Source organism: Nocardia rhizosphaerihabitans, assembly GCF_014646295.1.
Taxonomy (GTDB): domain Bacteria; phylum Actinomycetota; class Actinomycetes; order Mycobacteriales; family Mycobacteriaceae; genus Nocardia; species Nocardia rhizosphaerihabitans.
Genome location: NZ_BMNE01000015.1, coordinates 1 through 56666, shown reverse-complemented (window position 1 = coordinate 56666; position 56666 = coordinate 1). Strand labels below are relative to the sequence as shown.

Below are 56666 nucleotides of genomic sequence, written 5' to 3'. Positions count from 1 at the left end.
CGCGCTCGGCTGACCGGCCTCGGCGCCGGAGAGCTGCTCGGACAGACTCGCCAGGGCGGTCAGCGTCTCGGTGATGGACTTGGGGGTGAGCGTCTTGGTGATGCAGCCGCCGGTGAACTGCCTGGTGTCCTTGCCGCTGGTCAGCACGGCCAGATTGCGGTCGGCGGCAACGGAATACGCGACGGTGGTCGCGGAGGCGTCGGCGTAGACCGGGTAGTCGGCGTCGACCTCGAACTCCACCCGCACCTTGGCGCCCTCGTTGCGCACCGCGGTCACCTCGCCGACATCGATGCCGCGCATCGTGACGTGGTTGCCCGGGTAGAGCCCGATCGCATCGGGCATGAGGGCGCAATAGGATTCGGTCTTCTTCAGCGGATCGAAGGCGACGAAGTAGCCGGCGATCACCAGGACGACCAGCACCGCGACACCGGCGATCGACATGAACGCCTGGGATCCGAGGAGTCGTTTCAGCATCAGCACGCCTTCCCGGGCAGTGGCACGCATACCTGCACGCCGGACTGGTCGACCACGACGCCCGCGTCCGGGGTCGCCAGCTGCGACAGCTTGGTCTGCAGGTCGGCCACGGTGCCGAGGATCGGTTCGAACCGGCCTTCGAGCTCCTGCATCCGCGGCAGCGCGTCGGCCAGCGCCTGTGCCTGCGGCTTCAGCGTGGACTCCCAGCTGGGGGCGAGCCCGGCGAGCCGGTTCACCACCGAGGTCAGCAGCCGGACCGCTTCGGCCAGTTCGGCTTTCTTGCTCAGCAGCACGTCTTCGAGCATGTTGACGTTGTCCATCAGCCTGCCCAGATCGGACTTGGCGCCGTCGTACATGGAGATGTACTCGTCGAGGATCGCGATGGACTTCGACACCTGCGAGCGCTGCCGATCGAGCATGTCGACGTACTTGCCGACGGTGTCGAGCGTGGAGCGCAGGGCCTCCGGGGAGGACGCGATCGCGGAATTCGCCGCGGCCAGGTTCTTGCGCACGGTGTCGCCGTCGACGGCTGCCAGCGGCGCGGTCGCGTCCTGGAAGGTCTCGATCAGGCTGTAGGGCAGGCGGATTCGATCCGCGGGGATGGCTTCGTCACCGAGCGGGCGCGAGCCTGCCGGGTAGAGCGCGACGTAGTGACCGCCGACCACGGTGAGCATGCGGATGTCGAGGGAGGTCTGGTCGCCGACGAACACGTCGGAGTCGACGGTGAACTCCATCAGCACCTTGTCCGGCTTCAGCTCGAGCGAGGTGACGCTGCCGACCGAGATGCCGGCCAGGCGCACGTCGTCGCCCTCGCGCACCGACTGCGCCTCGCTGAGTTCGGCGGTGTAGGTGTGCTTGCCCAGCGGCACCACGTAGACGATGCCCGCGCCGACGATGAACAGCACGACCAGGCTCAGGCCGATGATGCCCATCCGCAGTTCGCGGGCGCGCTTGGTCGCCTCGTCCATGATCGGGCGGTCACCGGAGAAGAACTTCAGGCGTTGCATACCGTCACCTTCTGTCCGGCGATCAGCACCTGCAGCGGGGCGGGCACCTCGGCGGGGCCGTTGCTGCAGGTCGGCGTGAAGCCGGCGAAATCGCGCGAGAGCGAGGCGTCGACCGTGGCCAGCAGGCCGGGCAGCCGCCCGAAGACGTCCACCGCCTCTTGGGGATTCGGGAACAGGCCGCGGATCATCGCGTCGACCTCGGCGCTACCGCCCTCGACCAGGCCGAGCGAGGCCAGCAGCCGGTCCACCGGCGCCAGCACCGAGGGCGCGGTCATCGCGAACTGCGCGACGCCGCCGATATTGCGCTGCATCGCCTCGAAGATGTCGGTGAGCCGGGCCAGCAGCGGCAGCAGGTAGCCGACGCGGCCGCCGTGCCGGTCACCCAGCGTCGACAGGTTGCTGATCAGGGTGTTGACGACGTGCTGGCGGTCCTCGGCGTAGCTCGCGAGCTGGTCGATCGCGGTCAGCGCTGGGCCGAGGCCGCTGCCGTCGCCCTCGATGACGGCGAGCATGCTCGCGGTGAACTGGTTGATCGCCTCGGGTGAGAGCGTCGCCAGTACCGGCTTCAGGCCGCTGAACAGGCTGGTCACGTCGAACGACGGGACGGTCATGTTCGCGCCGATCCTGGCGTCGGCGGCGATCCGCTTGCCCGGGTTGGGCGCCTGCTGCAGGTCGATATAGCGCTGGCCGGTGAGGTTCTGGTACCGGATGGCCAGCTTGCTGTTGTCGTAGATGGGCGTGTCGGTCTTCACCGTGAGGTGGACCTTGGCCTTGTCGCCTTCGAGGCTGATCTTCTCGATCTTGCCGACCTGCACACCGAACATCCGCACGTCGTTGCCGACCTTGAGGCCGTTGGCGTCGGTGAACAGCGCGTCGTGCGCCTCGGTGTCACCGGAGACGGGCCGCTTGATCAGGGTGAACACGAGTCCGAGCACGGCGAGCATCACCAGCGCGAACACGCCGAGTCGCAGTGCGACACCACCGACCTTCATCACGCACCGGCCTTTCCGAACAGCGGCACCGCGATCGCGGGCACACCGCTGAGCTCGACGTCGAGGTTGAGCACCGGGCCGTCGGGGCCGTCGGGCATGGCGCCGCGCAGGTTGGTCAGCAGGGCCTGCAGGTCGGCGCCGGTCCGGCGCGGATTGGGCGACATCTGGGCCAGCGCGTACAGCATCGGCGCGAGCATGTCGGTGGTCTCGGCGAAGTGCCCGCCCGCGGTGGTCAGCGTGGTGGTCAGGGCGGGCAGGATGCTGCCGCCGACCACGCCGACGCCGATGTCATAGCGGTCCTTGTCGACCTGGGTCACCTTGATCTCGCTGAGCCGGTCGATCACCTGCATTGTGGCGCCTGCGAACTGGCCGCCGCCGTCGAAGGCGGGTCCGAGCCTGCCGAACAGCTCCGAGGGCGCGACGTCCTGGTTGTCGGCGATGGTCTTGGCCATCGTGATCAGCGCCTGCACCAGCGGGGTGAAGGCCTTGAAGTCGGCGGCCAGCTGGGAGACCACGGTCGCCATCTGCGGGCTGGTCACCGTCATGCCGACCTGGGACAGGCTGCGCAGGATCGCGCTCATCGTCGCGTCGTAGACCCGGTCGGCGTTGGCGCCGGTCAGGTCGAGCACCGCGCCCGCGCGCAGCGGGGATCCGCCGGTGCCGCGGCGCAGTTCCAGTTCGGCGATGCCGAACAGGTTGGTCGGGGCGTAGTCGACGGCGAGGCTGTCGTCGATGCCGTGCAGGCGGTCGGCGTCGAGCAGCAGCGAGATCCGCTGGGTGCCGCGCTCGCCGGGGGTCACTTCGGCGACCTCGCCGACGGTGACGCCGTCGATGCGGACCTGGCTGCCCGCGCTGATGCCGTCACCGAGGTGTTCGGTGTGCAGCGCGATCCGCAGGCCCTCTTCGGTTGTCAGATTGCGGTAGGCGACCGTTCCGAGCACGACCGCGGCGATGATGCCGAGGATGATCGCGCCGGTCAGCCGCGAGGTGCGCCGATCGGCCGCGACGCCGGGCATTCCATAGTTAGGCACTAGCTCACCCCGTAAAACTGATCGCCGAGTTGAAGCCCCACAGCATGATCGACAGCACCATGTCGATGGCCACGATGGCCACCGAGCTGGCCCGCACCGCGCGGCCGGAGGCGATGCCGACGCCCTCGGGACCGCCGGTGGCGAAGAACCCGAAGTAGCTGTGCACCAGGATCACCACGGTGCCGAACACGGCGACCTTGATGACGGCGGCGATCATGTCGAAGCCGGAGATGAACTGGAAGAAATAGTGATCGTAGACGCCGGCCGACTGCCCGTAGACCATCGTGAGCAAGCCGCGGCAGGCGCCGTAGGACAGGATCAGCGCGATCAGGAAGGTCGGCACGATGGCGATGGCACCGGCGATGACACGGGTGGTCACCACGAATGGGACCGACCGCAGGCCCAGCGCCTCGATCGCGTCGATCTCCTCGGAGATGCGCATCGAGCCGATCTCGGCGGTGATCCGGCAGCCCGCCTGCGCGGCGAAGCCGATGGCCGCCGCGATCGGGGCCAGCTCACGGGTGGTGGCGTAGGCCGAGATGACACCGGTCACCGGGCCCATGCCGAGCATGTCGAGCGAGGCGAAGGATTCGACGCCGACCGAGGCGCCCATCACCAGGCCGAGCACGATCATCATCGGGACGGTGCCGCCGCCGACGATGATCGAGCCGCGGCCCCAGGTCATGTCGGTGACCGCGCGCAGCGTCTCGTCGCGGTAGCGGCGCAGCGTCAGCGGCACCGAGGACAGCACCTGCCAGACGAACACGGCCACGAAGCCCAGCGATTCGCCTGCCGAGCCGATGCGCTTGCCGAGGCGGACCGGCTTGCGCAGCCAGTGCAGCGAGGTGGGGATATAGGAGGAGGCAGCCATCACGCCAACTTCGTCGGCAGGAACATGGCGCTGATCTGAGTTGCCAGCAGGTTCACGATCGCGATCGAGACCACCGACAGCACCACCGCCGCGTTCACCGCGTCGGCGACGCCGCGCGGACCGCCCTTGGCTTCGAGGCCGCGCTGGCAGGAGATGACGACGACAAGGAAGCCGAAGATCAGCGCCTTGAGCAGCGACACCCACACGTCACCGGCGGTGGCGAAGGAACCGAAGGTCGACCAGTAGCTGCCCGGGGTCACGCCCTGGCCGCCGACGGCGACCGCGTACCCGGCGAGCACGCCGACGAAGATGATCAGCACATTGAGCATCGGCGCGACGATCAGCATGGCCATCATGCGCGGGATGACCAGCCGGTGCACCGGGCTGATGCCCATGGTGTTGAGCGCGTCGATCTCCTCGCGGATGGTGCGCGCGCCGAGGTCGGCGGCGATCGCCGCGGCGCCGGCGCCACCGAGCAGGAAGCCCGTCGCGATGGGCGCGCCCTGCTTGATGACGCCGAGGCCGCCGGTCGCGCCGAGCATGGAGTCCGCGCCGAGGCTGTGGATGAGGTTGCCGACCTGGATCGAGACGATCACGCCGAACGGGATCGCCATCAGGATCGCCGGGATCGCGGTGACCGTGATCAGCCGCCAGGCCTGCACGAGGGTCTCGCGCCACTGGAAATGTCCGCGGGCGACATCGGCGACCGTGCCGGTGACCGACTCCTGCGCGAGGTCGACCGCGCGCCCGAAGGTCCGCAACGACGACACGACGGTGTCGGTGAAATTCTTGCGGACGATCTGGGTGGCGGAATCCGGCTTCGCGGAATGCAGATCGGTGGACATCAGCGATGCCCCCGGCCCGCTCGCGAAGCACGGGAAATGATGATTTTCATACCGCACTCTCTGGCTTCGGCGTCGGTGCCAACTCCAGCAAGCTAACCGGTACGCTGCGTCACAACAAAATTTAGGGGTGGTGACCCTCGTCGCTTTTCCTCAGTTTCCATGACAGATCACCACCCCTTGTGATCCGCAACACTCCAGCTACGGGCTTGCGGCCAGGAACACGAAAGCCGCGAACAACGCCAGGTGAACACCACCCTGCAGCAGGGTCGCGCGGCCGGGCACGATGGTCAGCGTGCCGACCACGACGGTCAGCGCGAGCAGCACCATCTGGGTGGCGCCGAGACCGAGCACCAGCGGACCGCTGAGCCAGATGGTTGCCAGGGCGATCACCGGAATGGTGAGGCCGATACTGGCCATGGCCGAGCCGAGCGCCAGGTTCAGGCCGATCTGCACCTGGTTGCGGCGCGCGGAGTTGAACGCGGCCAGCGTCTCGGGCAGCAGCACGAGCATGGCGATCGCCACGCCGACCGCCGAGGGCGGCAGACCGGCCGCGGCAACGCCACGCTCCAGCGCGGGCGAGACCACCTTCGCCAGCCCGACCACGCAGATCAGCGCCAGCACCAACAGCGCAAGGCTGATCACGGCGGTCCGGGTGGACGGCGCGGTGTCGTGGCCGGTGTCGGCGTCGTCGACCGCGCCCGCCTCCTCCACCGGGAGGAAGTCGTCGGGGTGGCGCACCGTCTGCACCATCACGAACAGCAGGTACAGGGCCAGCGAGGCGACCGCGGCGAAGGCCAGTTGCGCCGGCGAGAACTCCGGGCCCGGCTTGCTGGTGGTGAAGGTGGGCAGCACCAGGCTCAGCGTCGCCAGGGTCGCGACGGTGGCCAGCGCGGCGCCGGTGCCCTCGGAGTTGAACACCGCGACCCGCCTGCGCAGCGCGCCGACGAGCAGCACCAGACCGAAGATGCCGTTACAGGTGATCATCACCGCGGCGAAGACGGTGTCACGGGCAAGTGACGCCGCCTTGTCGCCTCCGGAGATCATCATCGTCACGATCAGCGCCACTTCGATCACGGTGACGGCCACCGCCAGCACCAGCGCGCCGAACGGTTCACCGACCCGGTGCGCGACCACCTCCGCGTGGAAGACCGCGGCCAGCACCGCACCGACCAGCGCGATGTCGACCAGCACCACGACGACTCCCGGTACGTCTCGCCCCCAGGTAGCGGCGAGCACGAGGGCGGCGAATATCGGGATGTACAGGGTCCATCTGGTCCTCAGGGCGGCAATCATGATCTCCATCGTCCCAGCTGCGCGCGAGTGCACCCGGATACGCGGCCGCGAAGATCACCGGTTGGATTCCCCGAAACGCCTCGATGGGGAACAATTCAGCCCGTGCGGACCCAGTTCACCCTCGAGCTCGTTGCCCTGTCCAACGATCTCACCCTGATGTCGCGCCTGGCTCATGATGCGACGGAGCGGATCACCGAGGCGCTGGCAGGCGCCGACCTGACCGCGACCTACGAGGTCTTCGCCCTCGACGAACAGCTACAGCAGATGTTCGCCGCCTGCGAGAACCGCACCATGGCGCTGCTGGCCCTGCAGGCGCCCGTCGCGCGCGACCTACGCCACGTGGTCACCGCGATCCAGATCGCAGGCGAACTCTCCCGCATCGGCAGGCGCACCGAGACCGCGGGCCAGTACGTGTATCGCGCCCATCCGCGCGCGGTGGCGGCGGCGCCGGTCATCGCCGAGCTGGTGGCGATGGGCACCTTGGCCGCCGAATGTGTTGCCCGAGTTGGCGCTTCGGTCGCGACCGGCCGCTTCGTCGCCGACGACGGCACCACCGCCGAGTCCATGGACGTGCTGTGCAAACAGCTGCGCACGGTGCTGGCCACGACCGAGACGGACGCGGGCGCGGCGATCGATCTGGCCCTGCTCGGTAGCCAGTTCCAGCGCTGCGTCGACCACACCGCCCGGATCGCCCGGCTGATCCGCTTCCTGGACACCGGCATTCCGCCGGAGACCGGCTCGCTGCCCGACTGACCCCTCAGTCGAGCAGCGAAAACCGGCCGGAGCCAACCAGTGCGGTGATCGCCGCGATCTTCTCCTGCGGCGCCGCGTAATCCGGGTGCGCGGCGAGGACGGCGGCCGCGTCCCGCAGCCGGCTCAGCTCCTGCGCCGCCGCCGCGACCGTGCGACCACCCTGCCGCACAGCGTGTTTCGTATAGGCGGGTTTCGCGACATCGATCCGCCCGAGCTCGCTCGCCCTGACCACCCGGCGGGCGCACCGGCACGGCGCCGCCTGGTTCACCAGTCCGCAGGAGTCGCGCAGGAACGCGCCGAGTCGCTGTTTGGCCCGCTCCCAGCGCTTTTGATACGCGGCCGGAGTGATGTCGAGCACCCAGGCCGCCTCGGGCGCCGAGAGCCCGAACAGGTCACCGAGGACGAAGGCGACCCGCTCGTCGCGACTCAGGCACTGCAGCACCGCCTGGGTGCAGCTGAGCCGGACCTCCTCGGTGAGCAGCGCGGCTTCGGGACCGCGGTAGTCCTCGGTGGCCAGTCCGTCGAGCAGGCTCGCGCCGAAATCGTCGAGACTGAGCTGCGCGTTCTCGGCGGCCGAACGCCGGTGCTGCGAGATCAGATAGTTGGCGCCGACCCGGTAGGCCCAGGTGAGCAGCTTGGCTTCGCCGCGCCACGTGGACAGCCGGGTGACGACCCGGATCAGGATCTCCTGCACCGCGTCCTCGGCGTCGGCCGGGCGGCCGGTCATCCGCAAGGCCAAGCGGTACAGGGGATCCTGCAATTGCCCGATCACCTCGGCCAGCGCCGCCTTGTCGCCGTCGACGGCGCGGGCCACCAATCGGGCCTCCTCGGTCTCCATCCCGCCATTGTCGCCGGTCATGCCCGGTCGAGCAGCCCGTGCCGGTGCAGCCATCCCGCGACGGATTTCGCGATCGCCTCCGGCTGGTCCTCGGGCGCGTGATGCGAGCCGGGACCGACCGATTCGACCTCGATGTCGGCGAATGTCCGCGCCGCCCACTCGATCACCTCGGCGCTGCCGAGCCCCACGGCCGGTTCCACCGTCATCAGCAGCTTCGGCACGCCCGCGCTCGCCGCCATCCACTCTCCATAGGCGTTCACCCTGGCCACCACGTCGGCGGGCTCACCGTCGAGCGGGAATTCCCTGGCCCAGGCCAGCATCGGGGCCCGCGAGGCAGGGGTGGGATACGGGGCGCGGTAGGCGTCGAGATCGGCCTCGCTGAGCGCGGGCACCAGGGTCGGCAGGTTGTACTCGATGAATTTGTTCTCGTTCAGCACGGCTTGTTCGCCTGCGGGAGAGCGGAACAGGCGGAACATCTCGGCCGAGCGGGCGGGCAGCTCCGACCAGGTCAGCGGGCGCAGGAAGGTCTCGATGACGGCGATGCCCGCGACCCGCCCGGGATGACGGGCGGCGAAGTCCATGGCCAGGGTGCCGCCCCAGTCGTGGCCGACCAGAATCGGGTCGGTCAGCTCGAGTGCGTCGAACCAGGCGTCGAGGTAGCGCGCGTGATCGCCGAGGCGGTAGGCGATGTCGGGTTTGCCGGAGGCGCCCATGCCGATCAGGTCGGGCGCCAGGCAGCGCGCGTGTTCGCGCACGACCGGCAGCACATTGCGCCACAGGTGCGAGCTGGTCGGGTTGCCGTGCAGGAAGACGACGGGTCGGGTATCGGCACCCGCGTCGCTGTAGGAGATGAACGAGTCGATGACGTCGACGGTCGGCATGGCCGGTTCCTTTCGGTGAATGATCCTTCCCTGGCTTGGACACGGGGAACCGACCGACGTCGACAGGGATTCGCGGTGATCTGCGTCACTACCGGTTTACGCGACGTTTCCGCCGGTCACCTCCGTCGATAGGTGAACGCTATTGAGCCGCAATTCCTTTGCACTGTCGTGTGCGGAAGGTCATAGCCGACAATCAGTTACGACACCGCGTGCGGCCGTTAGGTTGTGCCGGTTCATTTTCGACGAAGGCATATGGGTGGTACGGGCATGAAGTGGTCCTCGATCAGTGGCTCTCCTCTGGGCCGGGCCCTGCTCGCCCTCGCCGCGGCGATCTGTCTCGCCGTCGTCGTGACCGTGGCGAATTCGCTGCTGGACAAGGTGGATCCCACCGCGCCCGGACCCGGTCCGGCCAACGCCGCGACGGTGTCGGGCAAGGAGATCGGCGATCTGGTAGGCAAACTCGTCGTCGCCAAGGAAGGCGCGATGACGGGCTACACCAGGGAGAAGTTCCCGCACTGGGACACCAACAAGCCCGAGCACGGCTTCGGCGGCGACCTCGCGCAGTACACCAAGTGCACCAGCCGCGAGGTGATGATGCTGCGCGACGCCACCGGCAAGGTCACCCTCGACCCCAAGACCTGCGAGCTGAAGATTCCCGCCGGCGCGGGCTGGCAGGACCGCTACGGTTTCGTCGACAAGAAGACCGGGCAGCTCGGGCCGTACAAGTTCATCACCGACCCGGCCAAGGTCGACGCCGAGCACATCGTCGCGCTGGCCGAGGCGTGGCGCTCCGGCGCCGCCGACCGCGACGAGGACACCCGCCGCCGCATCGCCAACGATTCGCTGAACCTGGTCGCCGCCGACCCGTCGGCCAACCGCTCCAAGGGCGATCAGGACCCCGCGAACTACTTGCCGCCCGGCAATTTCCGGTGCGCCTATGTCGAGCATTACGTGAAGGTCAAGATAAAGTACGCGCTGACCGTTGATACCGCCGAGCACGCCGCGTTGCGCACCGCAGTCGACGACTGCCTCCGCCGAGGAGAGTTCACATAAGCGAGACGATCGAGATCACCGCCGAGAGCGCCGTCATGACCGAAGAGGAAGGGACGGTGTCCGGCGAGCTCGATGTCATGCTCGATGATTCGGGCAAGGGCCTCGTCCGCTACCGCGGTACCGACACCTGGTACACCATCGGCAACATCGAGGCCGAACCCCCACGCGTGTGGGACAGCGTCGCCGACCTGGTGAAGGCGATCAAGAAGGTCGCGGGCACCCGCGATGTCGCCGGGAACACGGTGGTCTTCGAAGCCTGAGCCCGCGGGCTGGCAATCTGGTAGTTATGCCGACTGCCTCTGGAAGACCCCCGTCCGATGATGTCGCATGGTCCGCGCTCGGCCGGCGGCTGCCGCTCGCGGTGACGCTGATCGCCACCGCCGCGGTCCTCGTCGCCGCGCTCACCTGGCAGGTCAATGACGACGCGGGCATCATCCGAATCGACCCGCGGGTACTCGACTGGATGATCGCCCACCGTGGCGAACCACTGACCTCGATCGCCCGGGTGGTCACCGATCTGGGCGACACCCTGTCGATGACGATCCTCGCGACGCTCACCGTCACCTGGTTCGCCTGGCGGCGCAATTGGCCGACCGCGGTGCTGGTCGCCGTGACCTCGGCGGGGGCGGGGGTGCTCGTCTTCGTGGTCAAGCGGATCGTCGGCAGGCACCGGCCACCCGAGCTGACCCGCCTCGTCGTCGAGCCGAGCCTGTCCTATCCGTCGGGCCACACCCTCGGCACCACAGTGGTGGTCGGCATCGTCGCGCTCACCGTGATCCCCAGCCTCCGCCACGCCACGGTCCGGGTGGCCGCCACCGTATTCGCGGCGGTGTTCCCGATCGCGGTCGGCCTGTCCCGGGTCTACCTGGGCGTGCACTGGTTCACCGACGTCCTCGCGGGCTGGATCTTCGGCCTGTTCTGGCTGACCCTGTGCGTCACCGTGTTCGCCTGGGTGTACCGCGCCCCCTCCCCCGTCGATCAGCCCACCGAAACCACCACCGTGCCGGCAGCGCCCGACCGCAGGTAGTCGCCGGCGTTCACCGCGGTACCGCCGCACGGTTGACTCGGCCCATGACGACCGCGCTGTCCACCACCGCCTTCGGCCCGCGACTGCGGCACTGGCGCACGCTGCGCCGGGTCGGTCAGCTCGATCTGGCGATTCGCGCCGAGACGAGCCAGCGCTACCTGAGCTTCCTCGAACAGGGCAGGTCACAGCCGGGCCGCACGATGGTGGTTCGCCTGGCCGAGTCGCTCGAGCTGACGTTGCGCGACCGCAACAACCTGCTGCCGGCCGCGGGCTTCGCCCCGGTGTTCCCCGAAAGCGAGCTGGCCGCACCGGAATTGGCACCGGTGCGCGAGGCGCTCAGCGCGGTCCTCGACGGTCACCTGCCGTACCCGGCGCTGGTCGCGCGGCCCACACCCCCGACCCGGTTCTCGACGAACTGATCGCGGAACTGTCCGGCTATCTGCCGGCCACCGCCCCGGCCCCGACCACGTCGGCTTCGCCGTCCCCCTGCACCTGCGCACCGACGACGGCGACCTGCGTCTGATCACCACCCGCACCTCCTTCGCCACCGCGACCGATATCACCATCGCCGAACTCCACCTCGAGGCGTTCCTGCCCGCCGACCCGGAGACCGCCCGCATCCTCCGGCTGCGCGCCGACCCTGAGCTCTCCGATCCATAGGCTGTCGCTATCCCTACCCCCGACGGGCCCCTCGGCCGGGGTGACGGCCGAGGGGCTGGGGATCACAGGGTGGAGGCCACCAGCTCCCGCTGCACCGGTGCGTCCCAGTCGATGCGGTAGCGGCGTTCGGCGCCCATCGTCTTCTCCGGGTTCATCACCGTCTTGACCATCAGCGGCATCATCGCGTTCATGATCTTGCGGGCGAACGGGCCCGGCGTCTTGCTGTGGTTGACCTTCGCCGCGCGCGCCGCGATGCCCTCCACTCTGCTTCGCCGCAGCTGCTCGTAGGCCGCGAAGGCCGCGGTCGGGGTGTCGATATCGCGCAGGCAGCGGGCCAGCTGCACGGCGCTCTCGATCGCCAGCGACGCGCCCTGACCGGAGCTGTTCGACGGCGCGTGCACCGCATCGCCGACCAGCACCATCCGGTCGCGGTGCCAGTGCGGCACCGGCGGCATGATGTGCAGCGCGCCGGTGATCTCCAGGTTCTCGGCGGTGGTGCGGCGGGCGAACTCGCCACCCGGGGTGTCGGGCGCGTAGGTCTCGCGCAGCACCCGCAACCAGTGTTCGGCCGGGACCGCGCGGGCCTCGGTCAGCGAGTAGTACTGCTTGCTTGGCAGATTCGCGCCCCAGGCCACGCGACCGTCGGCGTGCTGCCAGTACAGGTAGTAGGCCTTGGCGCCGAAGGCGAACACCATGGTGTCGGCGGGCAGGTCGAGCTCGCACTCGACCAGGGCGCCGAAGCCGAGCATGCCGGTGTAGTCGGGGCCGGGTGCGGCCGGGTCGATCAGGCTGCGGACGGTGGACCGGATGCCGTCGCAGCCGACGAGGATGTCGGCGGACGCGGTCGAGCCGTCGGTGAAGTGCGCGGTCACGCCGTCGGCGTGCTCGTCGACGCGCATCAGGCGCTTGTCGTAGGTGAACGGCACTCCCGCGGCGACCGCGTAATCGTGCAGCGTGCGGTGCAGCTCACCGCGATCGACGACCTGCAGCGGCGGCTGATCGGCCAGCACCGGCAGGATGTGTTCGCGGCCGCCGACGGCCAGCCGCATGCCTTGGACGGGCAGTGCGATCCCGCGCACCGCGTCGCCCGCGCCGATGATGTCGAGGGCCGCGACCCCGTTGGGGGCGAGTGCGAGCCCGGAGCCGATGCCGTCGGACGGCCCGGAATAGGCCTCGTAGACATGGGCGTCGATGCCTGCCCGCCGCAGGGCGGTGGCAGCGACGGGTCCGGCGATGCCACCGCCGATGACCAAGGCGGAACGGGTTATGGACATGAGTGATCTCCAGATCTGTGTCTGCGTCACCCGGGCTATCCTGTGGTTGCCAGCCTCGTAGCCGGGTGCGCATGCGTGTGAGCACGGTGTCGGGACGGTTCTCGGACTCGGTGGGGTGTTGCCGCACACCACCGGGTCCGGGTCTTTTCGGGAGCGAGTTCTAGTCGTTGCCCCTTTCGCCGAATTCGGGAATCCGGTCGGCGGGCATGCCATCGGCATGCCACTGCCGCCACATCTCGAGGCCTTCGAAGGTGCCCGCGCGTAGTTCGTCACGCAGCGAGCGCGCCCACCGCGCTTCGGCTTCCAGCATCGCGATGCCGAATTCGGTCTCGACGAGGAACAGCCGGGGCAGCGTGCCTGCCAGCGCGGTGAGATCGGTCTTCGCGCGCTCGACGGCCTGCTCGAGCGCGGCGATCCGGATGCCGAGCAGCTCGACCACCTCGTCGGGCGGAAGCACAGCCAGGATCGACAATCCCGCGGTGAACCGGTGCTGTTCGGGTTCGGGCGAGGCCAGCAGTTCCCTGGTCCAGTCGGCCATCTCGGCGCGCCCGGCATCGGTGATCCGGTAGATCACCCGCTCGGGGCGGGCGCCGTCGCGTTCACTGCCGACGACTTCGAGGAAACCGGCCTTGGCCATGTTCTGGACGACCGTGTAGAGCGAACCCCACTTGATGTCCATGTCCTTGTCTTTGCCATGGGCACGCAGGGTGGCGGCGATCTCGTATCGGTGCATCGGCCGCTGCACGATCACCGACAGCACGGCGAGCGCGAGCAGATTGTTCACCTTGCGCTTCGTAGCCATGCCCACCTCCTTACTCGTCTACGAATATACGTCTACGAGTATTTGGTGGGCAAGGTCTGTCCAGCGGCCTGGACGAAATCAGACCTTGGCGACCTCGACGCTGTCGGCGCCCTGCTCGAGCAGCTTGCCCGCGATTTTCGACAGCGCTTCGTCGAGCAGCGCGCGATCGGCGGGGTCCTGGTAGTTCCAGTCGTCGAGCCGATCCCCCAGCCAGCGGCGCCAGCCCGCCCGCAGCTGGTCGACCTCGCGGCGACCCTGCTCGGTCAGCGACAGCGTGCCCGCGTCGGCGAGCAGCAGCCCGTCGTCGACGGCCTGCCGGAACACCGGCGAGAGCACCTCCACCGGCAGCCGGTGCCGGAAAGCGATGGCGTGGAGCTTCGCGGGCAGGCCCTGCTTGTCGTAGAGGTACACCTGCCCGAGCGCCCAGGCGGCGTCCGGACCGAGCGAGCTGCCCGACGCCGCGATGAGCTCCGGGATGATCGGCTTCTGCGCCCTGGCCTTGCGCACGGTCGCCGCGACCGCCCGTTCCAGCTGCACCACCCGGTCGTCGGAATCGGGTACAGAGAACCCCTCGCCGATATCGTCCGCGCCGTGGCGCGCGCTGTCGCGCAACCGCACCTGCGGAAGGAACCAGGCGACGGCGAACCCGAGCAGCGCGACCGGGACCACCCAGCGGAACACGTAGTTGATCGAGTTCGCGTAGGCGTCGACGACCAGCGTCGAGAGCTCGAGCGGCAACTCACGCAACACCTTCGGATTGGCCGCCGCCTCCGGGGTGACGCCTGGCGTCTGCCGCAGCGCCTCGGCCAGCGCCGATTTGCTCTGGTTGGTGTAGAGCGTGCCGAACACCGCCGTGCCGAACGCGCTGCCCAGCGTGCGGAAGAACGTCACGCCCGAGGTGGCGGTGCCGAGGTCGGCGTAGGGCACGGTGTTCTGCACGACGATGGTGAGCACCTGCATCGACAGCCCGAGCCCGGCGCCGAGGATCAGCATGTACAGCGATTCCAGCCAGACGCTGGTCTCGCGGCCCATCGTCGACATCAGGGCCAGCCCGACGGCCATCACCGCCATGCCGACGACCGGGAAATACCGGTACTGCCCGGTGCGCCCGACCACCTGCCCGGAGAAGACCGAGGTGATGAACAGGCCGACGACCAGCGGCAACGTCCGCACGCCTGACACCGTCGCCGTCGCGCCGTCGACGTACTGCAGATAGGCGGGCAGATATGTCATCGAGCCGAGCATCGCGAAGCCGACGATGAAGCTGAGCACCGAGGACACCGTGAACACCCGGCTGCGGAACAGCCGCATCGGCAGCATGGGCGCCACCGCCCGGTTCTCCACCATGACGAACGCGACCAGCAGGACGACAGCCAGCACGAACAGCCCGATGATCTGCCAAGAGCCCCACGGATATTCGTTGCCGCCGAACTCGAGTCCGAGAATCAGCGCCGAGACGCCGAGCGCGACAAGGCCGATGCCGAGATAGTCGATCACCGGCCGCGCGACCGCGCGCAGATGCGGCAGCGTGCGCGCCGCCATCGCGATCATGATGATCGCCAGCGGCACATTGACATAGAAGCACCAGCGCCAGCTCGCGTGATCGGTGAACAGCCCGCCGAGGGTGGGGCCGACGACGGTCGTGATGCCGAAGACCGCACCCAGCGCGCCCTGATACTTGCCGCGTTCGCGCAGCGGAATCGTGTCGGCGATCAGGGCCATCGACGTGACCATCAACCCGCCGGCGCCCACCCCCTGGATGCCTCTGGCCAGGATCAGCACACCCATGCCCGGCGCGAGACCGGCCAGCGCCGAGCCCGCGATGAAGATGACACCGCTGACCTGGAACAGCAGTTTGCGGCCGAACAGGTCACCGAGTTTGCCCGCGAGCACGGTCGCGACGGCTTCGGCGAGTAGATACGCGGTCACCACCCAGGCCATGTGGCCCGCGCTGCCGAGATCGGCGACGATGGACGGCAGCGCCGCAGAGACGATGGTCTGATCGAGCGCGGCCATGAGCATGCCGAGAACGACCGTCGCGAAGACGACATTGATCTTGGCCTTGCTCATCGGCTCGACGGGCTCGTCTACAGCAACACCATCCGCCATTGCCCCAGTATGGGCGTTCGGGCCGCTCCCGATACTTCAGTGACACGGCAGCAAATCGGTGCCGGGACTCAGCGCACCGCGTAGTCACCCAGCCCCGGTTCGAGCGCGCCGAAGGCGATCCGGGTGTAAACGCCAAGGGTCGTGGCGATCTCGTCGCCGGATTCGCCGTCGAGCGTGCGGCGCAGGATCTCGTCGAACAGCACCCGGTGGACGCCGGCGAGCTGGGCTGCGGCGACGCGCGGGGTGATGTCGTCGGGCGCGGCGCCGGTGGCCTCGGCGAGCGCACGCGCCAGCGCGGCCTCCCGGTCTTCGTGGAACTCGCGCAGTCGTGCTGTCAGCGCGGGACTGTCGGTGATCATCTTCGCGAACGGCGCTCCACTGAACCCGATCACCGGATCCTGCGCGGCCACCGCGGCGAGGTAGGCCCCGCGCAGCGCGGCCAGCGCCGACTCCCCCGGCGCACGACCGCGCACGACCGCCGCGAGCTGTTCGGCGAAGACCTCGCCGAGGTCGAGGGCGAGGTCCTCCTTGCGCGGGAAGTAGTTGGTGACGGTCATCTTGGCGACATCGGCGGCCGCGGCCACGTCGGCGATCGTCACCTTGTCGAATCCGCGCTCGAGGAACAGCTCGGTCGCCCTGTGCGAGATCTGCTCCCTGGTCTGCTGCTTCTTCCTGGCTCGAAGCCCCTGCTGCGTCGTCATGCCGGAAGCATATCTGAAGTCGTCACAAATTTATGCTTGACATATTTTTAGGTCCGCTCTAAGTTTGTGTTCGTTGCCGCGAGCGACACCGATCGAAGGAGACAGCGCATGCCGCACGGACCCGATATCGCAGCCCCCACCCGACGCACCGGCACCACCGACGAAGGAGCAGCCGATATGGCCCGATACACGACAATGCGAAGCCCGCTCGACGACGCGGTCCGCGAGATCCTGACCGCGCCCGAACCCCTGCCTATGCCGATCCGGCGCCAGGCCGGCCCCGCCCGCACCGCGGCGCCCGTCCCGGCACAGCGGCGACGCGGCACCGGCTCGGCCATCCGTGGCGCGCAGACCCGGTCGGCCACCGTGCGCAGGCCGCTGCGGATCCCCGGCCGCTGACCGACCGGGTGGGGGCGAACCGTCGCCCCCACCCGTCCAACCCCCTCCGTCGAAGCCGCCTCTGCATGGGAGTTCCTCTTGACCGTCACCGCTGATCCCATCCGCGACTACCTCACCGCCATCGCCCGCACTCCCCTGCTGACCGCCGAGCAGGAATACGCGCTCGCCGCGCGCATCGCCGCTGGTACCGCCGCGCGCGCCGAACTCGACGAGAATGCCGCCGTCGGCATCGAACTCACCGCCGCGCGGCGAGAACAGCTGCGTCGCACGGAGATCGACGGATTGCGCGCGAAAGACCATATGGTGCGGGCGAATCTGCGTCTCGTGGTCTCCATCGCGCGGCGGTTCCCGACGAATACGGGCATGTCGCTGCTGGATCTGATCCAGGAGGGCACCCTGGGGCTGATCCGCGCGGTGGAGAAGTTCGACCACGAGCGCGGGCTCAAGCTGTCCACCTACGCGACGTACTGGATCCGGCAATCGATCGGCCGCGCGCTCACCGATCAGGGCCGCACGATCCGGCTGCCCTCGAATGTGGCCGATGTCCTGCACCGGGTGATCCGCGTGCGGCGCGAGCTGGCCCATCAGCTCGGCCGCGTCGCCACCGTCGAGGAGCTGGCCACGGCCGCGGAGCTCACGGTGGCCCAGGTCGAGTCGGTGCTGCGGCACGAGGCCGAGCCGGTGTCACTGCACGCCCCGATCGGCGAGGACACCGAGCTGGGCGCCCTGCTGCCCGATACCGCGCCCGCCCCGGCGGACACGGTCGCCGAGCGCATGCTGCCCCGCTATGTCGAGGCCGCGCTCGGCGTGCTCACCGAGCGCGAGTCCGCCGTCATCCGCTTGCGGTTCGGCCTCGATCGCGGCGAGGGCCGCACCCTGGAGGAGGTGGGTTCGGAGCTGGGCGTGTCGAGGGAACGGGCCAGGCAGATCGAGGCGAAGGCGATGTCGAAGCTCCGCAGGCCCGCCTGCGCCAGTACGCTGACAGGCCTGCTCGACTGAATACTTCCTTCCGATCTTACTCCGGAGTAAGGTCGGCGCATGGCATGGAAACCAACTGACATCGCGGACCAGACCGGGCGCACGTTCGTGATCACCGGGGCCAACGGCGGCCTCGGTACCGAAACCACCAAGGTGCTGGCAGGCAAGGGCGCCACCGTGATCATGGCCTGCCGCAACGCGGCCAAGGCCCAGCCGATCGCCGACGCCATCCCCGGAGACGTCCGGGTCGCCGCGCTCGACCTGGCCGACCTGGCTTCCGTGCGCGCGTTCGCCGAGCAGCAGGGCGAATTCGACGTGCTGATCAACAACGCGGGCCTGATGAACATCCCGTTCTCCCGCACCGCCGACGGCTTCGAGACCCAGTTCGGCGTCAACCACCTCGGGCACTTCGCGCTCACCGGCCTGCTGCTGGACAAGATCACCGACCGGGTGGTCACCCTGGCCAGCATCGCGCACAAGCAGACGCCCAAGCTCTGGATCGACGACCTCAACTACGAGAACCGCCGCTACCAGCGCAACCTCGCCTACGCCCAGGCCAAACTGGCCAACCTGATGTTCGGCCGCGAGCTGCAGCGCAGGCTCACCGAGGCCGGTTCGCCGAAGAAGTCCTACGCGGTGCACCCCGGCGTCTCGGCGACCGACCTGTTCGCCCGCACCGAGACCGTCCTGGACCGGGTCAGCAAGCCGTTCATCAAGCTCATCGGCCACCCGCCGGCCAAGGCCGCCCACTCGACCCTGTTCGCGGCCACCGACCCGACCGCCGACCCGACCGTCTACTGGGGTCCCAACAAGTGGATGCAGTCCCAGGGCCCGGTCGAGCCGTGCCCGTCGAGCGCGATCTCGCGCAATCCGGAACTGCAGCGCAGGCTGTGGGAGGAATCCGAGCGGATGACAGGCATCAGCTACAAGTTCTGACGGTGGGCCACGAGCCCGGCTATGACGCCCCTCTCAGCTGCGACCTGGTCCTACGCACGCTGTAGTAGCCGGGTACCGTGGAGTGCGTGTCCGCTCCTTCTCCCCGCCCGGCGCACAATCGACCGGCCCTGATCGCGCTGGTCATCGTTGTCGCACTGGGCTGCCTCGCCCTGGCCTGGTGGCAGTGGGAGCGGTTCGAATCGGCGTCGGGTACCGGCCAGAACCTCGGCTACGCGATGCAGTGGCCGCTGTTCGCCGCGTTCGCGGTGTTCGCCTACGTCCGGTTCGTGCGACTGGAACGCGAGGCCGAGGAACCGGCATCGGCACCGCGCACGGCCGCGTCCGTGGCGCCGCGCGAGATCCCCGCCGGGATCCTGCCCGAACGGCCCAAGGCCGCGCCCGCCGACGACCCGGAAACGGTCGCCTACAACCAGTACCTGGTACAACTGCACGCCAACGACATCGATGCGCAGGTCCGCTCGGCCGGTCTGCACGCCACTGAGAGGAATGCCGGGTGACCGACAACAACACCACCGCACCGTCGCTGGAGAAGGAGACCGGTGCACCGGCGGCCGGCGCTGGCACGGCCAAGATCGCCCCGGCGTTGCAGCGCTACCGGGTGCTGGCGTGGGTCACCGGTTTGTGGCTGCTGCTGCTCACCGCCGAGATGATCGCCAAGTACGGCTTCGGCGTCGACACCCCGAGCTGGATCGCGGTCGTGCACGGCTGGGTGTACTTCGCCTACCTGCTCGTCACCGCCGACCTCGCGGTGAAGGTCCGCTGGCCGATCGGCCGCACCGTCGGGACCCTCATCGCGGGCACCATCCCGCTGCTCTCGTTCTTCGTCGAGCACCGCAACGCCAAGGACGTCAAACAGCAGTACAGCCTCTGACCCCAGCTACGACAGCGCCGCCGCCCCGATTACGGAGCGGCGGCGCTGTTTTGTTCCCCGATCAGGCCAGGGCGGCCAGCGCGGGGATGAGCTGGGTGAGGGCGCGGCCGCGATGGGAGACCGCGTCCTTCTCGGCGGGGGTCAGCTCGGCCGCGCTGCCGGTGCCGCCCTCGGGCAGGAACAGCGGGTCGTAGCCGAAGCCGCCGTCGCCCGCGGGTTCACGGGCGATGGTGCCGCGCCATTCGCCGCGGACCACGGTGGTGGTGCCGTCGGGCAGGACCAGGGCGCAGGTGGAGACGAAGGCGGCGCCGCGGCGTTCGTCGGGGACGTCACCGAGCTGGCCGAGCAACAACGCGTTGTTGGCCGCGTCGTCGCCGTGGCGGCCGGACCAGCGCGCCGAGAGCACACCGGGCATGCCGTTGAGCGCGTCCACCTCGATCCCGGAATCGTCTGCCACACACGGCAATCCGGTGGCGACGGCACCGTCACGGGCCTTGGCGATCGCGTTCTCCTCGAAGGTGGCGCCGGTCTCGGGCGCCTCCTCGTACGGCGGCACGTCGGCCAGGCCGACCAGGTCGATACCGGCCACGCCCGCCTCGTCGAGGATCCGGCGCAATTCCTTCAGCTTCTTGGCATTCCGGCTGGCGACCAGCACACGCACGGCCACGACTACTTCTTCGCGGCGGGCTCGGGCAGCACGCCCGGGTAGGGCAGCGCCAGCGCCTCCTTCTGGACCGCGAACAGCTGCTCGCAGCCGGCCAGCGCCGAGTCGAGCAGCTTGTCCAGGGTCGAGCGCGGGAATGTCGCGCCTTCGCCGGTGCCCTGGATCTCGACCAGGGTGCCGGTGTCGGTGGCGACCACGTTCATGTCGACCTCGGCGCGCGAGTCCTCCTCGTAGGGCAGGTCCAGGCGCACCCGGCCGTCGACCACGCCGACGCTCACCGCGGCGATCATGCACGAGATCGGTTGCGGGTCGGCCAGTTTGCCCGCGGCGGCCAGGTAGGTCACCGCGTCCGAGAGCGCCACGTACGCGCCGGTGATCGCGGCGGTGCGGGTGCCGCCGTCGGCCTGCAGCACGTCGCAGTCCAGCGCGATGGTGTTCTCGCCGAGCGCGGCCAGGTCGATGCAGGCGCGCAGCGACCGGCCGATCAGCCTGCTGATCTCCTGGGTGCGCCCGCCGACCTTGCCCTTCACCGACTCGCGCCCGCTGCGGGTGTGGGTGGCGGCGGGCAGCATCGCGTATTCGGCGGTGAGCCAGCCGAGCCCGGAATCCCGGCGCCACGGCGGCACGCCCTCGGTGACGCTGGCCGTGCACATCACCCTGGTCTGCCCGAACTCGACCAGCACCGATCCCGCCGGATGCGTGGTGAAGCCACGGGTGATCCTTACCTCGCGGAGTTCGTCATCCGCCCTGCCATCGGCTCGTCTCGACACGAGGAGAGTGTATTGGCCGACGCGAGATCCGGGGGTGCGGGGTGCTAGAGGTCGAAGGTTTCGCCCGGGGAGACCGCGTGGACGGGCCCGGAGAAGGCGGCCTTGGCCTCGGCGATGACGTCCTCCCGCGAGGTCCACGGGGGAATGTGGGTGAGCAGGAGTTCCTTGGCGCCCGCGCGGGTGGCGATCTCGCCCGCCTCGGTGCCCGAAAGGTGAATGCCGGGTGGGCGATTGGCGGGATCGTGGGTCCACGAGGCTTCGGCCATGAGCACGTCGGCGCCCTGTGCCAGGTCGACCACGGCATCGCACATGGCGGTGTCGCCGGTGTAGACGAACACGCGGCCGTCGGCGGCGGTGATCCGCAGGCCGTAGGACTCCGGCGGGTGGTACATCCGGCGGGCTTCGACCGTGTGGCCGGGCCCGAACGGCACCGGGACGTTCTCGACCCAGGCCTGCGAGTCGATGACATCGGACCAGTCGTCGGTCTCGCCGCCGATCTCGGCGGAGGCGTTGCCGATGCGCAGCGCGGCATCGGAGGGACCGCGCACCACCGCCTGACCCTGCGGCGGGTTCGGGTGGTAGCGGCGCCACACCAGCAGCGCGGGCAGATCGAGGCAGTGGTCGGCGTGCAGATGGGTGAGGAAGATGTCGACGTCACCCGGGTTCATGTGCTTCTGCAGCGCCCCGAAGACTCCGGGACCGAAGTCGATGACGGTGGGCCTCATATCAGGGCCGGTCAGCAGGTAGCCCGACGCTGGGGAGTCCGGGCCGGACACGCTGCCCGAGCACCCGAGGACGGTAAGGCGCATGCCCCCATGCTGCCACGACGTGCTGGTGCTCAATGCAGGATCCCCCCATTTTCCAGACCGGATCCCCGGCTACCGCGTAGGTACTGCGCGGCCGACCGATGCTCCACGGCGGCGTCGACGTTCATCACCAGAGAGTACCCAGCCCGCGAGGACTCCACCCACCGCCCCGAAAAGATGTCCCTGCCAAGAAATTAGGGGGTCGCTGGGCAGCACGCCCCACAGCATGGAGCCGTACAGCAGGAAGATCACCACGCCGAGCACGATCTGCCCCACATTGCGGGCGAACCACCCACGGCAGATCAGATAGGTCAGCCAGCCGAACACCAGCGACGACGCGCCGACGTGCACGCTGCCCGACGAGCCGGACAGCCAGGTGCCGACCCCGGCGACCACCCAGATGATCGCCGTCGCCGCGATGCCACGCCCGATCCCCGACAGCAGGACGAGGAAACCGAGGACGAGCAGCGGCAGGGTGTTGGCCATCAGGTGGTCCCAGCCGCCGTGCAGCAGCGGAGCCCAGAGGATGCCGTCGAGCCCGTCGACCGAGCGCGGCTCGATGCCGCCCGCGTCCAGCTGACCCGGCGCTCCGGTGGGACGATCGTGCGAGAGCACCGCGTCGATGCCCTCGATCACATACAGGGCGCCGACGAATCCGAGGATTACCACCGCGGCCCTCGCCCAGACTCTGGCGCCCGCCCGCTTGGCCGGCGTTCCCGCGCCACCGGTCCGCCCCTGCAGACCGGCGATCCGATCCGGATCGAACGAGGCCCCGATTCCACCCACCGACATCGCCTCCGCTCAGGCCGACCGCTCCCGGCCACTCCAGCCAAGGGTACAGACTTACCCAGCCCGCACGCCCGACCTCGAGGAGGGCAGGCCGACGCAGTCGGCCGTCGCGGCCGTCCCGCCGGTCAGGCGCCGTTGCGTAGGCGACGAAGGAGCAAGCAACGGTGCCTGACCGGCGGGACAGGAGGGGCCGCGACCTCGAGCGCGCCAGCGCTTCAAGAACTCAAGCCCAGAGCTGCCCGTCGAGCTTCTCCTCGGCCTCGTCCAAGGTGCCGTCGTAGGCGCCGGTGGACAGGTACTTCCAGCCGCCGTCGGCGACGACGAACGCGATATCGGCGCGCTTGCCCGCCTTCTGCGCCTTCTTCGCCACGCCGAGCGCGGCATGCAGGATCGCTCCGGTGGAGATGCCTGCGAAGATGCCCTCCTCGCCGACGAGCTCGCGCGTGCGCTTCACCGCGTCGTACGGCCCGACGGAGAACCGGGTGGTCAGCACCGTCTCGTCGTACAGCTCGGGGATGAATCCCTCGTCGATGTTGCGCAGGCCGTACACCAGCTCGCCGTAGCGCGGCTCCGCGGCGACGATCTCGATGCCCGGCACGTTCTCGCGCAGGAACCGTCCGGTGCCCATCAGCGTGCCGGTGGTCCCGAGCCCGGCGACGAAATGCGTGATCTCCGGCAGGTCTGCCAGCAGTTCGGGGCCGGTCGTCTCGTAGTGCGCGAGCGCGTTGGCCGGGTTGCCGTACTGGTAGAGCATCACCCAGTCCGGGTTCTGCGCGGCGATCTCCTTGGCCATGGCCACGGCCTGATTCGACCCACCGGCGGCGGGCGAATCGATGATCTCGGCGCCGAACATGGTGAGCAGCTGACGTCGCTCCACCGAGGTGTTCTCCGGCATCACGCAGACGATCCGGTAGCCCTTGAGCTTGGCCGCCATGGCCAGCGAGATCCCGGTGTTGCCGCTGGTCGGCTCCAGAATGGTGCAGCCGGGCGTGAGCAGCCCGTCGGCCTCGGCCTGCTCGATCATCCGCAGCGCGGGCCGGTCCTTGATCGACCCGGTCGGATTGCGGTCCTCGAGCTTGGCCCACAGGCGGACGTGGTCATCACCGTCCCACTGCGGGGACAGCGTCTTCAATCCGACGAGCGGGGTGTTGCCGAGCGTCGCGATGAGCGATTCGTAGCGGGCCACGATGTCAGCGCGCGCCGCCGGCGACGGCAGGCAGGATGGTCACCGACGCGCCCGCGGGCACCTCGGCCTCCAGCCCACCGGCGAAGCGCACGTCCTCGTCGTCGACGTAGATGTTGACGTAGCGGTTGAGCTTGCCGTCCTTGAGCAGCCGCTCGGCCAGGCCGGGGTGGCTGGCGTCGAGGTTCTCGATCAGCGCCGACAGCGTCGAGCCCTCGCCCTGGACGCGCTTCTCGCCTCCGGTGAGACCTCGCATGATGGTCGGAATGGACACGGTTACCGGCATGAGGACTCCTCGGGTGTGACTTGGTTCGGTGGGTTCAGGCGTCGTAGGAATCGACGATCCGCACGGGTTCTTCGGTGACCTCGCCGTCGACGATGCGGTAGCTGCGCAGTTCGTGCCGCTCCGGGTCGCGGGTGGAGATCAGCACGTAGTGCGCGAACGGCTCGGAGGCGTAGGAGATGTCGGTGCGGCTCGGGTAGGCCTCGGTGGCGGTGTGCGAGTGGTAGATGACGACGGGGGTCTCGTCGGCGTCGTCCATGGCGCGCCAGACCTTCAGCTGCTCACCGGAATCGAAGCGGTAGAAGGTGGGCGAGCGTTCGGCGTTGACCATGGCGACGAAGCGCTCGGGACGGTCGCTGCCCTCGGGTCCCGCGATGATGCCGCAGGCCTCGTCGGGGTGGTCGGCGCGCGCGTGCGCCACCATCTCGTCAACGAGATCGGCCCTGATCACCAGCACTTCCTCGACCCTTTCCACATCTTTCCTGCGTGCCGTCGAGCACCACCTCGACAACCACCCACCCTATTCGGGTATTCCTGGCGGCGCGCACACCGGTCCCCACCAGGGCCTCAGCGCGGAAACAGATCGCGATAGGCCGGAATTGCGGCGATCGAGGTCGCGCTGAGCACGGCGTCGACGACGGCCCGTTCGACGACCACCGCGGCGGCCGTGCACAGCTGGTCGAGCAGCAGCAGGTCACCGGGGAACGCGCCGGGCAGCGAGACCGGCGGCACCGCGATCGCGCCGGTGGACAGCGCGAACAGGGTGTCGCCGTCGAGCGGGGAATGCACGGGCCGGATCGCGCGGGCCAGCCCGTCGTGGGCGGTGACGGCGAGCCTGCGGCAGGCGATCGGGTCGAGCGCGGCATCGGTCGCGACGACGCCGATCGTGGTGTTGAGCACGGTGCCTTTCACCGGCAGCGCGTTGAGCGCGGCGATCTCGTCGTCGGTACCCGGCCGCAGCCCGAAGAACTCGGGACCGTCGGTGCCCGCACCCCACAGCAGACCGGTGCGCGGATCGACCACCGAGCCGACGGGATTGGCGACGATCACCGCTCCGACGGTGATACCGGCGCCCGGCCCGTCGGCGAGAACCACACTCGCCGAACCGATTCCGCCCTTGAGCGCACCGGCCCGCGCGCCGACGCCCGCGCCTGCGGTGCCGCGCGCGAAGTCGGCCGAGGCCGCCTCCGCCGCCCGGAAACCGAAATCCGCGTCGGGCCGGATGTCCCAGGCTCCGACCGGCAGATCGAAGATCACCGCCGCGGGCACGATCGGCACCACCCGGCTCGGATCGGACGGGTCCATCGGGATGCCCTCGCCGTGTTCCTCCGACCAGCGCATCACGCCGTCGGCGGCGGCAAGGCCGTACGCGCTGCCACCGGTGAGCAGCACCGAGTGCAGCTGCCGGACCGTATTGGCTGGATCGAGCAGGTCGGTTTCCCTGGTGCCGGGCCCGCCGCCGCGCACATCCACCGAGGCGGTCGCGCCGCCGGGAACCCGCACGACGGTGCAGCCGGTCGCGGCGCCGGTCCCGAGGGTGACGTCGTCGTCGAGCGCCTGGTGATGGCCGACCAGCACCCCTGCCACATCGGTGATCGCGTTGCGTGGACCGGGTGCGCTGCGCATTCGTCGACCCTAACGCGCGTGCGCCGGGGAAATCAGGGGGCGAGCGCCTGCAGCAGCGAGTCCTGCATCCAGGTCAGCCAGTGGTAGACGTCCAGATGCGGCGCGCGCGGATCACTCGGATCGAACTGCTCGGGCGTGTCGTCGTCGATGTCGAGCAAGGTGCCCAGCGCCAGCCGGACATCGGTGAGCGCGGCCAGCCAGGCGTCGGCCTGTTCGGGGGTGAGCACGATCTTGCCGCCCGCCTCGGGACAGCTGTCGAGAACGACCCGGCCCGCGGCCAGTTTCGCGTCGATGATCTCCGGCTCGTGCAGGCTGCGCAGGGCGGCGTTGAGATCGGCGCGCTTGGCGTCGGGGGAACCGGGCTCGGCGCGGTGGAAATCGGGCAGCAGGCGCAGCAGCTGTGGATCGTCCGGCGGGGTGGAACTACCGGTGCGCAGGCCGGTCAGCGCGGCCAGCTCGTCCTCGGGCGCTTCCGAGGCGCGGTCGCTGAGCAGTCCGGACACGGCGCCGATCAGGGAGCGGAGAACCGTGGCCTCGTGCTCGTCCATTTCGGATCGAAGCTTCAGGCCACTCAGTGAGTTCTTCCTGCTCCACTTGCGCACAGGGCTACGGTACTCAGTCGTCTCGCTGCATGGTTGCCCAGAGCCCCGCGGCGTGCAATCTGCGCACGTCCTGTTCCATCTTGTCCCGGGAGCCGGAGGACACGACCGCCTTGCCCTCGTTGTGCACCTGCAGCATCAGCTCGGTCGCCTTGGCTTTGCTGTAACCGAACAGCTTCTGGAAGATGTAGGTGACGTAGTGCATGAGATTCACCGGATCGTCCCAGACGACGGTGACCCAGGGCCGGTCCTCGGCCTCGAGGATCTCGGTGTTTTCGACAGCCTCCGGCATCGCCTGCGCCGCTGAGAGTGCGGCGTTCAGGGCGCCGGTGAGGGCGCCGGCTCGAACGGAATTGCACACGGCCATAAACCCCAGGGTACGACGCGGCCACACAGAAACAACACCCGCGGTGACTACAGTTTCTCGTGTGCAGATCCGTGACGAGTTCGCCAGCACCGCGCTGCTGACCGATCAGTACGAGCTGACCATGCTGGCCGCCGCTCTGGCCGACGGTTCGGCGCATCGCCAGTGCACCTTCGAGGTGTTCGCCAGGCGCTTGCCCAACGGCCGCCGCTACGGCGTCGTCGCGGGCACCGGCCGGTTGCTCGACGCGCTGACCCACTTCCGCTTCGGTGACGCCGAGCTCGCTGTGGTCGAGGAATTCCTCGACCCGGCCACCGTGGACTGGTTGCGGGAATATCGCTTCACCGGCGACATCGACGGCTATGCCGAGGGTGAGCTGTACTTCCCCGGTTCGCCGATCCTGACCGTGCGCGGCAGCTTCGCCGAGTGCGTGCTGCTCGAGACGCTGGCCCTGTCGATCCTCAACCACGACAGCGCGATCGCCTCGGCGGCCGCGCGCATGGTGAGTGCCGCGGCGGGCAGGCGGATGATCGAGATGGGTTCGCGGCGCGCCCACGAACTGGCAGCGCCGTCGAGTTCCCGGGCCGCCTACCTGGCCGGTTTCGACGCCACCTCCAATCTGGAGGCCGTGCGCAGCTTCGGCGTGCCGGGCGCGGGCACCAGCGCGCACGCGTTCACGCTGCTGCACAGCGGCGCCGACGGCGAGCACGAGGCGGCCGCCTTCCGCAGCCAGATCGACGCGCTCGGCGTCGGGACCACCCTGCTCGTCGACACCTTCGACATCACCAGGGGCGTCGCAACGGCGATCGAGGTGGCGGGCCCCGAGCTGGGCGGCGTGCGGATCGACTCCGGCGACCTCGGCGTGCTGGCCAGGCAGGTCCGTGACCAACTCGACGGGCTCGGCGCCACCGGCACCCGCATCGTCGTCTCCGGTGACCTGGACGAATACGCCATCGCGGCCCTGCGCGCCGAACCGGTCGACGTCTACGGCGTCGGCACCGCGGTGGTCACCGGCTCCGGCGCGCCGACCGCGGGCATGGTCTACAAGCTGGTCGAGGTCGACGGCATTCCGGTGGCCAAGCGCAGCAGCCACAAGCAGTCGCGCGGCGGCACCAAGAAGGCCGTGCGGCTGGCCCGCGCGACCGGCACGATCGTCGAGGAGATCGTGTACCCGGCCGCCGGAGAAGCACCGTCCACCAACGGTTTCCAGGTGCGCGAGCTGCAGGTGCCGCTGGTCCGCAAAGGCGCGGTGGTCGACGGGGTGGCGACGCTGGCGCAGAGCAGGGAGCTGGTCGCGCGCGGGCTGGTCAGCCTGCCGTGGGAGGGGCTCAAGCTCTCGGCGGGCGAGCCCGCGGTGCCGACCACGTTCCTCGGCTGACCGAGTGGCCGACCCGGCGCGGGCGGCGGAGAATGGGTCCGGCAGAGCCCCGCGGAGAAGGTGAGGACGGCATGGCACGTGGCCTGGTGATCGTGGACGTGCAGAACGACTTCTGTGAAGGCGGTTCGCTCGCCGTCACCGGTGGCGCCGCGGTGGCGGCCGCGATCAGCTCGTTCCTGGCTGGCCACCACTACGACGCCGTGGTCGCGACCAGGGACTATCACGTCGATCCCGGTCCGCATTTCTCGGCCGAGCCCGACTACGTCGACACCTGGCCGCCGCACTGCCGGGTCGGTACACCGGGCGCCGATTTCCACCCGGCGCTCGACACCGGCCCGATCGAGGAGGTCTTCTCCAAGGGCGAGTACTCGGCGGCGTATTCCGGCTTCGAAGGGGCGTCGGCCGACGGCATCACGCTGGCCGACTGGCTGCGCGCCCGGTCCGTCGACACCGTCGACATCGTCGGCATCGCCACCGACCACTGCGTCCGCGCCACCGCGCTCGATGCCAGGTCCGAGGGCTTCGACACCCGCATCCTGCTCGACCTCACCGCCGGTGTCGCCCCCGAGACCGTCACCTCTGCCCTGACGAATCTGCGGGCGGCGGGCGTCGACCTGGTTGGCAAACTGCCCGCCTGACCACCCGCGGCGGGCACGGACCGCGCGGCTAGCCTGCACGCATGGACTACCGATTCCCGGCGCAGGCGCGCGACAGGCTGACGACGGCGCTGGCCGATCTCGACTCCATCCACGACGCCGCCGACATCGTCTTCTGGTCCAACCCCATCACCGACGAACTGCAGCGCCGCGGCATCGGCGCCTTCGCCGAACTCCCGCCCGCCTTCGCCCACCTGCTGGCACTGTCGAGCCTGCACACCAGCGTCCTCGACGCGGGTTTCAGCAGCTACCTGCGCACCCGTCGCAGCGAACTCCCTTGGGCCACACGCGGTTTGCGCGCAGCGGGCATGCCACAACTGGCCGCGGCCGCGGTCCTGGCCGCCCGCGACGCCTCCGCCAGCTCCGCCGACGACGATCTCGACCGCTTCTTCGACGACGAGCACCAGACCATCGCCAACCCCGGCCAGATCCGCCGCCCCGACGGCGCCCGCGCCGACGACCCCGACGAGATCTACGACATCAACGAACCCGCCGACTTCGAGCAGCGCGTCCTCGACTACATCCGCGCCAACATCGACGACTTCGTCCGCGAGTCGTGAGCCGACAGCACACCCGGCCCCGCACGCCCCGACCTCGAGGAGGGCAGGCCGCGAAGCGGCCGTCGCGGCCGTCCCGCCGGTCAGGCGCCGTTGCGCAGGCGACGAAGGAGCAAGCAACGGTGCCTGACCGGCGGGACAGGAGGGGCCGCGACCTCGAGCGCGCCAGCGCTCCGACAATTCTGTCTCAGGCGACGGATAAGCTGCCTGCGTGCCCGAACTTCCTCCCGTCGCCGACCTGCTCGCCACTGCCGTGCATGCCCTGGGAGGCACGGAACGCACCGGTCAGACCACCATGGCCACCGCCGTCGACCACGCGATCGACACCAAGGAGCACCTGGCGGTCCAGGCCGGTACGGGCACCGGTAAGTCACTGGCCTATCTCGTGCCGAGCCTGCGGCACGCGGTGCGGACCGGGCGCACCGTGGTCGTCTCCACCGCGACGATCGCACTGCAACGTCAGCTGGTCGATCGCGATCTGCCGCGGCTGGCCGACGCGCTCGCCAAGCCGCTGGGCCGGGTGCCGCAGTTCGCGATCCTCAAGGGCCGCAACAACTATCTGTGCCTGAACAAGATCAACAGCGTGATCCCGGAGGACACCGGCGGCGAGGCCGAACTGTTCGACGCGTTCGCGATCTCCAAGCTCGGCCGCGAGGTGCAGCGCCTCAACGAGTGGGCCTCCGACACCGAGACCGGCGACCGCGACGAAATCGCTCCCGGCGTCAGCGACCGGGCCTGGCGCCATGTCAGCGTGTCCTCGCGCGAATGCCTTGGCAAGACCCGCTGCCAGTTCGGCCAGGACTGTTTCGCCGAGAAGGCGCGCGCGGAATCGGCGCAGTCCGACGTGGTCGTCACCAATCACGCGCTGCTGGCCATCGACGCGATCAGTGGCATCCAGGTGCTGCCCGAACACGATGTCGTGGTGATCGACGAGGCGCACGAACTGGTCGACCGGGTCACCGGAGTGGCGACCGCCGAGCTCGCCGCGACCGCGATCAGCGCCGCCGCCCGCCGCTGCACCAAGCTGATCGACGATCGCGAGGTCGACCGGCTCGAAGGCGCCGCCGAGGCGTTCCACGAGGCACTCGAAGACATGCCGGCGGGCCGCTGGGATCAACTGCCCGCCGGCATCGCCCCCGTGCTTGCGCTGGTCCGCGACGCCGCCTGGAACGCGCGGACCGCCATCGCACCGCAGGGCAGCGTCAAGGCCACCGACGATCCCGACAACGCCGCCGCCCGCACGATGGCGGTGGCCGCCATCGACGACGTACACGACGCGGCGGTGCGCGCGCTCACCGCGTTCGAGGAGGCTGATCCGGCCGCGCGCCGCGATGTCATCTGGTTGTCGGCCGACGAGATCCGCGGTGTCGCGCGCCGCACCTTGCGAATGGCGCCGCTGTCGGTGGGTGGTTTGTTGCGCAGCAGGCTGTTCGGCACCGCGACGGTGGTGCTGACCTCGGCGACGCTGCAGATCGGCGGCTCGTTCGACGGGCTGGCGATCACCTGGGGTCTGCCGTCACAGCAGGGCGGCAAGGTCGACCCGGCCATGGCCAACGGCGCGACGGCACCGGCCGACCTCGAATCGGTGCGCTGGAGCTCCCTCGATGTCGGCTCCCCGTTCGACCACGCCAAGTCCGGCATCCTCTATGTCGCCAAGCACCTGCCCGCGCCGGGTCGCGACGGCCTGTCCCCCGCCTATCTCGACGAGATCGAGCAGCTCATCACCTCCGCGGGCGGGCGCACACTCGGCCTGTTCTCCTCGATGCGCGCCGCCAAGGCAGCGACCGAGGCGCTGCGCGAACGACTCGACACGCCGGTGCTGTGCCAGGGCGACGATTCGATGGGCGCGCTGGTCCGCAAGTTCGCCGACGATCCGGCGACCTCGCTGTTCGGCACGCTCACGCTCTGGCAGGGCGTCGACGTGCCCGGCCCGTCGCTGAGTCTGGTCATCCTCGACCGTATTCCGTTCCCCCGCCCCGACGATCCGCTGCTCACCGCACGCCAGCGTGCGGTCGAATCGCGCGGCGGCAACGGCTTCATGACAGTGGCGGCCAACCATGCCGCGCTGCTGCTGGCCCAGGGCACCGGCCGGCTGCTGCGCAGCGTCGACGATCGCGGCGTTGTCGCGATCCTCGATTCGCGCCTGGCCACCGCCCGCTACGGCAGCTACCTGCGCGCGTCGCTGCCGCCGTACTGGGAGACCACCGATCCCGAGGTGGTCGCGAAAGCGCTGCGCAGGCTCACCGCGTCGGCCTGAGCTGAGGGACTTTTACACCGAGTCTTGCAATCGGAATGACCACACCCACGAATTCACTACCGGGCGAACGCAAGTCGTGAGAACGTGGGGTGATGAAGCACCACGCCGATGGCGAGGTACTCGGTGAATTTCTGGTCAGCGCAAGATCTTTGGCCGAGTACCGCGCGATGTTTCACCTGTCCGACGACGATCTCACCGGTCGCCGAATTCTCGACTGTCCCGGCGGCGCAGCGAGTTTCACCGCCGAGGCCAGCACCCTGGGCGCCGCGGTCACCGCGGTCGATCCGATCTACGCGCGCTCGACCACGGAACTGTCCGTCGACGCGGTCACCGAGAACGACCGCGCCGTGGCCTGGGCCGCAGCCAACGCGCACCGCTACCGCTGGGACTGGTACGGCTCCCCCGCGGGCCACGCCGCGATCCGGCGCGGTGCGGCCCGCCGCTTCGCCGACGACGTGCGCGCCGAACCGCACCGCTACATCGCGGCGAGCCTGCCCGAACTCCCCTTCCCCGACGGTTCCTTCGACCTCACCCTCAGTTCGCACCTGCTGTTCAGCTACGCCGACCGCCTCGACGCCGACTTCCACCTCTCCGCCCTGCTCGAACTGTCCCGCGTCACCGAGGGCGAGGCCAGGCTGTACCCGCTGCTCGACTACACCGGCGCCCCACTGGACGACCTGATCGACCACCTCAGAACCGAACTACACGACAAGGGCATCCCCACCGCCCTGCGCAAAACCCACTACGAATTCCACCACGGCGCCGACACCATGCTGGTCCTGCAACCGGCCACATGATGCTCATAGGGATCTCCTACCAACAGTGGGCCAGAGCGCAACGACATGACGGACGGGCGGTAGGTTCTTAGGCGTGCATACGATGCGAGCCGGCCGGTAGCACGGCCGTGGTGGAGAAATCTCGACGCGCAGCATTCCCGCGCACAGTCTCGACGCTCCTCCTGTTACTCGGTACCGCCGTCCTGGGCGTGACGCTGCTGTTCACCACCATGGACCCGTGGATGAACGACGGCGGCATTCTCGTCGGCGGCCTCGACGTCCACATCTACCGCGACGGCGGCTGGCGGGTGCTGCACGATCGGGCGCTCTACATCGATCCGACGCACTACGGCCTCCTCTATACCTACACGCCGTTCTCGGCGCTGGCGTTCCTGCCGCTCATGCTGGTGCCGTGGGCGCACGTCACCACGACCTGGCTGGTGCTCAATCTCGCCGTGCTGTTCGGCTGTATTCTGCAGAGCTGGCGGATGCTCGGCTATCGGGTGACGCCGCGCCTTGCCGTCGTCAGCGCGCTGATCACGCTGGCCTGCGTCTTCGCCGAACCCGTGCGTACCACCCTCTACTACGGGCAGATCAACCTGTGGCTCATGCTGCTGGTGCTGTGGGACTTCTCCCGCGCCGAACACAGCAAGCTGCGCGGCCTCGGCGTCGGCATCGCCGCGGGCATCAAGCTGACGCCGCTCTACTTCGTCGCCCAGTATCTGGCGCAGCGACAGTGGCGCGCCGCGGCCACCGCCGCGCTCACCTTCCTAGCCTCGATCGGCCTGACCGCCCTTGTCCTGCCCCGCGATTCCTACCAGTACTGGACCTCGACGTTCTTCCAGTCCGGCCGCATCGCCCCCGACGTCCACCCCGCCAACCAATCCCTGCGCGGCGCCATCGCCCACCTCGTCGACGGACCGGCCCCGGTCTGGCTGTGGCTGCTCATCGCGGTCCCGATCGCCCTCGCCGCGCTGTGGCTGGCGGCCGCACTCGCGCGCCGCGGCGAACCGCTGCTGTCGGTCACCCTCGGCGGCCTCACCGCCTGCGCCGTCTCCCCCTACTCCTGGGGCCACCACTGGGTCTGGTTCGTCCCCCTGATGGTCTACCTCATCCACCGCGCCCAAACCCGAGGCCGCTGGTGGCTCTCCGCAGGCGCCCTCTACATCGCCATCGCAGCCTGGACCTACACCTACACCCCCACCTGGGTCAGCGTCGGCACCTTCCTCCTACCCCCGTGGTGGCCAGGCTCGCAGATCATGATGAACATCTACGTGGTCATCTACCTGATCGTGCTGATCGGCGTAGTCCGCCTCGTCCGCTCCGCACCGCAGCCCGAGCCGATCGAACCGATCATCATCAATCCCCCTGCCGCCGAACAGGATTCCCCCGCACCGACGGTCGCGCACCTGGGCCGGGTCGCCGACGGAGCGCACCCCGACGACGACCGTCCGGCCAGGTCGACAGACGTCCTACCCGCAGGACCAGTCGAAAACGCCTGACTCCAAATCGAGTTGGGCGTTGCCGCCGCCGAAGTTCATGCCCGCGACTTCCTCGATCTCCAGGTAGTACGGGGTCAGGCCTTCGGGGAGGGCTTGGACGGGGAAGGCGGTGCCGCCGAGGTGGGAGCGGCCGAAGAGGGGTTCGGCCCAGGGGTTCCAGCCGGAGTCTTCGGTGAGGGGGTCCTGGTAGCGGGTGTTCGGTTCGTACTCGACCGGGGGGATGCCGATGTTGGGGTCGGCGGTGCGTTCGGCGAGCCAGACGCCGACGGTAGGGTGCATGTCGTCCCAGGCGTTGCGGCCTTCGTCGCTCGCGACGGGGGAACCGGGCGGGCGCACGTCGGCGGGCGGGGCTACGGGGCCGCCCGCGAATTCGGCTTCGGTCAGCCAGATCAGGGCGAACACGCCGCCGATCTCGTCGTGCAGCAGCTGCAGCTGGGCATGCAGCCGGGTGGCGACCAGGTCGCGGGCGACCGGGTCGTCGGAGTCCGGGTCGGCCTGCACGGGGTTGGTCGCGTCGGCGAACTGGCCCTCGCCCTGGAAGAAGGCGATCGCGGGGAAGCCGGGCCCGCGACGCTGGAAGTCGGCGGGCAGGCGCAGGGTGAGCGCGTGCATCATCGGCAGCCCGGTGACCGGTCCGCGCGGCCAGGTCGCCGGGTCGATCGCGGGACCTTCGCTGCCGATCCAGCCCGCGCGGACGGGCGCGTCGAGAGTCAGCGGTTCACCGCCGGGCGTCTCGGCCAGCTTGTCCGCCGAATCTCCGAAACCCAGGTCGTAGGCCTTCATCGCAACTCTCCTCTTCGATACGCGGACGATGCGCGGCGCCGCGTCGACAGGCGCCGCCGCCGAGGGTAATCGGTACCGGCGACAGGCACGCGCACTGCGTGGAACGACAGGCATCCGACCGATGACCAAACGGCGAGTCGACCATCTACTGCGCGGGAACCGCCGGTAGTCGTCGGGGCGCGGAATCGAGTAGTCCGGTACGCACGACATCTCTCTGCGCCGGCGGAAGACTTCGATGATCCTGGTTCCGCCCAGGCCAGGAACCGACTCTGGACAGGGAGAAGACCGTGTCTACTCACCTCGAGGCGCAACTATCGCTGCCTCGGGAGTCGTTCGACTACGACGCCTTCATCTCCTACACGCACCGCCGTGATCGGCCGGTCGCCGCCGGGATTCAGAAGGCTCTGCACCGCATCGGCCGAAGGATGGGTCACTTACACGCGCTGCGCGTGTTCCGGGATGCCACCGATCTGACCGCCAGCCCGGACCTGTGGGGCAAGGTCACCGTGGCGATGGACCGCGCCAGGTACCTCATCGTGGTGCTCTCCCCGGAAGCGGCGATATCGAAATGGGTCGACCGGGAAGTAGCCCACTGGTTGGCCTGCCGCGGTTCGGAGCAGCTGCTGTTCGTCCTCGCCGGCGGGCGGCTGAGCTGGGACGAGGACACGGGACGGTTCGATCCTGACCGGTCCGATGCCGCGCCGCCCGCGCTGACGAGGCCGGGTGCGCTGCCCACCGAGCCGTTCTACGTCGACGTCAGCGACGATGCGCCGTGGGACCCGGCTGCCCCGTTGTTCCGGGAGAAGGTCACCGATCTGGCCGCGCCGATCCACGGCAAGGACAAGTACGAGCTGGCCAGTGACGACGTCCGCGAGCTGCGCCGCTTCCGTCGGCTGCGGCGGGCGGCCATCGCCGGTCTCGTCATCCTCACTGTCATGGCGCTCCTCGCCGCCGTGTTCGCGGTGGCGCAACGACGTGAGGCGCTGGACCAGCGCAATGAGGCGATACGCCAGCGCGACACGGCGGTGGCGCTGCGGTTGGCCACCGAGTCCGACTCGATACTCAGCGGATCGAAGCCACGCGACGACGAGCGGGCGATCCTGCAGGCACTCGCATCCGAACGTCTCGGGGCGGCCGACCCCGGGGTGCTGCTCCGGACGCTGAAGCGGCTGGCCGATACGAGCAAGATCATCCAGGTCGGCGATCCGTTCCTCTCCGGCATGGCCATTCAGCCCGAGGCCATGGCCGCACTCAGTCATCTCGACCTGGTCTGGAGCGTAGCGATCAGTCCGGACGGCCGCCGCATCGTGGCGGGCGGCGCGCAGATCCGGCTGTGGGACGCCGACACCGGACAGCTGATCGGTGAACCATTCCAGAGCCCGCTGCTCACGACGAGCGTGGCCTTCAGTCCGGACGGGCGACGCATCGTCTCCGGCGGAACGGGGATGCAGCTGTGGGATGCGGAGTCGCACAGGCTGATCGGCGAATTCACCGGCCACGAAGGGCTCGTTCGCAGCGTGGCGTTCAGCGCGGACGCAGCGCTGGTGGCGTCCGGCGGTCTGGACAAGACCGTGCGGATATGGAACGCCGAAACCAGACAGCAGGCGGGGAAGCCGATCAGCGAACACGGCGCACGGGTCGATGCGGTGGCGTTCAGCCCGGACGGCCGCCGCGTCGTGTCCGGCAGCGCGGACCATTCGCTGCGGATATGGAACACGGTCGACCAGGTGCAGGCCGGCCCGCCCATCGACGTAGGCGAGACGGTGACTTCGGTCGCGTTCAGCCCGGACAACCGGCACGTCGCGATCGCCGACCAGGGCGGGCAGGTCCGGTTGTTCGATCCGACCACCGGCAGCGCAGGCGATCCGCTGCCCAACGACGGACGCCACACCGGCTCGGCGGTCGCGTTCAGCACCGACGGGCGGCGGCTCGCGGCGGGCGGCATCGGTGCCACGATCCACCTGTGGGACACCGAGTCTCGTGCACCGCGCGGGTACGCCACCGGCCACACCGGCTGGGTGACCAGCCTGGCATTCAGCCGGGACGACAACCGCCTGCTCTCGGGCAGCCTCGACGGGACGGCACGGATCTGGCACGCCGGCACCCACATCTCCGGCGGGCACCGGATCACCGGACCGCCGGGCACGGACGGCCTGCCGATCCCGGCCAGCGTGGCGTTCGCACCGGACAGCCGCCGGATGGTGGCCGGCTATCGGGACGGCACACTCTGGCAGTTCGAGACCGACACCGGACGGGCCATCGGCCCGCCGCTGCGCCAGCATGTCGGCCCAGTCCGGGTCACGACCGTCAGCTCCGACGGACGCCGGATCGCGTCCGGAGGTCAGGACAGGAACATCGTCATCTGGGATGCGGCGTCGGGCACGCCGATCCGGGTCCTGACCGGGCACAGATCCTGGATTCGCAAGCTCGCCTTCAGCCAGGACGGGCGGCGAATCGTGTCCGAGAGCGCGGACAACGAGATCCGGCTGTGGGACGCGGAGCGGGGCGACGCCATCGGCGCGCCGCTGCGCGGCTTCGAGGGTGAGATCTGGAGCCTGGCGTTCACCCCGGACGGGAGCGTGGTCGCCGGAGGCGGTGACGACAAGGCCGTCCACCTGTGGGACGTAGCGACCGGCGAGCACATCGCGGGACTGGGCGGGCACGAGTCGCGGGTCAGCTACGTCGCGTTCAGCCGGGACGGACGCCAGGTCATCTCGTTGAGCACCTACGCACTGCGCACGTGGGAGACGGCTACGCGCGAACTGGTGAGCGCCCCGGTTATCGGCCCCGAGGTGTCGAGCAGCCTGGCAGTCAGCGGACGCGGCGACTTCATCGTGGTTGGTGGCGCCACGACGCTGCGCCGCTGGACGGTCCCCGCCGGCGATCCGATAGGTGGGCCGATGCACGGGCACGCGGACGCCGTCGGCGGTGTCGCGATCAGTGCCGACGGCCGGACCGTCGTCTCGGGCAGCATGGATCGCACCCTGCGATTCTGGGACGCCGCGAGCGGCGCGTCGATCGGCGACCCGCTCACCAGCGGCACCGACGATGTCGCCCGGGTGATGCTGAGCGCCGATGACCGCCGGGTCCTGTCACTCGACATCGGTCCGGACAAGACCGTCACCGCCTGGTTGTGGCCCGGTCCGTCGTCCTGGCACGACGACCTCTGCGGGAAGCTGTCGCACAACATGAGTCGCAAGCAGTGGCGAGAGTGGATTTCCCCGGAGATCGGCTACATGCAGGTCTGCGAAGGACTTCCGATTCCTCCCGATGGCACCGGTTGAGAAGAATGGCGGAGGTATCGAAATGTTGGATTCCATTGTGCACCTTCGAGTTTCGGGACCACTGCGGCGCGCGAGAGGGCCCGCTCAGCGAAGGAGGCTCCGGACCGGACTGGTCACGGCGCTGGCGATCGTCGCGGTCGCGCTGGGTGGCTGCGGCAGCGGCACCGACGCGGTCGGCCTCGACGACTACGTCCGGTCGGAATGCGAGATCGCGATCCGGTACCAGGCCCGGATGCACGAATTGGCCCGCCGAATGCTGGAGTCCACGGGGCCTTCCACACAGACGCAACTCACCGACATCGCCGCGGAGATGTCACGTCTGTTCGTCGAGCTGGCCGATGAGAGCGAGAAACTGGGTGAGCCCCCGAACGGCGAGACCACGGGCAATGCGCAGGAAGCCCTCGCCGCCACGCGCCAGACCGCGACGGAACTGGCCGACAGCGCCACCCGGCTCCGCTCCGCCACCTCCGCCGCCGAACTGACCGCCGCTCTCGACGACTTCCAGCAGGTACTCGCCCGAGCCGGTATGCGCGGGACGGAACTGAGGCAGCAGCAAGCTCCCACACCGGAACTGGACGAGGCGCGCAAGGCCGTACCGGGCTGCGAGGAGGCGCTGCTCAGGGGATCGCGGAACCAGACCGTGCCGAACCGGTAAGGCACACCGGTTCACACAAGAACGGCGCGGCAACCGGATCCCGGTTGCCGCGCCGCTGCCTCGGTCAGCTCAGAGCGCTGCCTTGAGGATCAGGGTCAGCACCGCGGCGACGACGGCGACGCCGACGGCCGCGGCACCCCACACGACGCCCTGGCGCGCCCACGGGCGGCCGGCGTCGAGGGAGAAACGGCCCGGTCCGGTGAACGCCAGCGCGGCGGCGGCGATCGCGTAGACCAGCGGGCTGGAGAAGCCGGTGACCGACGGATCCGACGGGAACAGGCCGCCGCTCCACAGCACGTTGATCGCATTGATCATCGTGCCGACGACGATGGCCGCGGCGAGCGGGGTGAAGAGCCCGAAGACCAGCAGCAGGCCGCCGACCAGTTCGCTGAGCCCGGCCAGTGTTCCGAAGACCACGCCCGGGTTGTAGCCCATCGCCTCGAAGCCGTCGGTGGTGGCCTGCCAGCCCATGCCGTTGAACCAGCCGAACAACTTCTGGGCGCCGTAGGCGGCCATCAGGCCGCCGAAGCCGACGCGGAGCACGAGCAGTCCGATGCCGAGGGCATTGACCTCGTCGGCGGTATTGATGGGAGTGGTGCGGGTAGCGGTGTCGGTCATCGTTTCCTCATCTGCGATTCGATACATGCCCGCAACCGGACCGCAGTCCGATTGCCTCTTCCGGTCACAACCCTGGGTCCCGGGTCAACTATTTCACGCCGTTCCCGGCAGTTCTGTGACCCTGCTCACAAAAATGCGAAAAGGCCGCCCCGATCGGGACGGCCCTTCCAGATGAAAGAACTCAGCTCACCACGCCATGGTCGCGTAGCCGACGAGGGCGCTCTCCGACTCCTGCGACAGCTTCCAGGTGCCGTCGATATCCTTCCAGGTCACCGGGATCGGGAAGGAGTAGTCGCCGAGGCGGCTGTTCAGGGTGGCCGACAGGGTGTCGCCGTCCACGGTCACCGGACCCGAGACATCCCAGCTGTAACCGGGGATGCGGTTGACGGTGTCGCGGACGACCGCGAGGCCACCGGCGTTGCCCGACTCGAGCTCGGCCGCCGAACCGTTCATAGCCGCCTGCAGCTTGCCCTGCAGCTGACCGGCCGACGGCGTCGCCGGGGCGGCGATCGCGGCGGGAGCGGTGGCGACGACGGCAGCGGTGACCGGCGCGAAGATGGTGGCAACCGCCATCGACGCGGCAACGAGCGAGCGCTTCATAGGTAGATCTCCTTCAAGCTTGGCTAGGCTAGCCTAAGTATAGGCATACCTATGGTGCGAACACCTACTCGACCAAGAAGAAGAAGTACCCGAGGAACAGCACCATCAGCCCCCACATAGCCGGATGCACTTCCTTGTACCGGCCCCTGGCGACCATCACCACCGGGTAGAAGATCATGCCCATCGCCAGTCCGTTGGCGATCGAATAGGTCAGCGGCATCATGATGACGGTGAGGAACGCGGGCACCGAGTATTCGAGGTGCTGCCAGTCGATATCGCCGAGCGCACGCGCCATCAGCACACCGACCACGATCAGCGCGGGCGCGGTGACCTCGGCCGATCCGGCGATCACCGAGAACACCGGATAGCAGAACATCGCGATCAGGAACCAGCCGGCCGTGGTCACCGCCGTGAGACCGGTCCGGCCGCCCGCCGACACCCCGGCGGTCGATTCCACATAGGCGGTGGTGGTCGAGGTGCCGATGATCGCGCCCGCCGTGGTGCCGACCGAGTCGGCCGCCAGCGCACTCGCCGCGCGCGGCAGCGTGCCGTCCTTGTTCAGCAGCCCAGCTTGGTTGGCGACACCGATCAGCGTGCCCGAGGCGTCGAAGAAGTCGACGAACAGCATGGTCAGCACGACGACGATCATCTGCGCGGTGAAGGCTTCGGGCAGGTGGATGATCGCCTGACCGAAGGTCTGATCCAGACCCTTGGGCAGCTCGGCGATGCCGTCCGGCACCCCGACCAGCCCGGTCACCATGCCCAGGATCGTGGTCGCGACAATGCCGTACAGCACCGCGGCGTGCCAGCCGATCACCAGGAAGATCACCGTGACCACCAGGCCGAACAGCGCGAGCAGGGTGGTGCCCTTGGTGAAGTCGCCGAGGGCGACCAGCGTCGCGTCGCTGTTGACGACGATGCCCGCGTTCTTCAGACCGAGAAACGCGACGAACAGACCGATGCCGGCGCCGACCGCGAACTTCATCTGCAACGGAATCGCGTTGAGGATCCGTTCACGAACCTTGGTGACCGCGAGAATGAAGAAGATGATGCCCGAGAGCAACGTGCCCGACAGGGCCACCTGCCACGGGATGCCCATGCTGAGCACCACCGTGTAGGCGAAGAACGCGTTGAGGCCCATACCCGGCGCGAGCGCGATGGGGTACTTCGCCCAGATGCCCATGACCAGCGTGCCGAAGACCGCGGCCACCGCCGTCGCGGTGAACACCGCCTGCATCGGGATGCCCTTGTCGCCCAGCGCGCCCTCGTCACCGAGGATCGACGGATTCACCGCCAGCACATAGGACATCGCCAGGAACGTGACCGTGCCCGCCATCGCCTCGCGCTTGAAGGTGGACCCGCTCGACGTGACACCGAAGTATCTGTCGAGGCGCCCTCGGGCACGGGTTGCGACATCGCTGGCCATGACACTCCAGTCCGCGTTTCAAAAGAAGAATGACCCAGGAACGGTAGCGGAAAGTTCACTGAATCGAAGAACTCACCGCACCCGCCGCGGTGCAGGTCACGCCCCCGCTACGGCCACCAGCCCCAACTCGGCGTCGGAGGCGAGCAGCGCGTTGTGCGGCAGCACCCGCACGGTGTAGCCGACCGCACCGGACAGCGGCACTGGGGACTGCATGGAATACAGGTGGGTGCCGTCGTCGGTGCCGGCGTGCGCCATCTCGATGACGGTGGTGTCGGACAGGTCGTCGGTCGGCGACACCCGCCCGAGCACGGCCTGCACCACGACATCCGAGGGCGCGAGCCCGCCGAGTTCGACGCGCGCGTGCAGCGACAGTTCCGCGCCGATCACCGGGGTGTCGGGCAGACCGGAGCTGTCGACCTGCACGACCCGCACCGACGGCCACGCCGCGTCGACCCGCTTGCGGTACTCGGCGACCTGCGTGGCGCCGGCGAACTTGTCGGCGGCGGCCCGGCCGAACGCCGCGGCGGCGGGACCGTAGTACCGCTCGGCGTAGTCGCGCACCATGCGCGAGGCCAGCACCTGCGGGCTCGTGGTCTGCAAGGTGTGGCGCACCATCTCGGTCCAGCGGACCGGGACACCGGCGGCGTCGCGATCGTAGAAGCGGGGCGCGACGGTGCGTTCGACGAGTTCGTACAGCGCCGAGGCCTCGAGATCGTCGCGGCGGTGCTCGTCGCGGACGCCGTCGGCGGTGGGGATGCCCCAGCCGTTCTCGCCGTCGTACATCTCGTCCCACCAGCCGTCGCGGATGGACAGGTTGAGCCCGCCGTTGAGCGCGGACTTCATGCCGGAGGTGCCGCACGCCTCGAGCGGGCGCAGCGGATTGTTCAGCCACACATCGCAACCCCAGTACAGGTAGCGGGCCATCGACATGTCGTAGTCGGGCAGGAAGACGATGCGGTGCCGCACCGCGGGGTCGTCGGCGAAGCGCACGACCTGCTGGATCAGCGCCTTGCCGCCGTCGTCGGCGGGGTGACTCTTGCCCGCGACCACCAGCTGCACCGGACGCTCGGGATCGAGCAGCAGCGCACGCAGCCGTTCGGGGTCGCGCAGCATCAGAGTGAGGCGCTTGTAGGTCGGCACGCGGCGGGCGAAGCCGACGGTGAGCACATTCGGGTCGAAGACGTCGTCGATCCAGCCCAGCTCGGCGTCGGCCGCGCCACGCTGGTGCCAGGAGTCACGCAGCCTGCGTCGCACCTCGTCGATCAGCACGCCGCGCAAGGTGTTTCGCGTCGACCACAGCTGCCCGAGGTCGACATCACTGAGCTTCTCCCAGCCCCGCGCCTCCTCGACCAGTTCGGGGCCGACGAGCTCGCGGGCCTTGTCGATCCACTCCCGCGCCGCCCAGGTCGGTGCGTGCACGCCGTTGGTGACCGAGCCGATCGGCACCTCGGACGCGTCGAATCCCGGCCACAGCCCGGCGAACATCTCCCGGCTGACCTCGCCGTGCAGCTTCGAGACACCGTTGGCGCGCTGCGCCATCCGCAGACCCATGTGCGCCATGTTGAACACCGACGGATCGGACTCGCGCCCGAAGGCGAGAATCCGGTCGATGGAAAGCCCTGGCAGCAAAGCGGATTCGGATTCGCCGTGCGCGCCACCGAAGTAGCGGCGCACCAGCGGCATCGGGAACCGGTCGATGCCCGCGGGCACCGGGGTGTGCGTGGTGAAGACGGTGCCCGCCCGCACCGCGGCCAGCGCGGTGTCGAAATCCAGTCCGTCCGCGACGAATTCGCGGATGCGCTCGACCCCGAGGAAACCGGCGTGGCCCTCGTTCATATGGAAGACATCGGGATCGGGCAGGCCGTTGGCGCGGGTGTAGGCGCGCACCGCGCGGACACCGCCGATACCAGCCAGGATCTCCTGCTTGATCCGGTGATCCTGGTCGCCGCCGTAGAGCCGGTCGGTGACCGCGCGCAATTCCGGATCGTTCTCGGCGATATCGGAATCGAGCAGCAGCAACGGAATCCGGCCGACCTGGGCGATCCACACCCTGGCCCGCAGCACCCTGCCCTCCGGCATGCCGACATGGATCAGCACCGGCGACCCGTCGCTGGTGAGCAACCGCAACGGCAGACCCTGCGGATCCAGCGCCGGATAGTGCTCCATCTGCCAGCCGTCGGCCGACAGCGACTGCCGGAAATACCCGGAGCGATACAGCAGCCCGACCCCGATCAGCGGAAGCCCCAGATCGGACGCGGCTTTGAGGTGATCGCCGGCGAGGATGCCCAGACCACCGGAATAGTTCGGCAGCACCTCGGTGACGCCGAACTCCATCGAGAAATAGGCGATACCGGCCACGGCGGTTCCGGTCTGCTCCTGGAACCAGCGCGGCCGGGTCAGGTACTCCTGCAGACCGGCGGCGGCCGCGTCGACGCGGGCGGTGTACGCGGGATCGGCGGCGAGCTCGTCGAGCCGTTCGGCGGGCACCTCCCCCAGCATCCGCACCGGGTCCTGGCCGACGACGCGCCACAGCCGCGGGTCGAGTTCGGCGAACAGATCCTGCGTGGGGCCGTGCCACGACCACCGCAGGTTCGTCGACAACTCGCCCAGTGCGGCGAGCCGCTCCGGCAGATGGGCACGGACAGTGAACCGACGAAGTGCCTTCACCCGGCAAACAGTACCGACTGTTCCGCTGTGCCGCCTATCCGTGAATTCAGCGCGTCGTCCGGTAGCTCGGCTGTTGGCAGTCGGGGCTGCGTTGTGCGCGGGAGGACTGGGAGGCGGTTGGGGAGTTACCCATGTTCTTGTGTGATCAGTTGGTTGCGGCGGTCGGGGTGTCGGTCTCCTGGGTGAACTGGGGGGCGAATTCCAGGGTGGGTGGGACTTCGGTGATGACGTCGATCAGGACGCCGGAGGGGTCGGTGATGATGAAGTGGCGTTGGCCGAAGTCTTCGGTGCGCAGTTCGAGTTCTGCCTTCAGGCCGCCGGTTACCACGAGCCGTTCCCACTCCGTGTCGACGTTGTCGACTTCGAAGTTCAGGACGATGCCCTGGACCGGTTTGCCGTAGCCGGCGGGGATGGTCGGGTGGGTTGGGTCGAGTAGGGCCAGCTCGTAGGTGGGTTCGCCGTCGGTGCCGGGGCGGCGCAGGCTGACGTACCAGTCGGCCTCGAAGGTGATCTCGAAGCCGAACCAGCGTGTGTAGAAGTCGCGGGATTCGGCGATCTGGGTGGTGGCGAGGACCGGGTAGAAGCTGCTCAGTGCCATGATGATTTCCCTTTCACATACCGTCGGTATGTGTCGTAGGCTAGTTCACATACCGGCGGTAGGTCAATGGGAGGACGGCGATGACAGCGACGACGCGGACGCAGCAGCGGGAGGAGACGCGGCGGGTGCTGCTGGCGCAGAGCAGGCGGCTGTTCGCCGCGAAAGGGTATGCGGCCGTTGGCTTGTCGGAGATCGTGGCGGCGTCCGGGGTCACCAAGGGGGCGCTGTACCACCACTTCGACAGCAAGGCCGAGCTGTTCAAGGCGGTGCTGACGCAGGTCCAGGAGCAGGTCGGGGCGCAGGTAGCCGCCGCCGCGGATGCCGAACCGGATCCGTGGGCACAGCTGGCCACCGGCTGCGCCGCGTTCCTACGGGCCTGCGCCGACCCCCTGGTCCAGCGCATCATGCTGATCGACGGCCCGGCTGTGCTCGGCTGGCACGAATGGCGCGCCATGGACGAGGCCAACTCGGAGCGCCACCTGCACGAAGCGCTCCAATCACTGATCGACGCCGGGATACTCCCGCGGCAACCGGTCGCCCCGCTGACCCAGCTGCTCTCCGGCGCGATGAACGAGGCCGCCCTGTGGCTGGCCACCACCGCCGACCCCGACGCACTTCCCGACACCATCGCCGCGCTCGACCGGCTCCTCGCGGGCCTGCGCGCCGCCTGACGTCGTGAAACTCGCTGACACGGGGCCCGTGGCACCCCGGCGCCGCGGCCCCCGCCCGCCGGAAATGCAGTAGGTTTGTGCGGTGACCGGCCGGATTGCCATCGATGACATCGCCCCGTCGATACCCGGCGGACGCCCGGCCAAGGCCGCGGTGGGCGAGGTGTTTCCCGTCCGCGCCGTCGTGTGGCGCGAGGGCCACGACGCCGTGGCCGCGACGCTGGCCGTCCGCGCACCCGGCTCCTCGCGCATCACCCGCATCCGGATGACGCCCGACTACGAACCGGACGTCTTCAACGCGATCTTCACCCCGAACACCCCCGGCACCTGGACCTTCCGCATCGAGGGCTGGAGCGACCCGATCGCGACCTGGCGTTCGGCCGTCGAGGCCAAGCTCGCGGTCGGCCAGAGCGCCGCCGATCTGGCCAATGACCTCGAGATCGGCGCCACCCTCTTCGAGCGGGCCGCCCAGCTGGTCCCGAAGAAGCAGTTCGAACGACTGCGCGCCGCCGCCACCGCCCTGCGCAGCGACGAGCAGCTCCCCGCCCGGGTGGCTCCCGCGTTCTCCGAGGAGGTCGCGGAAATCCTGCGCGCGACCCCGCTGCGCGAGATGGTCACCCGCGGCGCCCAGCACTCGGTGCTGGTGGAGCGCCGCCGCGCACTGGTGGGGTCGTGGTACGAGTTCTTCCCGCGCTCGACCGGCGGCTGGGACGCCGACGGCAACCCCGTGCACGGCACCCTCGCGACCGCCGCCCGCGAACTCCCCCGCATCGCGGGCATGGGTTTCGACGTGGTGTACCTGCCGCCGATCCACCCGGTCGGCGAGATCAATCGCAAGGGCCGCAACAACACCCTCACCACCGAACCCGGTGATGTCGGTTCGCCGTGGGCCATCGGCTCGGCCGAGGGCGGCCACGACGCGATCCATCCCCTGCTCGGCTCCGAGGCCGATTTCACCGAGTTCGTCGCCACCGCACAGGGTCTCGGCCTGGAAGTCGCACTCGACCTCGCCCTGCAGTGCGCACCGGACCACCCGTGGGTGCAGGCCCACCCGGAGTGGTTCACCACTCTGCCCGACGGCACCATCGCCTTCGCGGAGAACCCGCCGAAGAAGTACCAGGACATCTACCCGGTCAACTTCGACAACGATCCCGACGGCCTCTACGCCGAGGTGCTGCGGGTGGTGCGGCACTGGATCGCCTTGGGCGTCACCATCTTCCGCGTCGACAACCCGCACACCAAGCCCGCCGACTTCTGGGAGTGGCTGATCGCGCAGGTGCGCCGCACCGACCCCGACGTGATCTTCCTGTCCGAGGCGTTCACCCGCCCGGCCCGGCTCTACGGCCTGGCGCGCCGCGGCTTCAGCCAGTCCTACACGTATTTCACCTGGCGCGTGTACAAGTGGGAGCTCACCGAATTCGGCAACGAGCTGGCCGCCAAGGCCGACGAGGCAAGGCCGAACCTGTTCGTGAACACCCCCGACATCCTGCACGAGAGCCTGCAGCACGGCGGTCCTGGCATGTTCGCCGTTCGCGCCGTCCTCGCCGCGACACTGTCCCCCACGTGGGGCGTGTATTCCGGCTACGAGCTGTTCGAGCACGAGGCGGTGCGTCCAGGCAGCGAGGAATACCTGGACTCGGAGAAGTACGAACTGCGGCCCCGCGATTTCGCCGGCGCGCTCGCCCGCGGTGAATCGCTGGAACCGTGGCTGACCCGGCTCAACGAGATCCGCCGCGCCCACCCCGCGCTACAGCAGTTGCGCTGCATCCACTTCCACTCGATCGACAACGACGCGCTGCTCGCGTATTCCAAGTTCGATCCGATCTCCGGTGACGCGGTGCTGGTGATCGTGAACCTGAACCCGTACGGCGCCGAGCAGGGTCACATCTCGCTGGACCTGCCCGCGATCGGCCGCGAATGGCACGACCACCCGGTGGTGTTCGACGAGGTCAGCGGCGAGGAATACCACTGGGGGCAAACCAATTTCGTGCGCTTGGACCCCGCCCGCGCCCCCGCGCACATCCTGGCTTTGCCCGCTGTCCCCGCCGCCGCCCGAGCACCGCTGGCCTATCGCAGGACATTCTGATGAAGCGCCGCGACCTGATGCTGCTGGCGGCGGGCACCCATCCCGACCCGCACACCGTCCTCGGCGCGCACCCGCACGCCGACGGCACCGCGGTCCGGGTGCTGCGCCCGCACGCCGAGACGGTGACCGTGCTGGTCGGCGCCACCGAGCATCCGCTGAAGTCGTTGGGGCACGGCGTATTCGCCGCCGTCCTGCCGTATCCGCAGATCGACGACTACCGCGTGCGCACCGAATACCCCGGCGGTCCGGCGGTCATCGCCGCCGACGGCTACCGCTTCCTGCCCACCGTCGGCGAGTTCGATCTGCACCTGATCGGCGAAGGCCGCCACACCCGGCTGTGGGAGGTGCTCGGCGCGCATCCGCGGCACTACACCACCCTCGACGGCGATGTCGACGGCACCTCGTTCGCGGTGTGGGCGCCGAATGCCCGCGGCGTCACCGTCTTCGGCGATTTCGACCACTGGAGCGGCAGCTCGGCGCCGATGCGCGCGCTCGGCACGTCCGGGGTGTGGGAGGTGTTCGTGCCCGGCGTCGGGCCGGGCACGCGCTACAAGTACCGGGTGCACTGCGCCGACGGGCGCGTCGTCGATCACGCCGATCCACTGGCCTTTTCGACCGAGGTGCCGCCCGCGACGGCGTCGGTGGTCAGCCGCGCCGATCACGTGTGGACCGACAGCGCGTGGCTGGACCGCCGCGCGCGCACCGACGCCACCCACTCCCCCATGAGCGTCTACGAGGTGCACCTCGGGTCGTGGCGTCCCGGCCTCGGCTACCGCGAACTGGCCCACCAGCTCGCCGACTACGTGCGCACGACCGGCTTCACCCATGTCGAACTGCTGCCGGTCGCCGAGCATCCGTTCGGCGGCTCGTGGGGCTACCAGGTCACCTCCTACTACGCGCCCACCTCCCGCTTCGGCAGTCCCGACGACTTCCGCTACTTCGTCGACCACCTGCACAACGCGGGCATCGGCGTGCTGCTGGACTGGGTGCCCGCGCACTTCCCGCGCGACGAATGGGCGCTGGCCCGCTTCGACGGCACCCCGCTCTACGAACATCCCGACCCGCGCCGCGGCGAGCAACTCGACTGGGGCACCTACGTTTTCGACTTCGGCCGCAACGAGGTCCGCAACTTCCTGGTCGCCAACGCCGCGTTCTGGATCGAGGAATTCCACATCGACGGCCTGCGCGTCGACGCGGTCGCCTCCATGCTCTACCTGGACTACTCGCGCCCCGAGGGCGGCTGGGAACCGAATGTCTACGGCGGCAGGGAGAACCTGGAAGCCGTCGACTTCCTGCAGGAACTCAACGACACCGTGCACCGCGCCTACCCTGGCGTCGTCACCGTCGCGGAGGAGTCGACCACCTGGCCCGGCGTCACCCGCGGCACCGATGTCGGCGGCCTCGGTTTCACCATGAAGTGGAACATGGGCTGGATGCACGACACCCTCGGCTACCTGGGCCGCGACCCGATCCACCGGTCCTGGCACCACAACGAGATGACGTTCTCGCTGGTCTACGCGTGGAGCGAGAACTACGTGCTGCCGATCAGCCACGACGAGGTCGTGCACGGCAAGGGCACGCTGTGGACGCGGATGCCCGGCGACGACTTCGCCAAGGCGAGCGGCGTGCGCGCCCTGCTCGCCTACATGTGGTCACACCCCGGCAAGCAACTGCTGTTCATGGGCCAGGAGTTCGGCCAGTTCCGCGAATGGGACAACGACCGCGGCCTGGACTGGCACGAGCTGGAAAACCCGCTGCACCAGGGCATTTCAACGATGGTCGCCGACCTCAACCGCACCTACACCGCGCATCCGGCGCTCTGGAGCCAGGACACCACCCCCGGCGGGCACTCCTGGATCGAGGCCGACGACAGCGCGGCGAATGTCTTCGCGTTCCTGCGCTGGGGCTCCGACGGCAGCGCGGTCGCCTGTGTCTTCAACTTCTCCGGATCGACCAGGGAGAACTACCGGATCGGCCTGCCGCACGCCGGTTCCTGGCGCGAGATCCTCAATACCGACGCCCAGGAATACGGCGGCTCCGGCGTCGGCAACCTCGGTGTGGTCACCGCCGACGACACCGCCTGGCACGGCCGCCCCGCCTCGGCCACCGTCACCCTGGCCCCGAACAGCGCGGCCTGGCTGGCCGCCGAGCGCTGAGCTCAGGCCTCGAGGTCGACGCGGATGGTCAGCAGGTCGGTGCCGACCGCGCGCACGGCGGCGCTGTTGTAGCGCGGGAGCGCACGCAGCCGGGCCCGCGGATCGTCGTCGTGCACCAGATGGGCGACGCCGCTGTGCCAGCGCCCGTGCAGCCGCACGCGCACCCGGTTGTCGGCCATGATGTTGCGCACGTACTGCGAACGCTCACCGAACTCGGAGACCAGCCAGAACTGGTCTCCGGTCCGGCGCCCACCGATCGGCGTGATCCGCGGCTGCCCGCTCACCCGCCCAGTGGTCTCGAGCAACTGATGGCCGGGCAGTCTGCGCACGACCCGGTTGAGCGGCCGCTGGAACGCGGTCACGATCCGATGCTGAATATCCTTCTTGGAACCCATGTTTCGACCGTAGCTCAGCCCTTGGTCGCGACGTAGTAGGTGTTGAGCGGATCACCGTCGACATGATGGGTCTGCACGTCGGTGAACCCGGCGTCGGCGAGCATCGACAGCGCACGCTGCTCACCCCAGACCGTGCCGAGCCCATCGCCACCCTGCCCCAGCGACACCGACATGCAGTGCATCGTCGAGATCGCGTACAGGAACGGGCCGAGCGGCAGGTCGATGTTCTCCTCGAGCATGCTCGAGGCGTGGATGTCGACCATCAGGAAGACACCGTCGGAGCGCAGCGCGGCGGAGATGTTGGCCAGCACCCGCGCCGGATGCGCCTGGTCGTGGATCGCGTCGAAGACGGTGATCAGATCGCAGGTTCCCGGCACATTCAGCGCCGCGACATCCTGGACGACGAACTCGACATTGGTCAGGCCCATCGCCTCGGCCTCGGCCCGGCCCGCCGCGATCGCGTCGGCGGAGAAGTCGTAGCCGCGGAACCGGCTGGCCGGGAACGCCCGCGCCATCAGGTTCACCGCGTGGCCGCTGCCGCACGCGATATCGGCGACGTCCATCCCCATCAGCAGCCGGTCGGTCAGCCCGGGCGACATCGGCAGCACCACATCGATCAGCGCGGCGTCGAACACCTCGGCGCTCTCCTCCGCCATCAGCGCGTGGAAATGGGCGTAGTCGTCATAGGACAGGCCACCGCCGATCCGGAACCGTTCGACGATCTTGGGCTCCACCTCGCCGAGCTGGGCGATGAACTGCATGATCCTGGCCAGGTTGTCCGGGCCCGCTGCCCTGGTCAGGCTCGCCGCGTGCGCGGGCGGCAGGGTGTAGGTGGCGGTCGGCGGGTCGTAGCGCACGATGCCCGCGGTGGTGACGGCGCCGAGCCATTCGCGGACATAGCGCTCGTCCAGCTCGGCCGCCGCGGCGAGGTCCGAACTGGTCGCGCCCGGGTTGGCGGCCATGGTGTCGAACAGCCCGACCTGGTGGCCCATGCTGATCATCAGGGCGGTGCTCGCGTGGTCGAGCATTTCGATCATCGTGCCTGCGAAGGCTTCCACCTCGGCCTGGTCCGGCGCGGCCGAATGGTCGAGTGAGGTCATATCGTTCTCCTCCGGTCAGCTCGCGGCCGGTGCCGCGGGTCTACCGGAGATACGACGGGGCCGTCCCGGCAGTTCAGCCGGGACGGTCCCAAAGTAGGTTGGCGCGCGTCAGTACAGCGCGGTGGCCAGCTTGCGACGGGCCGCGACCACGAAGGGCTCGGCCTGATCGAACAGCTCGAACAGCTCGAGCAGGCGGGTGCGCGCCTTGGTGCGGTCGTCGCCCGCGGTGCGCTTGATGACGGCGATGATCCGTTCGAACGCGGCCTCGGGGCGCTGCTCGAGCAGTTCCACGTCGGCGGCGTCGAGGGCGGCGTCCAGATTCGCCGGATCGGCGTCGGCGGTGGCGACCACGGCCGGATCGATCTGCTGGGCCCTGGTCAGGAAGCGCAGCTGGCGCAGGGCCGCCTTGGCTTCCTCGTTGGCGGGTTCCTCGGCCAGGATCGCCTCGTAGGCCGCCTCGGCGCCGGTGATGTCACCCTCGGCCAGGGCGTCCTCGGCGGCGGTGAAGCGCGGGTCCTCGACCTCGGGCTCCGGACCGTCGGGGTCGCCCTCGAGCTTGCCCGCCGTCGCATCCATGACCGCGTCCAGCCACTGCCGGACCTGGGCCTCGGGCTGGGCGCCCTCGAAGTCGGCCAGCGGCTGCCCACCCGCCACCGCGATCACGGTGGGAATGCCCTGCACGCGCAGCGCCTGCACGATGTTCATGTTCGGCTCGGCCTCGATGGCGGCCAGATCCCAGGCGCCCCGATCGTCGGCATTGAGCCGTTCCAGCGTGCGGATCAGCTCGACGCTGCCCGGGCTGCGCTGCGAGTACAGCGCGACCACCACGGGCACCTGCATCGAGCGCCGGATGACCTTGGTCTCGAAATCCGCCTCGGTCACCGAGTGGTTCCCCGAGGCCGCAGGCGCACCGCCGGGAGCGGCGGGCGGCTGCTTCAGCGCGGACAGATCCACCGCGCCGGACATAGCGGCGGCAGCGGCGGGCGAAGGACGACGGGCAGCGGGTCGAGTCACAGTTTCCAGTTTGTCACGAAGCCGTCGGCGCGGCTGCCGGGGAGCCCTTCGCGGCGCCGGTGCTCAGCTCGCCGAGCTGACCGGTGCGCACCGCCCAGACCTCGAAGATCACGGTGAACAGCGGCGGAATGCTCGACGCCAGCGCCAGCACGGTGGTCTTCCAGCTCCAGTTGAGCTCGCGCGCGGCCAGCAGCGCGGTGATCACGAACAGCACGAAGATGCCGCCGTGCACCGGCCCGAAGATCTTCACGCCGATCTCGTTGCCCTCGGCGGGGATGTACTTGAACGCCATACCGGTCAGCAGGCCGATCCACGACAGTGCCTCGAGCACCGCGAAGAACCGGAAACGACTGGCAGTGGACCGCAGATCGAAGAAACCCATACCAGCCATTGTGCCGGATGAGCTACAGCACGTAGTAGTTGGACCGCTCACACTTCGGGCCCCCGCGCTCGACAGCGCGGGGGCCCGAAGTGGACGACCAGAATCAGGCAGGCACGCGGATGATCAGCGCGTCGCCCTGACCGCCACCGCCACACAGCGCGGCCGCGCCGACGCCGCCACCGCGCCGCTTCAGCTCCAGCGCCAGGTGCAGCAGGATGCGCGCACCGGACATGCCGAGCGGGTGGCCGATGGAGATGGCGCCACCGTTGACGTTGACCTTCTCCGGGTCATAGCCCAGCTTCTTGGTCGAGGACACACCGACGGCCGCGAAGGCCTCGTTGATCTCGATCAGATCCAGCTCGGCCGGGGTGATGCCTTCCTTCGCGCACGCGGCGAGGATCGCGTTGGCCGGCTGGTCCTGCAGGGTCGAGTCCGGACCGGCGACCTGACCGGCGGCGCCGATCTCGGCGATCCACTCCAGCCCCAGCTCCTCGGCCTTGGCCTTGCTCATCACGATCACCGCGGCGGCGCCGTCGGAGATCTGCGAGGCGGTACCCGCGGTGACGGTGCCGTCCTTGCGGAAGGCCGGACGCAGCTTGCCCAGCGACTCGACGGTGGTGTCGGCGCGGATGCCCTCGTCGGTGGTGACGTAGATCGGGTCGCCCTTGCGCTGCGGCACTGCGACCGGCACGACCTCGTCCTCGAACACACCGTTCTTCCACGCGGCGGCGGCACGCTGGTGCGAGGCCGCGGCCAGCGCGTCCTGCTCCTCGCGGCTGACCTTGTCCAGGTCGTTGCGGTCCTCGGTCAGCAGACCCATCGCCTGATCGGTGATCACGTCGTGCAGGCCGTCGTAGGCCATGTGGTCGACCAGGGTGGTGTCGCCGTACTTGTGGCCCTCACGGCTCTTGGGCAGCAGGTGCGGGGTCTGGCTCATCGACTCCATGCCACCGGCCACGACGATCTCGTGCTCGCCGGCGCGGATCAGCTGATCGGCCAGCGCGATCGCGTTGATGCCCGACAGGCAGACCTTGTTGATCAGCAGCGACGGCACATCCATCGGGATGCCGGCGGCGATCGCGGCCTGGCGGGCGGGCAGCTGCCCGGCGCCTGCCTGCAGCACCTGACCGAGGATGACGTAGTCGACCTGCTCGGGCGCCACACCACCCTTCTCCAGCGCCGCCTTGATGGCCACACCGGCCAGATCCGAGGCCTTGAAGTCCTTCAGACCGCCCAGGAGCCTGCCGACCGGGGTACGCGCACCGGACACGATGACAGAAGTCGTCACGAAAGCCTCGCATTCATTGAGTCGAACCTCGCCGCGATGCACACAGCGCTCAGCCGTGCACGTCAAGGGTTGCACTCAACGGTAACCGGTATCGGAGCACACCCGGCAAGCAGGTACGCGCTAGCTTCGAGGAGTGAGCAACGACAACATCATCCCCGCCGACTACGTCATCGCCGTCGACCACGTGGGCATCGCCGTGCCCGACCTCGACGCCGCCGTCGCCTGGTACACCGACAATCTCGGCATGGTCGAGACCCATCGCGAGGTCAACGAGGCCCAGGGCGTCGTCGAGGCGATGCTGTCGTGCCCCGCGGCGGCCGACCGCGCGACCGCGCTGCAGTTGCTGGCCCCGCTGACCCCGGAGTCGACGATCGCCAAGTTCATCGACCGCAGCGGACCGGGCCTGCAGCAGCTGGCCTACCGGGTCACCGACATCGAGGCCGTTTCGGACTTCCTGCGCGCCCGCGGCCTGCGTTTGCTGTACGAAGCGCCTCGTCACGGCACTGCCGATTCCCGCATCAATTTCATCCATCCGAAGGATGCTGGCGGTGTGCTGGTCGAGCTCGTCGAGCCGAACCCGAATGTTACGCACTAGTAGGCGGATACGGTTGGTAAATCTCGGCGAGATCACAATCACGGTCGAGTCTCCATACGCTCGCTCGAGGCTGTATTTTGTGTGCCATGTCGTCACCTGAGTCCGATCGCAATCGCTTCGTTGCACTGCCCTTCACCGTTGTGCGCAAGGGTTATGCGCAAGACGAGGTGCGCAACTACTTCGACCGCTTCGACGCCGAGCTTCGCGTCACCGCCACCGACCGGGATGCTGCCGCCGCGCAGGCCCGGAATCTCGCCAGCCAGCTGGAAGACGCGCGGGACGAGATCGACGAGCTCCGCAAGGAGGTCGACCGGCTTTCCGTGCCGCCGACCACCGCCGAAGGAATGTCCGACCGTATCTCGCGCATGCTGCGCCTCGCCTCGGACGAAGCGTCCGAGGTCCGCGCGCTGGCGCAGGCCGAGGCCGCCGAGATGGTGTCGATCGCCGAGCAGCAGGCCACCGAGATGCGTGGCAAGTACGAGTCGCTGCTCGCGGAGACCAAGGAGAAGCGCGAGGCGCTCGAGATCGAGTTCGAGCAGACCCTCGCGAACGCGCGCACCGAGTCCGCCAAGATCATCGAGGCCGCCCAGGCCGATGTGGAACGTCTCGGTAAGGAGGCCGAGGCCAAGCGCAAGGCCACCCAGCAGGACTTCGAGGCCACCATGAACGATCGGCGCACCAAGCTGACTCGTGCCATGGAGGAGCTCGAGGCCACCAGTCGCGCCGAGGCCGCCCAGCGGATCAAGGACGCGACCGATGAGTCGAACCGCCTCATCAGCTCCGCCACCCAGACCTCCGAGCGCAAGATCGCGCACGCGAAGGAACTGGCCGAGGAGATGCGCGTGCTGCGCGGCCGCGTCCTGGCCCAGCTGCTCGGTATCCGCGGTCAGCTCGATTCGGTGCCCGCCATGCTCGCGGCGGTCAACCGGGAGAGCGAGCTGCTCGACGGCGCCCCCGAGCGCAAGTCCATCAGCAACAACGGCAACAACAAGTCCGTGTCCGGCTCGCGCCAGACCAAGGCCATCCCCGAGGTCGCCGATGACGACTCCGACATCGTCGACGAGGACCGCGAGAACGCCGACATCAGCAACTGACGTCGGACCTGCGACGACATCGGCTCCACCCCGATAGTTGAAGAACCGAAGGCCGCCTCGAATGTTCGAGGCGGCCTTCGGTTTTCGTCGTCTTGCGGTTCAGGACCAGCGGCGGGTGATGCCGCGGGTTCGCCTGCCGTTCCAGCATCCCTGATGCCAGTGCCTGCGGTCGTCCTCGCCGCCCTCGGCGGCCCAGGCGACGATATGGGCGACGCCGGGGGCGATCTCGTGATCGCAACCGGGGCACCGATAGGTCTTGACCGCCCTGGCACCGGGAACCGTTCGGACGATGTAGGTTTCGTCGCCGGGCCCGTCCTCGGTGCGCCCGTACACGTCCCCGATGGGCACCGGATCGCTACGTCGCCCGGAGCGTGGTTTACGTCGCGGCATGGTTCCCAGCCTAGAAGAGGCGGAAAACGTTGCTCTCCGTGCCACGCAGCTCGTCGTAATCGAGCGTGAGGCAGCGGATCCCCCGGTCCTCGGCGAGCGTGCGCGCCTGCGGCTTGATCTGCTGGGCGGCGAACACGCCGGCGACCGGGGCAAGCAGCGGATCGCGATTGAGCAGTTCCAGGTAGCGGGTGAGCTGTTCGACGCCGTCGATCTCACCGCGCCGCTTGATCTCCACCGCCACCGTCGCGCCGTCGGCGTCGCGGCACAGCAGGTCAACGGGACCGATGGCGGTCATGTATTCGCGCCGGATGAGGGTGTACCCCTCGCCCAGCTTCGTCACGTGTTCGGCGAGCAGTTCCTGCAGATGCGCTTCCACGCCGTCCTTGACCAGGCCCGGATCGACGCCGAGTTCGTGCGAGGAGTCGTGCTCGATGTCCTCGATGGTGATGCGCAGTTCCTCGCCGGCCTTGTTGGTCACCACCCACAGCGCCTTGATGGTGTCCGGCAGCGCCGTCTTGCCCTCCCGCAGCGGCGTCACACCGTTGGGCAGCTCCGCGGGGACCAGGGTCGCGATATCGCGCTCCTCCAGCCAGCACGGCGGGCTCATCCAGTTCAGCGGCTTGTACGAGCCGCCATCGGAGTGCACGAGCACCGAGCCGTCGGCCTTGATCAGCAGCAATCGGCGAGCCATCGGAAGGTGGGCGGTCAGTCGGCCGACGTAGTCGACCTGGCAACGAGCAATGACAAGGCGCACCCAAGCACTGTAGGTGACGGTTCCGGGAACGCAAAAAGGCCCTCCAACCATAGGTTGGAGGGCCTTTCGCAATGATGTTCCGGCGGT

At 69.0% G+C, this 56666-nt stretch carries 59 protein-coding genes (1 of these 59 running past the window's edge); 23 read left to right on the top strand and 36 right to left on the bottom strand.

From position 1 onward, the window contains the following. From IEY60_RS34465 to IEY60_RS34435, 7 genes are all read right to left on the bottom strand, one after another. A protein-coding gene (locus IEY60_RS34465; RefSeq protein WP_229740384.1) for an MlaD family protein crosses the window boundary here: on the bottom strand, positions 1–474 show its start. 615 nt of this gene lie to the left of the window's left edge; 474 of the gene's 1089 nt are visible here — the first part of the coding sequence; its start codon is at positions 472–474; its stop codon lies beyond the left edge, outside the window. After that, positions 474–1481, bottom strand: a complete 1008-nt coding sequence (locus tag IEY60_RS34460) for an MlaD family protein (protein WP_189034739.1) — start codon at positions 1479–1481, stop codon at positions 474–476. Before IEY60_RS34460 ends, IEY60_RS34465 begins: the two co-directional genes overlap by 1 nt. Continuing rightward, positions 1469–2473, bottom strand: coding sequence for an MlaD family protein (locus IEY60_RS34455; RefSeq protein ID WP_189034756.1), 1005 nt, complete (start codon positions 2471–2473; stop codon positions 1469–1471). The genes IEY60_RS34460 and IEY60_RS34455 overlap by 13 nt, the downstream gene beginning before the upstream one ends. Further along, positions 2473–3504 carry an MlaD family protein gene (locus IEY60_RS34450; RefSeq protein WP_229740383.1) on the bottom strand — a complete coding sequence of 344 codons (1032 nt, stop codon included), beginning with the start codon at positions 3502–3504 and terminating at the stop codon, positions 2473–2475. Before IEY60_RS34450 ends, IEY60_RS34455 begins: the two co-directional genes overlap by 1 nt. Before the next feature lie 4 nt (positions 3505–3508). Further along, a complete protein-coding gene (locus IEY60_RS34445) occupies positions 3509–4375 on the bottom strand; it encodes an MlaE family ABC transporter permease (protein WP_019045463.1) in 867 nt (288 codons plus the stop codon). Continuing rightward, the gene (locus IEY60_RS34440; RefSeq protein ID WP_189034738.1) at positions 4375–5220 is read right to left on the bottom strand and encodes an MlaE family ABC transporter permease; all 846 of its coding nucleotides are present in this window, start codon (positions 5218–5220) and stop codon (positions 4375–4377) included. Before IEY60_RS34440 ends, IEY60_RS34445 begins: the two co-directional genes overlap by 1 nt. 198 nt (positions 5221–5418) lie before the next feature. After that, on the bottom strand, positions 5419–6522 hold the full coding sequence (locus IEY60_RS34435; RefSeq protein WP_189034737.1) for a calcium:cation antiporter: 1104 nt from the start codon (positions 6520–6522) through the stop codon (positions 5419–5421). Positions 6523–6615: 93 nt separating this feature from the next. Between IEY60_RS34435 and IEY60_RS34430 the strand changes: the two genes are divergently transcribed. Continuing rightward, entirely contained in the window at positions 6616–7266 is a 651-nt protein-coding gene (locus IEY60_RS34430) for a phosphate signaling complex PhoU family protein (protein ID WP_189034736.1), read from the top strand. Between the two features lie 4 nt (positions 7267–7270). On the opposite strand, the gene IEY60_RS34425 is transcribed toward IEY60_RS34430, so the two are convergent. After that, on the bottom strand, positions 7271–8104 hold the full coding sequence (locus IEY60_RS34425; protein WP_229740381.1) for an RNA polymerase sigma factor: 834 nt from the start codon (positions 8102–8104) through the stop codon (positions 7271–7273). Positions 8105–8121: 17 nt separating this feature from the next. Then, the gene (locus IEY60_RS34420; protein WP_268241509.1) at positions 8122–9006 is read right to left on the bottom strand and encodes a haloalkane dehalogenase; all 885 of its coding nucleotides are present in this window, start codon (positions 9004–9006) and stop codon (positions 8122–8124) included. A gap of 246 nt (positions 9007–9252) precedes the next feature. Between IEY60_RS34420 and IEY60_RS34415 the strand changes: the two genes are divergently transcribed. From IEY60_RS34415 to IEY60_RS36435, 4 genes are read left to right on the top strand one after another with little or no spacing between them, the layout of a single operon-like run. Further along, positions 9253–10038: an HNH endonuclease family protein gene (locus IEY60_RS34415; RefSeq protein WP_189034733.1), complete on the top strand. Its 786-nt coding sequence runs from the start codon at positions 9253–9255 to the stop codon at positions 10036–10038. 35 nt (positions 10039–10073) lie between these two features. Beyond that, entirely contained in the window at positions 10074–10298 is a 225-nt protein-coding gene (locus tag IEY60_RS34410; RefSeq protein ID WP_189034732.1) for a hypothetical protein, read from the top strand. A 26-nt stretch (positions 10299–10324) separates the two neighbouring features. Continuing rightward, the gene (locus IEY60_RS34405; RefSeq protein ID WP_189034731.1) at positions 10325–11065 is read left to right on the top strand and encodes a phosphatase PAP2 family protein; all 741 of its coding nucleotides are present in this window, start codon (positions 10325–10327) and stop codon (positions 11063–11065) included. Positions 11066–11109: 44 nt separating this feature from the next. After that, positions 11110–11484 carry a helix-turn-helix domain-containing protein gene (locus IEY60_RS36435; protein ID WP_308426159.1) on the top strand — a complete coding sequence of 125 codons (375 nt, stop codon included), beginning with the start codon at positions 11110–11112 and terminating at the stop codon, positions 11482–11484. Between the two features lie 303 nt (positions 11485–11787). On the opposite strand, the gene IEY60_RS34395 is transcribed toward IEY60_RS36435, so the two are convergent. The 4 genes from IEY60_RS34395 to IEY60_RS34380 form a co-directional block, all read right to left on the bottom strand. Further along, a complete protein-coding gene (locus tag IEY60_RS34395) occupies positions 11788–12999 on the bottom strand; it encodes an FAD-dependent oxidoreductase (RefSeq protein WP_189034730.1) in 1212 nt (403 codons plus the stop codon). 160 nt (positions 13000–13159) lie between these two features. Continuing rightward, on the bottom strand, positions 13160–13801 hold the full coding sequence (locus IEY60_RS34390; protein WP_189034729.1) for a PadR family transcriptional regulator: 642 nt from the start codon (positions 13799–13801) through the stop codon (positions 13160–13162). Between the two features lie 78 nt (positions 13802–13879). Further along, positions 13880–15910, bottom strand: a complete 2031-nt coding sequence (locus tag IEY60_RS34385; RefSeq protein ID WP_229740380.1) for an MDR family MFS transporter — start codon at positions 15908–15910, stop codon at positions 13880–13882. A 68-nt stretch (positions 15911–15978) separates the two neighbouring features. Next, positions 15979–16611 (bottom strand): TetR/AcrR family transcriptional regulator, encoded by a 633-nt coding sequence (locus tag IEY60_RS34380; RefSeq protein ID WP_189034728.1) that lies wholly within the window; start codon positions 16609–16611, stop codon positions 15979–15981. A 108-nt stretch (positions 16612–16719) separates the two neighbouring features. Here IEY60_RS34380 and IEY60_RS34375 point away from each other — a divergent pair, with 108 nt between their 5' ends. The 5 genes from IEY60_RS34375 (at position 16720) to IEY60_RS34355 (ending at position 19816) form a co-directional block, all read left to right on the top strand. Beyond that, entirely contained in the window at positions 16720–17010 is a 291-nt protein-coding gene (locus IEY60_RS34375; RefSeq protein ID WP_189034727.1) for a hypothetical protein, read from the top strand. Positions 17011–17088: 78 nt separating this feature from the next. Then, the gene (locus IEY60_RS34370; RefSeq protein ID WP_189034726.1) at positions 17089–18009 is read left to right on the top strand and encodes a sigma-70 family RNA polymerase sigma factor; all 921 of its coding nucleotides are present in this window, start codon (positions 17089–17091) and stop codon (positions 18007–18009) included. Between the two features lie 39 nt (positions 18010–18048). Then, positions 18049–18924 (top strand): oxidoreductase, encoded by an 876-nt coding sequence (locus IEY60_RS34365; protein WP_189034725.1) that lies wholly within the window; start codon positions 18049–18051, stop codon positions 18922–18924. Between the two features lie 86 nt (positions 18925–19010). Next, a complete protein-coding gene (locus IEY60_RS34360) occupies positions 19011–19442 on the top strand; it encodes a transcriptional regulator (RefSeq protein ID WP_373291808.1) in 432 nt (143 codons plus the stop codon). Between the two features lie 26 nt (positions 19443–19468). Beyond that, positions 19469–19816, top strand: coding sequence for a DUF3817 domain-containing protein (locus tag IEY60_RS34355; RefSeq protein WP_189034753.1), 348 nt, complete (start codon positions 19469–19471; stop codon positions 19814–19816). Positions 19817–19877: 61 nt separating this feature from the next. On the opposite strand, the gene rdgB is transcribed toward IEY60_RS34355, so the two are convergent. The 10 genes from rdgB to clpS form a co-directional block, all read right to left on the bottom strand. After that, on the bottom strand, positions 19878–20483 hold the full coding sequence (rdgB, locus tag IEY60_RS34350) for an RdgB/HAM1 family non-canonical purine NTP pyrophosphatase (protein WP_189034723.1): 606 nt from the start codon (positions 20481–20483) through the stop codon (positions 19878–19880). A 2-nt stretch (positions 20484–20485) separates the two neighbouring features. Beyond that, positions 20486–21250, bottom strand: coding sequence for a ribonuclease PH (gene rph, locus IEY60_RS34345; RefSeq protein ID WP_189034722.1), 765 nt, complete (start codon positions 21248–21250; stop codon positions 20486–20488). Positions 21251–21294: 44 nt separating this feature from the next. Next, positions 21295–22059, bottom strand: coding sequence for a cyclic nucleotide-degrading phosphodiesterase (locus IEY60_RS34340; protein ID WP_189034721.1), 765 nt, complete (start codon positions 22057–22059; stop codon positions 21295–21297). A 69-nt stretch (positions 22060–22128) separates the two neighbouring features. Then, on the bottom strand, positions 22129–22848 hold the full coding sequence (locus IEY60_RS34335; protein WP_189034720.1) for a rhomboid family intramembrane serine protease: 720 nt from the start codon (positions 22846–22848) through the stop codon (positions 22129–22131). A 220-nt stretch (positions 22849–23068) separates the two neighbouring features. Next, positions 23069–24031 carry a PLP-dependent cysteine synthase family protein gene (locus tag IEY60_RS34330; RefSeq protein ID WP_189034719.1) on the bottom strand — a complete coding sequence of 321 codons (963 nt, stop codon included), beginning with the start codon at positions 24029–24031 and terminating at the stop codon, positions 23069–23071. Positions 24032–24035: 4 nt separating this feature from the next. After that, positions 24036–24314: a MoaD/ThiS family protein gene (locus IEY60_RS34325; RefSeq protein ID WP_189034718.1), complete on the bottom strand. Its 279-nt coding sequence runs from the start codon at positions 24312–24314 to the stop codon at positions 24036–24038. 34 nt (positions 24315–24348) lie between these two features. Next, positions 24349–24768: a M67 family metallopeptidase gene (locus IEY60_RS34320; RefSeq protein ID WP_189034752.1), complete on the bottom strand. Its 420-nt coding sequence runs from the start codon at positions 24766–24768 to the stop codon at positions 24349–24351. Positions 24769–24878: 110 nt separating this feature from the next. After that, complete coding sequence (locus IEY60_RS34315) at positions 24879–25937, bottom strand: P1 family peptidase (protein ID WP_189034717.1); 1059 nt, start codon at positions 25935–25937, stop codon at positions 24879–24881. Between the two features lie 32 nt (positions 25938–25969). Continuing rightward, positions 25970–26539 carry an oxidative stress transcriptional regulator AosR gene (gene aosR / locus IEY60_RS34310; protein ID WP_189034716.1) on the bottom strand — a complete coding sequence of 190 codons (570 nt, stop codon included), beginning with the start codon at positions 26537–26539 and terminating at the stop codon, positions 25970–25972. Positions 26540–26552: 13 nt separating this feature from the next. Continuing rightward, positions 26553–26903 carry an ATP-dependent Clp protease adapter ClpS gene (clpS, locus tag IEY60_RS34305; RefSeq protein WP_189034715.1) on the bottom strand — a complete coding sequence of 117 codons (351 nt, stop codon included), beginning with the start codon at positions 26901–26903 and terminating at the stop codon, positions 26553–26555. Between the two features lie 61 nt (positions 26904–26964). On the opposite strand from clpS, the gene IEY60_RS34300 reads away from it, so the two are divergent. From IEY60_RS34300 to IEY60_RS34275, 6 genes are all read left to right on the top strand, one after another. Next, a complete protein-coding gene (locus IEY60_RS34300; protein WP_189034714.1) occupies positions 26965–28278 on the top strand; it encodes a nicotinate phosphoribosyltransferase in 1314 nt (437 codons plus the stop codon). Positions 28279–28349: 71 nt separating this feature from the next. Further along, positions 28350–28916 carry an isochorismatase family protein gene (locus IEY60_RS34295; protein ID WP_189034713.1) on the top strand — a complete coding sequence of 189 codons (567 nt, stop codon included), beginning with the start codon at positions 28350–28352 and terminating at the stop codon, positions 28914–28916. A gap of 41 nt (positions 28917–28957) precedes the next feature. Further along, positions 28958–29494: a DMP19 family protein gene (locus tag IEY60_RS34290; protein ID WP_189034712.1), complete on the top strand. Its 537-nt coding sequence runs from the start codon at positions 28958–28960 to the stop codon at positions 29492–29494. A gap of 208 nt (positions 29495–29702) precedes the next feature. Continuing rightward, the gene (locus IEY60_RS34285; RefSeq protein WP_189034711.1) at positions 29703–31748 is read left to right on the top strand and encodes an ATP-dependent DNA helicase; all 2046 of its coding nucleotides are present in this window, start codon (positions 29703–29705) and stop codon (positions 31746–31748) included. A gap of 92 nt (positions 31749–31840) precedes the next feature. After that, on the top strand, positions 31841–32545 hold the full coding sequence (locus IEY60_RS34280; RefSeq protein WP_229740379.1) for a methyltransferase domain-containing protein: 705 nt from the start codon (positions 31841–31843) through the stop codon (positions 32543–32545). 188 nt (positions 32546–32733) lie between these two features. Beyond that, positions 32734–34026 (top strand): glycosyltransferase 87 family protein, encoded by a 1293-nt coding sequence (locus tag IEY60_RS34275; RefSeq protein WP_189034710.1) that lies wholly within the window; start codon positions 32734–32736, stop codon positions 34024–34026. Here the strand turns inward: IEY60_RS34275 and IEY60_RS34270 are convergent. Continuing rightward, entirely contained in the window at positions 33997–34809 is an 813-nt protein-coding gene (locus tag IEY60_RS34270; RefSeq protein WP_189034709.1) for a hypothetical protein, read from the bottom strand. The two genes, IEY60_RS34275 and IEY60_RS34270, sit on opposite strands and share 30 nt — an antisense overlap. Positions 34810–35096: 287 nt before the next feature. Here IEY60_RS34270 and IEY60_RS34265 point away from each other — a divergent pair, with 287 nt between their 5' ends. Both IEY60_RS34265 and IEY60_RS34260 read left to right on the top strand, forming a co-directional pair. Next, positions 35097–38093 carry a toll/interleukin-1 receptor domain-containing protein gene (locus IEY60_RS34265; protein WP_189034708.1) on the top strand — a complete coding sequence of 999 codons (2997 nt, stop codon included), beginning with the start codon at positions 35097–35099 and terminating at the stop codon, positions 38091–38093. 22 nt (positions 38094–38115) lie between these two features. Further along, positions 38116–38748, top strand: coding sequence for a hypothetical protein (locus IEY60_RS34260; protein WP_189034707.1), 633 nt, complete (start codon positions 38116–38118; stop codon positions 38746–38748). A gap of 69 nt (positions 38749–38817) precedes the next feature. Here IEY60_RS34260 and IEY60_RS34255 read toward each other — a convergent pair whose 3' ends face one another. The 5 genes from IEY60_RS34255 to IEY60_RS34235 all read right to left on the bottom strand — a co-directional run bounded on the left by IEY60_RS34255 (position 38818) and on the right by IEY60_RS34235 (position 44657). Further along, positions 38818–39366 (bottom strand): DoxX family protein, encoded by a 549-nt coding sequence (locus IEY60_RS34255; protein WP_189034706.1) that lies wholly within the window; start codon positions 39364–39366, stop codon positions 38818–38820. 186 nt (positions 39367–39552) lie between these two features. Beyond that, positions 39553–39966, bottom strand: coding sequence for an MTB12 C-terminal domain-containing protein (locus tag IEY60_RS34250; RefSeq protein ID WP_189034705.1), 414 nt, complete (start codon positions 39964–39966; stop codon positions 39553–39555). Between the two features lie 64 nt (positions 39967–40030). Beyond that, positions 40031–41392, bottom strand: a complete 1362-nt coding sequence (locus tag IEY60_RS34245; protein WP_308426158.1) for an NCS2 family permease — start codon at positions 41390–41392, stop codon at positions 40031–40033. Between the two features lie 96 nt (positions 41393–41488). Then, positions 41489–44059, bottom strand: a complete 2571-nt coding sequence (gene glgP / locus IEY60_RS34240; protein ID WP_189034704.1) for an alpha-glucan family phosphorylase — start codon at positions 44057–44059, stop codon at positions 41489–41491. Between the two features lie 145 nt (positions 44060–44204). Then, entirely contained in the window at positions 44205–44657 is a 453-nt protein-coding gene (locus IEY60_RS34235) for a VOC family protein (RefSeq protein WP_189034703.1), read from the bottom strand. A gap of 80 nt (positions 44658–44737) precedes the next feature. On the opposite strand from IEY60_RS34235, the gene IEY60_RS34230 reads away from it, so the two are divergent. From IEY60_RS34230 to glgB, 3 genes are all read left to right on the top strand, one after another. Continuing rightward, a complete protein-coding gene (locus tag IEY60_RS34230; protein ID WP_189034702.1) occupies positions 44738–45328 on the top strand; it encodes a TetR/AcrR family transcriptional regulator in 591 nt (196 codons plus the stop codon). Positions 45329–45410: 82 nt separating this feature from the next. Continuing rightward, positions 45411–47411, top strand: coding sequence for an alpha-1,4-glucan--maltose-1-phosphate maltosyltransferase (locus IEY60_RS34225; protein WP_189034701.1), 2001 nt, complete (start codon positions 45411–45413; stop codon positions 47409–47411). Next, complete coding sequence (gene glgB / locus IEY60_RS34220) at positions 47411–49567, top strand: 1,4-alpha-glucan branching protein GlgB (RefSeq protein WP_189034700.1); 2157 nt, start codon at positions 47411–47413, stop codon at positions 49565–49567. Before IEY60_RS34225 ends, glgB begins: the two co-directional genes overlap by 1 nt. Positions 49568–49569: 2 nt before the next feature. On the opposite strand, the gene IEY60_RS34215 is transcribed toward glgB, so the two are convergent. The 5 genes from IEY60_RS34215 to IEY60_RS34195 form a co-directional block, all read right to left on the bottom strand. Further along, positions 49570–49962 (bottom strand): nitroreductase/quinone reductase family protein, encoded by a 393-nt coding sequence (locus IEY60_RS34215; RefSeq protein WP_189034699.1) that lies wholly within the window; start codon positions 49960–49962, stop codon positions 49570–49572. Between the two features lie 14 nt (positions 49963–49976). Beyond that, positions 49977–51062, bottom strand: coding sequence for a class I SAM-dependent methyltransferase (locus IEY60_RS34210; RefSeq protein WP_189034698.1), 1086 nt, complete (start codon positions 51060–51062; stop codon positions 49977–49979). A 108-nt stretch (positions 51063–51170) separates the two neighbouring features. Then, the gene (locus IEY60_RS34205; RefSeq protein WP_189034749.1) at positions 51171–52028 is read right to left on the bottom strand and encodes a tetratricopeptide repeat protein; all 858 of its coding nucleotides are present in this window, start codon (positions 52026–52028) and stop codon (positions 51171–51173) included. Positions 52029–52089: 61 nt separating this feature from the next. After that, positions 52090–52467: a DUF3817 domain-containing protein gene (locus IEY60_RS34200; protein ID WP_189034697.1), complete on the bottom strand. Its 378-nt coding sequence runs from the start codon at positions 52465–52467 to the stop codon at positions 52090–52092. Between the two features lie 94 nt (positions 52468–52561). Continuing rightward, positions 52562–53746, bottom strand: a complete 1185-nt coding sequence (locus IEY60_RS34195; protein WP_189034696.1) for an acetyl-CoA C-acetyltransferase — start codon at positions 53744–53746, stop codon at positions 52562–52564. A gap of 133 nt (positions 53747–53879) precedes the next feature. Between IEY60_RS34195 and mce the strand changes: the two genes are divergently transcribed. Both mce and IEY60_RS34185 read left to right on the top strand, forming a co-directional pair. Then, the gene (gene mce / locus IEY60_RS34190) at positions 53880–54341 is read left to right on the top strand and encodes a methylmalonyl-CoA epimerase (RefSeq protein ID WP_189034695.1); all 462 of its coding nucleotides are present in this window, start codon (positions 53880–53882) and stop codon (positions 54339–54341) included. Between the two features lie 86 nt (positions 54342–54427). Then, the gene (locus tag IEY60_RS34185; protein WP_189034694.1) at positions 54428–55435 is read left to right on the top strand and encodes a coiled-coil domain-containing protein; all 1008 of its coding nucleotides are present in this window, start codon (positions 54428–54430) and stop codon (positions 55433–55435) included. Positions 55436–55534: 99 nt separating this feature from the next. Here IEY60_RS34185 and IEY60_RS34180 read toward each other — a convergent pair whose 3' ends face one another. Together IEY60_RS34180 and nucS are read right to left on the bottom strand one after the other, a co-directional pair. Then, positions 55535–55825 carry an Rv1322 family protein gene (locus IEY60_RS34180; protein WP_189034693.1) on the bottom strand — a complete coding sequence of 97 codons (291 nt, stop codon included), beginning with the start codon at positions 55823–55825 and terminating at the stop codon, positions 55535–55537. Between the two features lie 10 nt (positions 55826–55835). Beyond that, positions 55836–56579 (bottom strand): endonuclease NucS, encoded by a 744-nt coding sequence (gene nucS / locus IEY60_RS34175; RefSeq protein WP_189034692.1) that lies wholly within the window; start codon positions 56577–56579, stop codon positions 55836–55838. Between the last annotated feature and the right edge of the window lie 87 nt (positions 56580–56666).

Coding starts and splice junctions, on each gene's coding strand:
- IEY60_RS34460 (WP_189034739.1), bottom strand. CDS start 1,481: ATGCAACGCCTGAAGTTCTTCTCCGGTGACCGCCCGATCATGGACGAG.
- IEY60_RS34455 (WP_189034756.1), bottom strand. CDS start 2,473: ATGAAGGTCGGTGGTGTCGCACTGCGACTCGGCGTGTTCGCGCTGGTG.
- IEY60_RS34445 (WP_019045463.1), bottom strand. CDS start 4,375: ATGGCTGCCTCCTCCTATATCCCCACCTCGCTGCACTGGCTGCGCAAG.
- IEY60_RS34440 (WP_189034738.1), bottom strand. CDS start 5,220: ATGTCCACCGATCTGCATTCCGCGAAGCCGGATTCCGCCACCCAGATC.
- IEY60_RS34435 (WP_189034737.1), bottom strand. CDS start 6,522: ATGGAGATCATGATTGCCGCCCTGAGGACCAGATGGACCCTGTACATC.
- IEY60_RS34425 (WP_229740381.1), bottom strand. CDS start 8,104: ATGGAGACCGAGGAGGCCCGATTGGTGGCCCGCGCCGTCGACGGCGAC.
- IEY60_RS34415 (WP_189034733.1), top strand. CDS start 9,253: ATGAAGTGGTCCTCGATCAGTGGCTCTCCTCTGGGCCGGGCCCTGCTC.
- IEY60_RS34410 (WP_189034732.1), top strand. CDS start 10,074: ATGACCGAAGAGGAAGGGACGGTGTCCGGCGAGCTCGATGTCATGCTC.
- IEY60_RS34405 (WP_189034731.1), top strand. CDS start 10,325: ATGCCGACTGCCTCTGGAAGACCCCCGTCCGATGATGTCGCATGGTCC.
- IEY60_RS36435 (WP_308426159.1), top strand. CDS start 11,110: ATGACGACCGCGCTGTCCACCACCGCCTTCGGCCCGCGACTGCGGCAC.
- IEY60_RS34395 (WP_189034730.1), bottom strand. CDS start 12,999: ATGTCCATAACCCGTTCCGCCTTGGTCATCGGCGGTGGCATCGCCGGA.
- IEY60_RS34390 (WP_189034729.1), bottom strand. CDS start 13,801: ATGGCTACGAAGCGCAAGGTGAACAATCTGCTCGCGCTCGCCGTGCTG.
- IEY60_RS34385 (WP_229740380.1), bottom strand. CDS start 15,910: ATGGCGGATGGTGTTGCTGTAGACGAGCCCGTCGAGCCGATGAGCAAG.
- IEY60_RS34380 (WP_189034728.1), bottom strand. CDS start 16,611: ATGACGACGCAGCAGGGGCTTCGAGCCAGGAAGAAGCAGCAGACCAGG.
- IEY60_RS34375 (WP_189034727.1), top strand. CDS start 16,720: ATGCCGCACGGACCCGATATCGCAGCCCCCACCCGACGCACCGGCACC.
- IEY60_RS34365 (WP_189034725.1), top strand. CDS start 18,049: ATGGCATGGAAACCAACTGACATCGCGGACCAGACCGGGCGCACGTTC.
- IEY60_RS34340 (WP_189034721.1), bottom strand. CDS start 22,059: ATGCGCCTTACCGTCCTCGGGTGCTCGGGCAGCGTGTCCGGCCCGGAC.
- IEY60_RS34335 (WP_189034720.1), bottom strand. CDS start 22,848: ATGTCGGTGGGTGGAATCGGGGCCTCGTTCGATCCGGATCGGATCGCC.
- IEY60_RS34325 (WP_189034718.1), bottom strand. CDS start 24,314: ATGCCGGTAACCGTGTCCATTCCGACCATCATGCGAGGTCTCACCGGA.
- IEY60_RS34315 (WP_189034717.1), bottom strand. CDS start 25,937: ATGCGCAGCGCACCCGGTCCACGCAACGCGATCACCGATGTGGCAGGG.
- clpS (WP_189034715.1), bottom strand. CDS start 26,903: ATGGCCGTGTGCAATTCCGTTCGAGCCGGCGCCCTCACCGGCGCCCTG.
- IEY60_RS34295 (WP_189034713.1), top strand. CDS start 28,350: ATGGCACGTGGCCTGGTGATCGTGGACGTGCAGAACGACTTCTGTGAA.
- IEY60_RS34290 (WP_189034712.1), top strand. CDS start 28,958: ATGGACTACCGATTCCCGGCGCAGGCGCGCGACAGGCTGACGACGGCG.
- IEY60_RS34280 (WP_229740379.1), top strand. CDS start 31,841: ATGAAGCACCACGCCGATGGCGAGGTACTCGGTGAATTTCTGGTCAGC.
- IEY60_RS34270 (WP_189034709.1), bottom strand. CDS start 34,809: ATGAAGGCCTACGACCTGGGTTTCGGAGATTCGGCGGACAAGCTGGCC.
- IEY60_RS34260 (WP_189034707.1), top strand. CDS start 38,116: ATGTTGGATTCCATTGTGCACCTTCGAGTTTCGGGACCACTGCGGCGC.
- IEY60_RS34255 (WP_189034706.1), bottom strand. CDS start 39,366: ATGACCGACACCGCTACCCGCACCACTCCCATCAATACCGCCGACGAG.
- IEY60_RS34250 (WP_189034705.1), bottom strand. CDS start 39,966: ATGAAGCGCTCGCTCGTTGCCGCGTCGATGGCGGTTGCCACCATCTTC.
- IEY60_RS34245 (WP_308426158.1), bottom strand. CDS start 41,392: ATGGCCAGCGATGTCGCAACCCGTGCCCGAGGGCGCCTCGACAGATAC.
- IEY60_RS34235 (WP_189034703.1), bottom strand. CDS start 44,657: ATGGCACTGAGCAGCTTCTACCCGGTCCTCGCCACCACCCAGATCGCC.
- IEY60_RS34230 (WP_189034702.1), top strand. CDS start 44,738: ATGACAGCGACGACGCGGACGCAGCAGCGGGAGGAGACGCGGCGGGTG.
- glgB (WP_189034700.1), top strand. CDS start 47,411: ATGAAGCGCCGCGACCTGATGCTGCTGGCGGCGGGCACCCATCCCGAC.
- IEY60_RS34215 (WP_189034699.1), bottom strand. CDS start 49,962: ATGGGTTCCAAGAAGGATATTCAGCATCGGATCGTGACCGCGTTCCAG.
- IEY60_RS34210 (WP_189034698.1), bottom strand. CDS start 51,062: ATGACCTCACTCGACCATTCGGCCGCGCCGGACCAGGCCGAGGTGGAA.
- IEY60_RS34205 (WP_189034749.1), bottom strand. CDS start 52,028: ATGTCCGGCGCGGTGGATCTGTCCGCGCTGAAGCAGCCGCCCGCCGCT.
- IEY60_RS34200 (WP_189034697.1), bottom strand. CDS start 52,467: ATGGCTGGTATGGGTTTCTTCGATCTGCGGTCCACTGCCAGTCGTTTC.
- IEY60_RS34185 (WP_189034694.1), top strand. CDS start 54,428: ATGTCGTCACCTGAGTCCGATCGCAATCGCTTCGTTGCACTGCCCTTC.
- IEY60_RS34180 (WP_189034693.1), bottom strand. CDS start 55,825: ATGCCGCGACGTAAACCACGCTCCGGGCGACGTAGCGATCCGGTGCCC.